57 protein-coding genes and 1 other RNA gene (1 of these 58 running past the window's edge) are annotated in these 57,671 nt (G+C 34.9%); 23 read left to right on the plus strand and 35 right to left on the minus strand.

The genetic code is table 11. The features are described from left to right. Window positions 1-215 precede the first annotated feature (215 nt). Window positions 216-848: a PAQR family membrane homeostasis protein TrhA gene (gene trhA, locus CLV90_RS08275; protein WP_133687052.1), complete on the plus strand. Its 633-nt coding sequence runs from the start codon at window positions 216-218 to the stop codon at window positions 846-848. 22 nt (window positions 849-870) lie between these two features. On the opposite strand, the gene CLV90_RS08280 is transcribed toward trhA, so the two are convergent. Then, window positions 871-1,296, minus strand: a complete 426-nt coding sequence (locus CLV90_RS08280) for a DUF4268 domain-containing protein (RefSeq protein ID WP_133687053.1) — start codon at window positions 1,294-1,296, stop codon at window positions 871-873. Beyond that, entirely contained in the window at window positions 1,297-1,968 is a 672-nt protein-coding gene (locus CLV90_RS08285; RefSeq protein ID WP_133687054.1) for a ZIP family metal transporter, read from the minus strand. A 93-nt stretch (window positions 1,969-2,061) separates the two neighbouring features. On the opposite strand from CLV90_RS08285, the gene CLV90_RS08290 reads away from it, so the two are divergent. Together CLV90_RS08290 and CLV90_RS08295 are read left to right on the plus strand one after the other, a co-directional pair. Continuing rightward, a complete protein-coding gene (locus CLV90_RS08290; protein ID WP_133687055.1) occupies window positions 2,062-3,231 on the plus strand; it encodes a THUMP domain-containing class I SAM-dependent RNA methyltransferase in 1,170 nt (389 codons plus the stop codon). Then, window positions 3,228-3,458, plus strand: a complete 231-nt coding sequence (locus CLV90_RS08295; RefSeq protein WP_133687056.1) for a hypothetical protein — start codon at window positions 3,228-3,230, stop codon at window positions 3,456-3,458. The genes CLV90_RS08290 and CLV90_RS08295 overlap by 4 nt, the downstream gene beginning before the upstream one ends. On the opposite strand, the gene CLV90_RS08300 is transcribed toward CLV90_RS08295, so the two are convergent. Genes CLV90_RS08300 through rlmD form a run of 3 tightly spaced genes read right to left on the minus strand, consistent with a single transcriptional unit; the run spans window position 3,453 to window position 6,139 of the window. Further along, the gene (locus CLV90_RS08300) at window positions 3,453-4,238 is read right to left on the minus strand and encodes a DUF6048 family protein (protein ID WP_133687057.1); all 786 of its coding nucleotides are present in this window, start codon (window positions 4,236-4,238) and stop codon (window positions 3,453-3,455) included. The genes CLV90_RS08295 and CLV90_RS08300 overlap by 6 nt on opposite strands. Beyond that, a complete protein-coding gene (locus tag CLV90_RS08305) occupies window positions 4,219-4,725 on the minus strand; it encodes a DUF6452 family protein (RefSeq protein ID WP_133687058.1) in 507 nt (168 codons plus the stop codon). The genes CLV90_RS08300 and CLV90_RS08305 overlap by 20 nt, the downstream gene beginning before the upstream one ends. Before the next feature lies 1 nt (window position 4,726). Then, window positions 4,727-6,139 (minus strand): 23S rRNA (uracil(1939)-C(5))-methyltransferase RlmD, encoded by a 1,413-nt coding sequence (gene rlmD, locus CLV90_RS08310; protein WP_133687059.1) that lies wholly within the window; start codon window positions 6,137-6,139, stop codon window positions 4,727-4,729. A gap of 233 nt (window positions 6,140-6,372) precedes the next feature. Here rlmD and rocD point away from each other — a divergent pair, with 233 nt between their 5' ends. After that, entirely contained in the window at window positions 6,373-7,653 is a 1,281-nt protein-coding gene (gene rocD / locus CLV90_RS08315; RefSeq protein WP_133687060.1) for an ornithine--oxo-acid transaminase, read from the plus strand. Window positions 7,654-7,708: 55 nt separating this feature from the next. Here the strand turns inward: rocD and CLV90_RS08320 are convergent, their stop codons facing one another. From CLV90_RS08320 to CLV90_RS08330, 3 genes are read right to left on the minus strand one after another with little or no spacing between them, the layout of a single operon-like run. Further along, window positions 7,709-8,017, minus strand: coding sequence for a CCC motif membrane protein (locus CLV90_RS08320; RefSeq protein WP_133687061.1), 309 nt, complete (start codon window positions 8,015-8,017; stop codon window positions 7,709-7,711). A gap of 7 nt (window positions 8,018-8,024) precedes the next feature. Continuing rightward, window positions 8,025-8,351 carry a CCC motif membrane protein gene (locus CLV90_RS08325; RefSeq protein ID WP_133687062.1) on the minus strand — a complete coding sequence of 109 codons (327 nt, stop codon included), beginning with the start codon at window positions 8,349-8,351 and terminating at the stop codon, window positions 8,025-8,027. Window positions 8,352-8,370: 19 nt separating this feature from the next. Continuing rightward, window positions 8,371-8,709: a DUF2752 domain-containing protein gene (locus tag CLV90_RS08330; RefSeq protein WP_243835327.1), complete on the minus strand. Its 339-nt coding sequence runs from the start codon at window positions 8,707-8,709 to the stop codon at window positions 8,371-8,373. A gap of 26 nt (window positions 8,710-8,735) precedes the next feature. On the opposite strand from CLV90_RS08330, the gene CLV90_RS08335 reads away from it, so the two are divergent. Continuing rightward, window positions 8,736-9,278: a Smr/MutS family protein gene (locus CLV90_RS08335; protein ID WP_133687063.1), complete on the plus strand. Its 543-nt coding sequence runs from the start codon at window positions 8,736-8,738 to the stop codon at window positions 9,276-9,278. 1 nt (window position 9,279) lies between these two features. On the opposite strand, the gene CLV90_RS08340 is transcribed toward CLV90_RS08335, so the two are convergent. Beyond that, window positions 9,280-9,786, minus strand: a complete 507-nt coding sequence (locus CLV90_RS08340) for a hypothetical protein (protein ID WP_133687064.1) — start codon at window positions 9,784-9,786, stop codon at window positions 9,280-9,282. A 103-nt stretch (window positions 9,787-9,889) separates the two neighbouring features. Here CLV90_RS08340 and CLV90_RS08345 point away from each other — a divergent pair, with 103 nt between their 5' ends. Next, window positions 9,890-11,035, plus strand: a complete 1,146-nt coding sequence (locus tag CLV90_RS08345; protein ID WP_133687065.1) for a cysteine desulfurase family protein — start codon at window positions 9,890-9,892, stop codon at window positions 11,033-11,035. Here the strand turns inward: CLV90_RS08345 and CLV90_RS08350 are convergent, their stop codons facing one another. The 3 genes from CLV90_RS08350 to CLV90_RS08360 are packed head-to-tail and all read right to left on the minus strand — an operon-like array spanning window position 11,036 to window position 15,864. Further along, a complete protein-coding gene (locus tag CLV90_RS08350; RefSeq protein WP_133687066.1) occupies window positions 11,036-11,689 on the minus strand; it encodes a hypothetical protein in 654 nt (217 codons plus the stop codon). A gap of 9 nt (window positions 11,690-11,698) precedes the next feature. Beyond that, window positions 11,699-14,167 carry a TonB-dependent receptor gene (locus tag CLV90_RS08355; protein WP_133687067.1) on the minus strand — a complete coding sequence of 823 codons (2,469 nt, stop codon included), beginning with the start codon at window positions 14,165-14,167 and terminating at the stop codon, window positions 11,699-11,701. Between the two features lie 5 nt (window positions 14,168-14,172). Then, on the minus strand, window positions 14,173-15,864 hold the full coding sequence (locus CLV90_RS08360; protein ID WP_133687068.1) for a M23 family metallopeptidase: 1,692 nt from the start codon (window positions 15,862-15,864) through the stop codon (window positions 14,173-14,175). A gap of 194 nt (window positions 15,865-16,058) precedes the next feature. Here CLV90_RS08360 and CLV90_RS08365 point away from each other — a divergent pair, with 194 nt between their 5' ends. The 4 genes from CLV90_RS08365 (at window position 16,059) to rny (ending at window position 18,443) form a co-directional block, all read left to right on the plus strand. Continuing rightward, window positions 16,059-16,349 (plus strand): hypothetical protein, encoded by a 291-nt coding sequence (locus tag CLV90_RS08365; protein WP_133687069.1) that lies wholly within the window; start codon window positions 16,059-16,061, stop codon window positions 16,347-16,349. Window positions 16,350-16,362: 13 nt separating this feature from the next. Continuing rightward, window positions 16,363-16,659 (plus strand): cell division protein ZapA, encoded by a 297-nt coding sequence (locus CLV90_RS08370; RefSeq protein WP_133687070.1) that lies wholly within the window; start codon window positions 16,363-16,365, stop codon window positions 16,657-16,659. 56 nt (window positions 16,660-16,715) lie between these two features. Beyond that, a non-coding RNA gene (ssrS, locus tag CLV90_RS08375) (6S RNA) lies at window positions 16,716-16,826 on the plus strand. 48 nt (window positions 16,827-16,874) lie between these two features. Then, entirely contained in the window at window positions 16,875-18,443 is a 1,569-nt protein-coding gene (gene rny / locus CLV90_RS08380; RefSeq protein WP_133687071.1) for a ribonuclease Y, read from the plus strand. 50 nt (window positions 18,444-18,493) lie between these two features. Here rny and CLV90_RS08385 read toward each other — a convergent pair whose 3' ends face one another. The 16 genes from CLV90_RS08385 to CLV90_RS08460 form a co-directional block, all read right to left on the minus strand. After that, a complete protein-coding gene (locus CLV90_RS08385) occupies window positions 18,494-18,826 on the minus strand; it encodes a hypothetical protein (RefSeq protein ID WP_133687072.1) in 333 nt (110 codons plus the stop codon). 2 nt (window positions 18,827-18,828) lie between these two features. After that, the gene (locus CLV90_RS08390) at window positions 18,829-20,040 is read right to left on the minus strand and encodes a sensor histidine kinase (RefSeq protein WP_133687073.1); all 1,212 of its coding nucleotides are present in this window, start codon (window positions 20,038-20,040) and stop codon (window positions 18,829-18,831) included. Window positions 20,041-20,191: 151 nt separating this feature from the next. Beyond that, a complete protein-coding gene (locus CLV90_RS08395; RefSeq protein ID WP_133687074.1) occupies window positions 20,192-22,210 on the minus strand; it encodes a DUF349 domain-containing protein in 2,019 nt (672 codons plus the stop codon). Window positions 22,211-22,358: 148 nt separating this feature from the next. Continuing rightward, window positions 22,359-23,111, minus strand: coding sequence for a shikimate dehydrogenase family protein (locus CLV90_RS08400; RefSeq protein ID WP_133687075.1), 753 nt, complete (start codon window positions 23,109-23,111; stop codon window positions 22,359-22,361). Continuing rightward, window positions 23,083-24,102: a DUF368 domain-containing protein gene (locus CLV90_RS08405; protein WP_133687076.1), complete on the minus strand. Its 1,020-nt coding sequence runs from the start codon at window positions 24,100-24,102 to the stop codon at window positions 23,083-23,085. Before CLV90_RS08405 ends, CLV90_RS08400 begins: the two co-directional genes overlap by 29 nt. A gap of 13 nt (window positions 24,103-24,115) precedes the next feature. Next, the gene (locus CLV90_RS08410; RefSeq protein WP_133687077.1) at window positions 24,116-25,030 is read right to left on the minus strand and encodes a DUF368 domain-containing protein; all 915 of its coding nucleotides are present in this window, start codon (window positions 25,028-25,030) and stop codon (window positions 24,116-24,118) included. A gap of 17 nt (window positions 25,031-25,047) precedes the next feature. Continuing rightward, window positions 25,048-26,451 carry a tetratricopeptide repeat protein gene (locus tag CLV90_RS08415; RefSeq protein ID WP_133687078.1) on the minus strand — a complete coding sequence of 468 codons (1,404 nt, stop codon included), beginning with the start codon at window positions 26,449-26,451 and terminating at the stop codon, window positions 25,048-25,050. 104 nt (window positions 26,452-26,555) lie between these two features. Further along, window positions 26,556-27,731, minus strand: coding sequence for an aspartate aminotransferase family protein (locus CLV90_RS08420; RefSeq protein ID WP_133687079.1), 1,176 nt, complete (start codon window positions 27,729-27,731; stop codon window positions 26,556-26,558). 9 nt (window positions 27,732-27,740) lie between these two features. Next, on the minus strand, window positions 27,741-29,501 hold the full coding sequence (locus CLV90_RS08425) for an OstA-like protein (RefSeq protein ID WP_133687080.1): 1,761 nt from the start codon (window positions 29,499-29,501) through the stop codon (window positions 27,741-27,743). 259 nt (window positions 29,502-29,760) lie between these two features. Then, on the minus strand, window positions 29,761-31,197 hold the full coding sequence (locus tag CLV90_RS08430; RefSeq protein ID WP_133687081.1) for a Gfo/Idh/MocA family protein: 1,437 nt from the start codon (window positions 31,195-31,197) through the stop codon (window positions 29,761-29,763). Between the two features lie 11 nt (window positions 31,198-31,208). Beyond that, a complete protein-coding gene (locus tag CLV90_RS08435) occupies window positions 31,209-32,006 on the minus strand; it encodes a 3-keto-disaccharide hydrolase (protein WP_133687082.1) in 798 nt (265 codons plus the stop codon). 151 nt (window positions 32,007-32,157) lie between these two features. Further along, window positions 32,158-33,429, minus strand: a complete 1,272-nt coding sequence (locus tag CLV90_RS08440) for an adenylosuccinate synthase (RefSeq protein ID WP_133687083.1) — start codon at window positions 33,427-33,429, stop codon at window positions 32,158-32,160. 19 nt (window positions 33,430-33,448) lie between these two features. Then, entirely contained in the window at window positions 33,449-33,925 is a 477-nt protein-coding gene (locus tag CLV90_RS08445) for a Fur family transcriptional regulator (RefSeq protein ID WP_133687084.1), read from the minus strand. A 50-nt stretch (window positions 33,926-33,975) separates the two neighbouring features. Next, window positions 33,976-36,180 carry a RelA/SpoT family protein gene (locus CLV90_RS08450; protein ID WP_133687085.1) on the minus strand — a complete coding sequence of 735 codons (2,205 nt, stop codon included), beginning with the start codon at window positions 36,178-36,180 and terminating at the stop codon, window positions 33,976-33,978. A 44-nt stretch (window positions 36,181-36,224) separates the two neighbouring features. Continuing rightward, window positions 36,225-37,457 carry a M48 family metallopeptidase gene (locus tag CLV90_RS08455; RefSeq protein ID WP_133687086.1) on the minus strand — a complete coding sequence of 411 codons (1,233 nt, stop codon included), beginning with the start codon at window positions 37,455-37,457 and terminating at the stop codon, window positions 36,225-36,227. A 45-nt stretch (window positions 37,458-37,502) separates the two neighbouring features. Beyond that, entirely contained in the window at window positions 37,503-38,315 is an 813-nt protein-coding gene (locus tag CLV90_RS08460) for a TrmH family RNA methyltransferase (protein WP_133687087.1), read from the minus strand. An 84-nt stretch (window positions 38,316-38,399) separates the two neighbouring features. On the opposite strand from CLV90_RS08460, the gene CLV90_RS08465 reads away from it, so the two are divergent. From CLV90_RS08465 to CLV90_RS08510, 10 genes are all read left to right on the plus strand, one after another. Then, entirely contained in the window at window positions 38,400-39,197 is a 798-nt protein-coding gene (locus CLV90_RS08465) for a DUF6503 family protein (RefSeq protein ID WP_243835328.1), read from the plus strand. 100 nt (window positions 39,198-39,297) lie between these two features. Beyond that, window positions 39,298-39,537 (plus strand): MoaD/ThiS family protein, encoded by a 240-nt coding sequence (locus tag CLV90_RS08470; protein ID WP_133687088.1) that lies wholly within the window; start codon window positions 39,298-39,300, stop codon window positions 39,535-39,537. Continuing rightward, entirely contained in the window at window positions 39,537-39,953 is a 417-nt protein-coding gene (locus CLV90_RS08475; protein ID WP_133687089.1) for a molybdenum cofactor biosynthesis protein MoaE, read from the plus strand. Before CLV90_RS08470 ends, CLV90_RS08475 begins: the two co-directional genes overlap by 1 nt. 267 nt (window positions 39,954-40,220) lie before the next feature. Beyond that, complete coding sequence (moaA, locus tag CLV90_RS08480) at window positions 40,221-41,204, plus strand: GTP 3',8-cyclase MoaA (protein WP_133687090.1); 984 nt, start codon at window positions 40,221-40,223, stop codon at window positions 41,202-41,204. Continuing rightward, the gene (moaC, locus tag CLV90_RS08485) at window positions 41,204-41,677 is read left to right on the plus strand and encodes a cyclic pyranopterin monophosphate synthase MoaC (protein ID WP_027066409.1); all 474 of its coding nucleotides are present in this window, start codon (window positions 41,204-41,206) and stop codon (window positions 41,675-41,677) included. The genes moaA and moaC overlap by 1 nt, the downstream gene beginning before the upstream one ends. Further along, window positions 41,661-42,254: an NTP transferase domain-containing protein gene (locus tag CLV90_RS08490; protein WP_091903895.1), complete on the plus strand. Its 594-nt coding sequence runs from the start codon at window positions 41,661-41,663 to the stop codon at window positions 42,252-42,254. Before moaC ends, CLV90_RS08490 begins: the two co-directional genes overlap by 17 nt. Next, entirely contained in the window at window positions 42,251-43,324 is a 1,074-nt protein-coding gene (locus CLV90_RS08495) for a HesA/MoeB/ThiF family protein (protein WP_133687091.1), read from the plus strand. Before CLV90_RS08490 ends, CLV90_RS08495 begins: the two co-directional genes overlap by 4 nt. Then, window positions 43,308-44,084 (plus strand): sulfite exporter TauE/SafE family protein, encoded by a 777-nt coding sequence (locus CLV90_RS08500; RefSeq protein WP_133687092.1) that lies wholly within the window; start codon window positions 43,308-43,310, stop codon window positions 44,082-44,084. The genes CLV90_RS08495 and CLV90_RS08500 overlap by 17 nt, the downstream gene beginning before the upstream one ends. A 66-nt stretch (window positions 44,085-44,150) precedes the next feature. Continuing rightward, window positions 44,151-45,341, plus strand: a complete 1,191-nt coding sequence (locus CLV90_RS08505) for a molybdopterin molybdotransferase MoeA (protein ID WP_133687093.1) — start codon at window positions 44,151-44,153, stop codon at window positions 45,339-45,341. A gap of 21 nt (window positions 45,342-45,362) precedes the next feature. Beyond that, entirely contained in the window at window positions 45,363-45,770 is a 408-nt protein-coding gene (locus CLV90_RS08510; RefSeq protein WP_133687094.1) for a hypothetical protein, read from the plus strand. A gap of 76 nt (window positions 45,771-45,846) precedes the next feature. On the opposite strand, the gene CLV90_RS08515 is transcribed toward CLV90_RS08510, so the two are convergent. From CLV90_RS08515 to CLV90_RS08525, 3 genes are all read right to left on the minus strand, one after another. Beyond that, complete coding sequence (locus CLV90_RS08515; protein WP_133687095.1) at window positions 45,847-47,139, minus strand: amidohydrolase family protein; 1,293 nt, start codon at window positions 47,137-47,139, stop codon at window positions 45,847-45,849. A gap of 38 nt (window positions 47,140-47,177) precedes the next feature. Next, window positions 47,178-50,132 carry an amidohydrolase family protein gene (locus tag CLV90_RS08520; RefSeq protein ID WP_133687096.1) on the minus strand — a complete coding sequence of 985 codons (2,955 nt, stop codon included), beginning with the start codon at window positions 50,130-50,132 and terminating at the stop codon, window positions 47,178-47,180. 174 nt (window positions 50,133-50,306) lie between these two features. Beyond that, on the minus strand, window positions 50,307-51,374 hold the full coding sequence (locus CLV90_RS08525; protein ID WP_133687097.1) for a DUF3810 domain-containing protein: 1,068 nt from the start codon (window positions 51,372-51,374) through the stop codon (window positions 50,307-50,309). A gap of 68 nt (window positions 51,375-51,442) precedes the next feature. Between CLV90_RS08525 and CLV90_RS08530 the strand changes: the two genes are divergently transcribed. Next, entirely contained in the window at window positions 51,443-52,888 is a 1,446-nt protein-coding gene (locus tag CLV90_RS08530; RefSeq protein ID WP_133687098.1) for an aminoacyl-histidine dipeptidase, read from the plus strand. 62 nt (window positions 52,889-52,950) lie between these two features. On the opposite strand, the gene CLV90_RS08535 is transcribed toward CLV90_RS08530, so the two are convergent. From CLV90_RS08535 to CLV90_RS08545, 3 genes are read right to left on the minus strand one after another with little or no spacing between them, the layout of a single operon-like run. Further along, a complete protein-coding gene (locus CLV90_RS08535) occupies window positions 52,951-54,087 on the minus strand; it encodes a peptidylprolyl isomerase (protein WP_407943381.1) in 1,137 nt (378 codons plus the stop codon). A gap of 13 nt (window positions 54,088-54,100) precedes the next feature. Further along, a complete protein-coding gene (gene gldI / locus CLV90_RS08540) occupies window positions 54,101-54,652 on the minus strand; it encodes a gliding motility-associated peptidyl-prolyl isomerase GldI (protein WP_133687100.1) in 552 nt (183 codons plus the stop codon). Beyond that, complete coding sequence (locus CLV90_RS08545) at window positions 54,649-55,665, minus strand: DHH family phosphoesterase (protein ID WP_133687101.1); 1,017 nt, start codon at window positions 55,663-55,665, stop codon at window positions 54,649-54,651. Before CLV90_RS08545 ends, gldI begins: the two co-directional genes overlap by 4 nt. 75 nt (window positions 55,666-55,740) lie before the next feature. Here CLV90_RS08545 and CLV90_RS08550 point away from each other — a divergent pair, with 75 nt between their 5' ends. Both CLV90_RS08550 and CLV90_RS08555 read left to right on the plus strand, forming a co-directional pair. Further along, window positions 55,741-56,769 carry an alkaline phosphatase D family protein gene (locus CLV90_RS08550; protein ID WP_133687102.1) on the plus strand — a complete coding sequence of 343 codons (1,029 nt, stop codon included), beginning with the start codon at window positions 55,741-55,743 and terminating at the stop codon, window positions 56,767-56,769. 45 nt (window positions 56,770-56,814) lie between these two features. After that, complete coding sequence (locus CLV90_RS08555) at window positions 56,815-57,234, plus strand: nucleoside-diphosphate kinase (RefSeq protein ID WP_027066423.1); 420 nt, start codon at window positions 56,815-56,817, stop codon at window positions 57,232-57,234. Window positions 57,235-57,381: 147 nt separating this feature from the next. Here CLV90_RS08555 and CLV90_RS08560 read toward each other — a convergent pair whose 3' ends face one another. Then, window positions 57,382-57,671: the 3' portion of a DUF721 domain-containing protein gene (locus CLV90_RS08560; RefSeq protein WP_133687103.1), read on the minus strand. 7 nt of this gene lie beyond the right edge of the window; the window shows 290 of its 297 coding nt (coding positions 8-297); its start codon lies off the right edge, out of view; it ends in the stop codon at window positions 57,382-57,384.

Below are 57,671 nucleotides of genomic sequence, written 5' to 3' on the forward strand. Positions count from 1 at the left end.
GCCGATGGTACTGCTATATCAAGTGGGAGAGTAGGTAGCCGCCTTTTTCGAAAGCCCTTTACAATAATGTAAAGGGCTTTTTTTATACCATAGATTTAAGGATGGAGTTGATGTTCTAACCTCTTGTTCTATTTTTACCATAAACTTCAGAAGGATAATCATTTAATTAAATAATAGATTGAACAATTGTTCGATTTTTAAAATAACGGATTTAAATGTCTTACTTAAAATCATTAGAGAAAGAAGAAAAGTTCAATGCCATTTCTCATGGTGTAGGTGCATTATTAGCTATTGTAGGTATGGTGTTGATGATTCAAGAAAATAATTATAAATCTGAGTATTCTACTTGGGGAATAGTGATTTACAGCCTGTCTTTAATAAGTATGTTGTTAATGTCTACGATATATCATGTAGTAGACAATAAGATTTGGAAACTGAGAATGAGGATTTTAGATCATATAAATATCTATTACCTTATTGCTGGTACATATACACCAGTGGCTTTAATAACCCTTATAAACGGAAATGGATGGCTTATTTTCTTTGCCGTATGGGGTATAGCTGCTGTTGGTACTATTTTAAAAATATTTTTTACTGGTAAGTTTGAAATTGTGTCATTACTGCTATACTTGGCAATGGGATGGTTAATTGTTTTTGATTTTCAGAGTTTAGTGGATAATACTTCTGAATTGGGAATTCAATTATTGATGATTGGCGGGGCGTTTTATACAATTGGAATTATATTTTATGCGGTAAGAAGAATACCATATAATCACTTTATCTGGCACCTTTTTGTTCTAGCTGGTGCAATTTGTCATTGGTTTTTTATCTATTTAGACGTTATATAAAGTGTGCTCCTGGTTTTGTGAACTACGAATCTATAATATCTTTATATTCCTCGTAAAACGTTTCTATTGTTAACATTGATTTATTTAAGAACACCATTGTTTTTCTCCAACTATTTTTATTGTGAATAGAAACATTGTCAAGTTGAACGTAAATCCTTGAAATATCTTTTTGGTTATCTAGTATGAAAAAATCCTCATAAAAAGCTTCAGGAAGATATTCATCTAGTAAAATTGATTTAAGTGCAACAAGTTTGTCCCATACCTTTATACGTTGTTCAAAATCTGAATCGACATCAATAGAAACCATGGCCATTTTAAAATCAAAATGAAATTTAAATGATAATCCTTTCACCTTGGTTTTATATAATGTCCATTTGTTCGGAAACGATTTTCCAAAAGCGATCCAAAATTCTTCTCGTAATTTTCTTGATTCTTCTTTGCTGAACATTTATAAAAAATATGCTATAGTGATACCAAGTATGATAACCAATAACTTTCTCAAATTAAATTTATGCCCTTCAGAACTTTCAAATAGTATTACTGTCGAAATATGCAGAAATACTCCTATTACCAATGCATTTAGGTAAATACCATAAGTTGACAGTAATTCTATAGTATGTGCTAAATAAGTGCCCAAAGGTGTCATGATAGAAAATAATACCATAAAAAGTCCAGCATATAGGGGCTTTATATTTGAGCCTAAAAGAAATATGCTTAGAATAATTGCAATAGGAATCTTATGTATTAGAATACCATAAATGATTGTGTCATTTGTACCTATTGGAAGACCTTCTAACAATGAATGAATACATAGGCTAATAAAGAGTAACCATGGGAATGTTTGGCTATCTTTTGATATATGCACATGACCATGTTCAGCTCCTTTAGAGAAAAATTCCAAGAAAATTTGAAAAAGAATTCCTAGCATGATAAAAACACCAATTGATTTGGGTTCTAAACTAGAATATACTTCGGGTAACATTTCAAAAATGGTAAGCGCCAATAGAAATGCACCACTAAAGGCCAATAATAGTTTAAAGGATTCATTTTTTTGTGGTTTAGTAATAACCACAAATAGAAAACTAATAAGCACTCCCAGAATAGGTAAAATATAAATCATGTGATGCTGATAAACCTTTTAAAAAAGGAAATAGGTCATAAATTAAACAGGCGTCAAAATTAGCGTATTTTTGCGGTACGAGAAAAGATGAATATGGGTAATAATTTTAAAATGGTCGCAAAGACCTTATTTGGTTTTGAAGAACTGCTTTCTAAAGAACTTAGAAATTTAGGAGCTAGTAATGTTGTAGAGGGAACTAGAAACGTATCTTTTGAAGGAGATACGGGTTTTATGTACAAAGCTAATCTGTGTTTAAGAACAGCTATCAAAATTATTAAACCTATCCATTCGTTTCGTGTTAGAGATGAAAATGATTTGTACAAGAAAATTTATGCGATGGATTGGACCGAGCATCTTTCTGTCAGCGAAACTTTTTCTATAGATGCTACCGTAAACTCTGAGCAGTTTACACATTCATTATATATCTCTCAAAAAACAAAAGATGCCATTGTTGATAAATTTAGAGATACAGATGGTACTAGACCAGATGTAGATGTAAAAGATCCCGATCTTCGAATAAATATTCATATTCATAATAATGATTGTAATGTTTCTTTAGACAGTTCTGGATATTCATTACATAAAAGAGGTTACCGTACGGCAACGAATATCGCACCTATAAATGAGGTATTAGCTTCAGGGTTGTTATTATTGAGTGGATGGGATGGTCAGTCTGACTTTTTAGATCCTATGTGTGGTAGTGGTACTATGTTAACAGAAGCAGCTATGATAGCTTGTAATATACCCGCTAATATTAATAGAAAGGGATTTGCTTTTGAAAAATGGTCAGACTTTGATGCTGATTTATTTGAGAAAATCATTGATTCAAGTTTAAAGAAAACTAGAGAGTTTCATTATAAAATTATCGGATATGATAAAGCACCTTCTGCGGTAAGAAAAGCTCAAGATAATATCGAGAATGCTAATCTAGAAGATTATATAACCGTAGAGCGAAAAGATTTTTTCAAAACAGAAAAAGAATCGGAAGGACAGTTACATATGTGTTTTAACCCACCATATGGAGAACGTTTAGATATTGATCTGGAAAATTTTTATAGTGCTATCGGTGATACTTTAAAACAAGGTTACCCAGGTACCAATGCTTGGTTTATAACAAGTAATTTACCAGCTTTAAAATTTGTAGGTTTAAGACCTTCTCGTAAAATTAAAGTGTTTAACAGCCACTTAGAATCTCGTTTGGTAAAGTACGAGATGTACGAGGGTAGTAAGAAAGCGAAGTATCAAAAAAATACAGAAGAATGAATTTAAAATACAAAGTTCTAATCTATAATTTTTTAAGTTTCGCTGTGCTGTTTGTTTTATTTCGTTACATTTTATACGTTACTGTAACGATGAACTCTCTTTATTTATCTGCTATTGCTGCCATTAGCGCTTCTTTTTTAGCGCCTAAATTTGCTGTAACAAAAATTGAGGGTGTCGATAAAATTGTGATGAAATGGATTTTTATTAAGGGCTTTAAAATTCTATAACCGCTCCTTTAGTTTTGGAGGACCTTGTTGTTCGTTAGATTCTTCAATCTTCTTCTTAATCTTATTTTTCTTTTTATAAAGCGGTAAGAAATAAGAAATACTATAATTATAGCCGATACCGAAATTACTATCCCAGGTTACTTTGTTAAAACCTGGTACCCAAAGATTAGGAAAGCGTTCATCTTCTTTTTGACTCAAAATAAGGCCTAAGCGTATGCTGGCCCCCATATACAAATTTGAGAAAATTTCTACTTTCGTACCAAAAACGCCCTCTATCCAAGTGGCATTTAGACCGGAAAATTTCTCAGGTATATCAGAGCCGTTAGAAAATCCGTCCGGACTCCAATATCTATTCGTATCAAAATATTGATAGTTATTAAGTGTGTTATCGAAAGTGCTAAATGCCAATCGACCACCCATATAAATTAAGTTCCGCTCACCGTACCAGTTCGCATAATTATTTTTGTTCACACCTATTTTTATATAATTACCAGAGGTGGTAAAATTATACAGATCTTCTTGTCGTGTTTTCTCTTCGGTACCTAGTTCTGCAGCCAAATATAAATTTTGGGTCAATCTATAATCTGCAACTATTTCAAAGCCTTTATAATTATCATCTAAAGCACCTGTTATAATTCTACTTAAATCAATACCCAAGCCTAGGCCATATGACTGTTTATAACCGACAGTATCTTTTGGGTTTAAATCAATAGGCTTGCTTTGGCTAAATGCCGAACAAGTAAGTAATAGGAGTAAAATATTAATGAAATATCTTGACATGTGTAGAATCTGAGTTGGTGACTAACGATTGCGTTATTTCGATATCTTGAATCCAATTATTGGTGTCTGCTGTTACCTCGGCCACTAGTTCATCATAATTGACTACAAAACCACAGCCACGAGAGAGAAAGTCTTCAATTCTTGAATACGTAAAAGTTATAGTATCAACATTGCCTGTTTCTGTGCCATCTTCGGCTGCAGCAGAACTATTTATGAGTATAAAACTAGTAGTGTTCTCATCTGTTTTTAATGGGATGGATATGGTACTTACATTGCTGCGGTCTGTAACTGTATTTACGGTTACCGTTTGTCCAACACCTACAACTCTCAAAGTTGGTACTTGCTTTAAAGTTATGGTATCTGATATATCGTAAAATTCTATGACCAATAGGGGAGTGTCCCCTTCTACGCAGATATCATCTTTCTCGCATGATGACGAGAGAACTATCCCTAGAAAAATCAATAATCCGATGTGAAATCTTCTCATTTTAAACTTTCTTTTCTAAAAGTACAACATTTTCTACGTGATGGGTCTGTGGAAACATGTCTACAGGTTGAACTCTAGTTACAGTATACATTTCTTTCATCATTTCTAAATCTCTAGCCTGTGTAGCACTGTTACAGCTTACATAGACAACTTTTTCAGGAGCAATGTTCAATATTTGTTGAACAACATCTTTGTGCATACCATCTCTTGGTGGGTCTGTAATAATTACATCTGGCACTCCATTCTGAGCTATAAATTGTTCGTTGAACACATTTTTCATATCACCGACAAAGAAATCTACATTCTCAATTTCATTACGGACAGCATTTGCCGTTGCATCTAATATAGCTTCTGGCACAGATTCTATACCTACTACTTTCTTTGCTCTTTTAGAAACGAATTGTGCAATAGTACCAGTACCTGTGTACAGATCATATACCAATTCATCACCTTTTAAATCAGCGAAATCTCTGGTTATTTTATATAACTCGTAAGCTTGTTCTGAATTTGTTTGATAAAAAGACTTGGCATTGATCTTGAATTTCAGCCCTTCCATTTCTTCGAAAATATGGTCTCTACCCGAAAAACAGATGATTTCTTGGTCGTAAATGGTATCGTTCTGTTTCGGGTTGATAACATATAATAAAGAGGTGATCTCTGGAAACGTTTTAGCAAGATGATTTAAAAGTAATTCTCTTTTCTCTTTATTATCTTCAAAAAACTGAACCATTACCATTATTTCACCAATAGATGTTGTACGAAGCATTAGAGTTCGCAACATACCATATTGATTGCGCGGATTGAAAAAAGTTAATCCATTTTCTACCGCAAACTTTTTAGTTTCTAATCGAATGGCATTTGATGGGTCTTTTTGAAGGTGGCATTTTTTAATATCCAATATTTTATCCCACATGCCTGGTATATGAAAACCTAATGCATTTTTATCTTCAATTTGATTGTCAGATTGTATTTCGTCAAGAGTTAACCAACGGCTATCAGAAAATGAAAATTCCATTTTGTTTCTATAGAAGTATTGTTTTGCCGAGCCAAGAATAGGTGTCATTTCTGGCAAATCTAAATGTCCGATTCTCTTTAAGTTGTTCTCTACTTCTTTCTGCTTATAAAAAAGTTGGTGCTGATAGCCCATATCTTGCCATTTGCAACCTCCACAAACATTAAAATGCTGACAAACCGGTTCAACGCGTTTGTCTGATAATGTATGAAAGTTTATAGCTTTACCTTCAAAATAAGCTTTTCGCTTTTTTGTGGTTTGCACATCAACTACATCACCCGGTACTGTATTATTTAAGAAAATTACCCTGCCATCTGGGGCTTTACCTATAGTTTTTCCTTTTGCAGCTGCATCTGTTACCGTTACATTTTCAAAAACTAGTCGATTTGTTTTTTTTCGCATGACGCAAAAATAAATGGTTTCTTTGAAATGAGAAGCAGTTGTTGATAGTATTAACAAGATATTGGAACCATTCGCCGTAATTATTATATTTGCAGTCAATAATTCGTATTTTTGAGATTCTACAAGGATGATTTCTCTCCCACGCTGAATTTTCGCCCCGATAACTTTTCGGGATTTGAAAGGAAAAAGGTATAGAAGGAATTGCTAAAGTTTTATTTAAAGTAATTTTTATCATGTCAATTTTAGAAAACATCACTTCTAAAGATGCAATCGCATTAGAAGAAAAACACGGAGCCCACAATTATCACCCACTACCTGTTGTATTAAGCAAAGGCGAAGGTGTTTATGTTTGGGATGTGGAAGGAAAAAAATATTTTGATTTTCTTTCTGCTTACTCTGCAGTAAACCAAGGTCATTGTCACCCAAAAATTGTAAATGCAATGACAGAACAGGCCAAGACCTTGTCTTTGACCTCTAGAGCATTTTATAATGATATGTTGGGTAAATATGAGAAGTATGCCACAGAGACTTTTCATTTCGACAAGTTATTACCAATGAATACAGGTGCAGAAGCTGTGGAGACAGCTTTAAAAATTTGCAGAAAATGGGCATATGAAGAAAAAGGTATTGCAGAGAACAATGCCGAAATAGTTGTTTGCGAAAATAATTTTCATGGTCGTACAACGACTATCATCTCTTTTTCTAATGATCCAGTAGCTCGTAAGAACTTCGGGCCTTATACTGACGGATTTATTAAAATAGAGTATGATAATTTATCTGCTCTTGAAGAAGTTTTAAAATCAAATTCAAATATTGCCGGCTTTTTAGTAGAACCTATACAAGGCGAAGCAGGAGTTTTTGTGCCTTCTGAAGGGTATTTAAGTGGAGCAAAAGCTTTATGTGAAAAGTATAATGTTTTGTTCATTGCTGATGAAGTACAAACGGGTATTGCCAGAACAGGTCGTTTATTGGCAACTTGTGGTAATTGTTCTTGTTCAGATAAGCATTGTAGTGGAACACCAGAAATTAAACCAGATATTTTAATATTAGGTAAAGCCTTGTCTGGTGGAGCATATCCTGTTTCTGCGGTTTTAGCGAACGATAATATTATGGGTGTTATACGCCCAGGTAATCATGGTAGTACTTTTGGTGGTAACCCTATTGCTGCCGCTGTTGGTATGGCTGCATTAGAAGTGGTTAAAGATGAAGAGCTTGCAGAAAATGCCTTTGAATTAGGTGAACTTTTTAGATTAGAACTAAATAAGTTTATACCGAAAACAGACTTAGTGAACAGTGTTCGTGGTAAAGGTTTATTAAACGCAATTTTAATTAACGACAGCGAAGAGAGTTCTACTGCTTGGGATATTTGTATGGCCTTAAAAGAAAACGGATTACTGGCAAAACCAACGCATGGTAATATTATAAGATTTGCGCCACCATTGGTGATGACAAGAGAACAACTTTTAGATTGTGTTTCTATTATTATAAAAACACTGAAAGAATTTAAAAAATAGGAATAAAAAAATCCCCGATAAAAATCGGGGATTTTTTTTGATTATTATTTTCTTGTTAAAAATCGGCTGTAGCGAAGAAGGCGATTATCAATCCGAAATATAAGAAGGAAAATATTAGGTAGATAAGGGCTAAAGCAAGACCTACATAAGAAAGAATTCTTCCTGTACTAATATTTTCGTACCCTCTATAATTACCAGGGTTAGCCTCGTAATGACTCTTTGCGGTTTTAGCATTGCTTAAACCGATGAAACTGAATATGGCACCGAAAGGACCACAGCAGAAAAGGGTTAGCACAATAGATAAAATGCCAAAAGTTAATGCGTTACTTGAACCTGGTATTTGTTGGTACTCTGAATTGTTCATTCCTCCTTTATTGAGAATATTGTTCCGTCATCATTTGAACTTGCTCCATGTATGCATCCCATCCACCGATACTCATTATACCGTATATTGAATATGCTAAATAAAGAATACCAATAACTAAAACTATAATTGAAACTGTCTTAGTAGTTTTTAAAGTACTATAGTTATTATAATTTTCAGGATTTTCTTTGTATAATTTTTCGTCTTTCGTAGCTAAGAAATAAGCAATTCCACCAAAGATGATACCAGGTAATCCACCAAAGCAGCAGCATACAAATCCTAAAATAGCAAGCACTAAAGCTAACGTAACATTGGGTAATTTTTGTTGTTCCATAATTTAAAGGTTTAGTTAATTAGATAAATTTTAAAATATAATTGGTCAATATAAAACTTACTGTGGCAACCATAAGTGTGATGGTAATAGTATTTGAATGTTTAACAGGATAAAACTTATTGAATCCTAAAAAAGCAAATAAAGCCAACATAGGATAAATGGCAGGATACATTAAAAAAGCCGAGGCAAATTCACCCTTTATTAAAAATAACAGTGAACGCTGTAAACCACAGCCAGGGCAATCAACGCCTAATAACTGCTTGGTAAAACAAGGCAGCATGAAACTTTCTAATCCCAAAAAAATGATTAATGCCTTAAGGCGCATCTGCAAATAAATTAATAGTCCGAAAATTACCATTATTTTTGTGTATTCAAAACAAAAACATGTCTCATTTTAATATTGGCGATACGGTAGAAACAATTGATGATGTCATAAAAGGCGTTGTAGAATCTATTAATGGTACTAATATTACCATGTTGAGCGATGATGGCTTCCCTCTAATATTCGCTGCTCATGAACTGGTTTTGATTGCTGATGATATAAGGGTATCAAATTACGAGATTGCACAAATAAAAAAGGAAAAAGAAATCCCTAAACGTAGAAAGGCAACAGTTATAAAGGCTAAAGAACGTACTGCACCAAAAATGGAAGTTGATTTGCACATTAATCAATTAATGAAAAACCCTAAGTCTATCGGTAAATTTGAAATGCTGAACCTGCAGTTAGATACCGCTAAACGCCAGTTAGATTTTGCAATTAGTAAAAGAATACAAAAAGTTGTCTTTATACACGGGGTAGGTGAGGGTGTGCTAAAAGAAGAATTGGGCTATTTGTTCGGTAAATATGACAATGTCAAATTCTACGATGCGGATTATCAAAAATACGGACTAGGAGCAACTGAAGTCTATATTATGCAGAATTTTTAAATTACTCTGCCGTTGTGGTTACCGTACCAAATTCATTTACTTGCAAATCTGTAATTCTACTACCGTTTTCATTTAAAAATGTAATACCGCTTAATTGAATGGTATGTGTAAATGTAACACTGTCTTCAGTGGTTGTCGTTACAATTATATTACCACCTTCAGCTTCAATTTCTTCTAAAACCGTTGGTGTAAGTGGTGGTGGCGAATCGCAGAAGTATGCACTTGTAACAGTCTCAGAGAATATTCGGTAACTAATTTGCGAACTACCGGGTACTGCACTTTCTAAACTAGAAGCAGTTACTTCGTTTTTTAATAGTCCGCTAGCGATGGTCAAAATCAATGCCTCATCGCCATTTATTTTAAATACAACATTTTCTGTGGTTGCAGACACGGTATCACAACTTTGAACAATTTCTATACTATCAAAATCTACGGTTTCTATTTGAAGGTCACCATCATTACATCCAAAGAACAAAATCGAACAACCAATTAAGAGGTATTTTTTCATAATTCAAATTTAATTTAAAAATTGGAAATCTGTCTGTAGCATCACTGTCAATTATGGGTTAATTAACTATTTTTGTCCTTTATGTATTTAAGAGTACGCCTTTATGAAAAATGTATATTTAGATAACGCAGCTACTACACAAGTTCACCCTAATGTTATTGCAAAAATGCAAGATGCCTTAGGTACTTATGGTAACCCTTCTTCTACCCACAGTTTCGGTAGAACGGCAAAGACAGCCATTGAAAGTGCTCGTAAAACTATTGCTAAGTATATAAATGCACAACCTTCAGAAATTATTTTCACATCTGGTGGTACCGAGGCAGATAATATGATTATTAGATGTGCTATTCGAGATTTAGGTGTAAAAACTATTATTACTACGAGAATTGAGCACCATGCTGTTCTGCATACGGTAGAAGAGTTGGAACAAAAGGGTTTTGTAGAAGTGTTGTATGTAAATTTAGATGCATTTGGTAACCCTGATGTGGCACATTTAGAAACTCTATTGCAAAAAGATGATTCTAAGAAGTTGGTTAGCTTAATGCACGTCAACAATGAAATAGGCAATAAAATTGACTTGGAAGAAATTACCCTACTGGCTAAGAAATATGGTGCTTTAGTTCATTCTGATACCGTGCAATCTCTAGGACATTATAATTGGGATGTAAAAGCATTTCCTATTGATTTCTTAGCCGCTGCAGCGCACAAATTTCATGGTCCAAAAGGTATCGGATTTGCTTTTATTCGTAAAAATTCGGGATTAAGTTGTATGATCTCTGGGGGTTCGCAAGAACGCGGACTTAGAGCAGGGACGGAATCTTTTCATAATATTGTTGGACTTGAAGAAGCTTTTATTCACGCCTACGATAATTTAGAGGAAGAGAAGAAGTATGTGGAAAGCCTGAAATCTTATTTTATCGAGAAAATAAATAAAGAAATACCTGATGCTACATTTAATGGGCATTCTGGTGATATGGAAAAAAGTACATATACCTTGGTAAATGTATGTTTACCTATAACAGAAGCTAAAGCAATGTTACTGTTGTTCAATTTAGATATGAAAGGCATCGCTTGTTCTAAAGGTAGTGCATGCCAGTCTGGTAGTGATGCAGGTTCTCATGTACTTTCGCAAATTCTGTCTGCTGAAGATATGAAAAAGCCATCTGTACGCTTTTCCTTTTCTACTTACAATACCAAAGAAGATATTGATTATACTATTGGTATTCTAAAGGATATAATAGAAGCGTAATTAGCTTTTGTTTCGATCGCGTTTACGTTCTCTTTCGTAAGGGAATTTTCTGATAGCCAACTTCATCATACGGTCAATAAGGTCAGTGGTGTTTTTACCGGTTTTCTTATTAATTTCCTTTTCGTATTTCCATAAAAGTTTACCAGAGTCGCCATCACTGATTTTTATACCTATTCTGCCATAATTTGCTCCGCCAGAGAAATAATCTGTAAAACTGAATTCTGTTGGTACACCGTTAGATAAAAGTATATTCAAATCTAAAGTACCGCTTATAACACCATCAACACCTAAAATTTCACTCAATTCTTTGGTGGTATATACGTCAATATTATCGTAGCGAATGTTGTTCTTGGCTAATATGGCTGTAGTATTTTCAATATTTTGAAAGGTTACCGGTAATTTTTTCTTTTTGCTACGTTTAGAAAAATAGGTTTCTAAGGCATTTTGCACGGCATACCCTTCATTTTCTTCAAGCCTCTTTTGTTCAGATTTAGATATTTTACTGTTAAGATCCAAATTAGTAAGAAATGGTATAATGGCTAAAACATTGTGATCAGCACTTAAGTCATCAAAATTCGGACTTTCGTAAATGTTTTTCTGAGCCGCTACGGTTAGTGTAGAAATCAGTGCAAGTAAGAAAAGTATTCTTTTCATTTTTAGTGTTTAAAGGCGAATTCCTAATCTTAAATTCAATACTCTCGATGTAAGGTAATTTGGCACTGCATACTCGTTTTTGCTGTCCGCATCCCTAACCCAAGTATTGGTAATAGAATTTTGGTTGTTGAATAAATTGAAAATTTCAAAACCTAAACTCAGTTCTTTAAAATTATGAAGCCAATGTGTTCTTGGAAATTGTTTATCCTTGTTTGCAAAAATATAGGAAATTCCTAAATCTGCACGTTTATAATCTCTTAATCTATTCTGAAAAATGTAAGGATCTACATAACTAGGCGAACCACCCGGTACACCTGTTTGATAAACCAAATTCAAATACATTTTTAAATCAGGAATTGTGGGAATATAATCTTGAAAAAGTATCGCGAATTTTAAACGTTGATCGGTTGGGCGTGGTATGTATCCTCTATTGTTTCTATTTTCCTCGGTTTTTAAATACCCCAAGCTAACCCATGACTCCGTACCAGGTACAAAAGCACCATTTAATCTAACTTCTGCACCATAGACATAAGCTTCGGTATTATTGTTTGCCGCGTAACGTATGCGAACATCTTCAAGTGTATATGGGTTTACGTTTTCTAATTTTTTATAATAAGCCTCACTGATCAACGTAAAAGGTCTGTCCCACAATTGAAAACTATATTCATTACCAGCAACAAGATGAAAAGATTTCTGTGCTTTAACATTGGGTTGAATTGTACCTGTGCTGTCTCTTAATTCTCGGTAGAAAGGTGGTTGGTGGTATACACCTGAAGATAGCCTAAAGAGCATATCTTTCTCCCATTCGGGTTTAATGGCAAACTGTGCACGCGGACTAATTACGGTTTGTGATACTTTCTCTACACCCGTGCCGCTCACCGTCCAATGATGAGAACGTACGCCTATGTTATAGTATACATCTGCATTGTTCCATTTTTTATTAGTTCCTAATTGTACATAGCCCGAAAATCGATTCGTTTTTACAAAATTTAGAGCGTTTATTCCTTCGTATGCTTCTAAAGGCGCAGTAAATGGTTCAGAAGGTTGGTTGTTAATAAATTCTGATCTCGGTGATCTTACCGAAAATCCGGCGGAATCTATAAATTCAGATTCTCGTAATTGATCTCTTATATCTTCATGAGTGTATTTTGCTCCCCATTCTAATACAGAATTATCCAAAGTGCGAAATCCCTTATGCTCTAAATTAAATATGAGCGCATCTAAATCGTTTCTAGTTCGGTTAAACTGAGAACCGATACCACGAGATGTCAATACTTCACCGGCAGAACTGCTGCCCAAATTACTATCTACTTCGCCAAGTTCGTATGCTGCAACAACATCTGAGTATTCTTCTTCTGTTGTGTGGTAAATTGATGAAATAAGTTTTAGGGTAGTCTTTTCATTTAAAATGTAACTTCCTTTTAAAGCACCTAAAGCAGTGGTGTATTTATTTGTTTCTTGACCTTCATAGTACACCACTAATGCCTGTGGATTATCTATGGTGCCAAAATTTGTTTGTCGGTTTAAAGGTTCGTTTTTATAATCGTTGACTGCAATGTTGCCTAAAAAATTTAGCTTAAATTTAGGGGAAGCATGATAGGTTAAATAACTTTGAATATCTGTAAATGCCGGATTGAAGTTACTTTGCGTCTGTTGACTATTTACCAATAACGAATTGTTGCGATACCGAACTCCAAATACCGAGCTTAATTTTTGATTTTTAGAAACAGTTTCTAAACTTGAGCTAGCACCTAAGAAACTTACATCTGCCCGAAGTGAAAATAGGGTAGGGGTCTTATATGTAATATCTAAAACAGATGCCAATTTATCACCATATTTTGCTTGAAATCCTCCAGCCGAAAATTTTACATTTTGTACTAAATCGCTGTTCACAAAACTTAGCCCTTCTTGTTGCGCTGAGCGTATTAAAAAAGGTCTATATACCTCAATTTCATTTACGTATACCAGGTTTTCATCGTAGTTGCCACCACGAACTGCATATTGTGTGCTTAATTCGTTATTAGAAGATACACCTGGCAATAATTTTAAAATAGTTTCAACTCCTGAATTAGCACCGGGTATTTTTCTTATTTTTTCTGGTGAAATCGTTAATATGCTACTAACGTTTCTTTCGCCGGTTGCTGATACGGTTACACCATCTATCTGGGTAATATCACTTTTCAAAATCGGGTTAAACTCAAATGTTTCGTTCGTAGTCAGAATCAAATTTTCTAAAACCACATCCTTATAAGCAATGTGCGAAAAAACGATTGTGTTTTCTTCATCTGAAGTTATTTCTAGAATATAAAATCCGTCAGAATTAGTGGTGGTTCCTAAACTACTTGCTGTGGTAATATTAACATTAGGTAAAGGTTCGTTACCGTCACCCAATACAATACCCGAAATAGTAGCAATCTGTGCAAAACCAATGGCGCTGCATAGTAATAGTATCAGGCTTAGAACGGTAGGTAGTTTCAAATATATTATTTTCTATAAAAAGAGGTGGTTAGGGTGTTCGTATTCCCTACATTATCTGTAACGGTAACTTCAAGTACACATTGCGTTTGATCTGTAATCTTATCATCAAAATTATAGGTCAAAGTATTACGCTTAGGTTCGTATTCCATTAATATCCATTCGCCATTTAATGTAGCAGAATATTTATCTATACCACTTAAGTCGTCAGCTATTTGTACACTCAAGTATTTATAATTGTTTAACCATTGCTTGTCTTTGAAATTCTTGGTTCTAATAGTGGGCGCAACAGAATCTTTAGCTAAAGTATAGGTACCTAAATTACGGGTGCGTGTTGTAAATTCATTACCTCTTTTATAAGTATTTGCATGGTTAGGTCTAAGCTTAGAATCTAATCTAGCAATAAATAATTGTTTTTGTTCTTCTTTTGAATATTTAGACACATCAAAAGTTATAGTGAAATTTCTATGCGCCGGTACCGTGTTGTTATGAATGGTTACTGTGTCTTTTCCTTTTTTTAGATCGATATAAAAATCTTCGTAAAAGGTATTGGTGGGAAAATATACTTTAGCGACGCCTAAATCAAAATTATTTGGTTTTTTGGCAATTACGTAATTATCGGTTTTGACAATTTCTTTTTTGTTCCCCAATAAATTTTTTGTACCATCAATGGGTATATTCAACACAATCTTATTACCGGCATAATCTTTAATCAATAATTTGGCGGTATAGCTTAAACCGTTGGCTACCGATATTGATCCCTCGTTGTAGAGTTCCTTATATATATTCAGGTTATTACCCGCCGATTTAAAACTCTTTTGAATACGCTCTCTTGTTCGTCCATAATAATCGTAATCTACCAAAGTGTTTATGTATCTGGTTTCACCAAATGAAAATGATTCGAAGTCGTAAAGAGAATAGATTTTACCGTTAACACTTAGTTCAACACTATAAACTCCGTTTTTATTTGCAGCCATATCTAAACGATCAAAACCAACAAAACCAATTCCGATTTCACCAAGGGCAGAAACTTTATCTGCTAAAAAAGTGCCGTCACTCTGTTTACTGAAATTAATTTGGGTTCTCTCATAATTATTATTTACATGAGATTTGTCATTTAGGGGATACGCGAAAAGTTTTTCAATTATAGGGTTGGTAGCATCGGCAACGTCTAAGCCATACATTAAAGGGTTGGTCGGTTTTTCAGAAATACTACTTCTAATTTCGAAATGTAAATGCGGACCAGCAGAACCACCTGTGTTGCCGCTATAAGCAATTAATTCGCCCTTCGATACTTTTAACTCTCCGTAGTCAGGAAATACTTCTACCTCAAAAGATTTTTTATCGTACTGTAGCTTTTTTATATAAGCTTCAATAGCAGGAGAGAATTTTTGAAGATGCCCGTATACAGAAGTGTATCCATTTGGGTGAGCGATGTAAAGAACTTTGCCATAACCCCAAAGTGAGACCTTAATACGGGTAATGGTACCATCGCCGATAGCGTTTATAGGAATGCCTTCTCTTTGTTGCGTTTTAATGTCAACACCAGAATGAAAATGGTTTGAACGTAGTTCGCCAAACGTACCCGCTAAAATAATGGGGATATCCATTGGTGGACCAAAACCATCTTTCGGATAATTTTCTTGTGCGAAAAGATTAAAACAAAATAATAATAACAGACCAAGGGATATTTTTCTCATAGGTAGACAGCAATAGTGCGAAAATAATTAATCAATAACAATTTCGTTAAGTTGAGGGCGCTAAAATTGGTTATAAAGAGTTTATTGTAATGTATTCTGAAATTAAGAACGACAGATTTACGAATATTTCACAAAACTATTGCTAAGTCATATAATGTATGTTAACTTTGTGTAAATCGCATTGACTGTAATGTATGAGCGAGTTAATTAAAATCGTTAATTCTTTAGAAAATAAAATTAGCAAATTGTTGCTTAAACTTGAGGTTTTGAACAATGCTAATATTGAATTGGAAAAAGAATTAAGGAATATAAAATCTTCACAAGAAAATACCAGTAAATCGGTATCTGAATGGGAAGAAAAATATAATTCACTCAAACTTGCAAATTCAATGCTTGGCAGTAATACAAACAAAACAGAAGCTAAGCTTAAAATAAATACATTAATACGAGAGTTGGACCATTGTATAGCTCAATTGTCGGAGTAATGTTTATAATAATATGTCAGAAAAGCTCAAAATAAAACTTTCTATTGCCGATAGGGTCTATCCATTGACTATTGACCCTGCTCAAGAAGAAGGTTTGCGTAAAGCCGCTAAAAATATAGAACAGTTGGCAAAAAAATTTGAGCAGAACTATGCAGTTAGAGACAAACAAGATGTATTGGCAATGTGTGCCTTGCAGTTTGCATCAAAAATAGAGCAGAGTGGCATAGAGCAAACAGAAGGTACCAAAGAAGCTGAAGAACGTTTAAAAGCGTTAGAAGATTTGGTAGATTCAAAATTGGCTTTAAAATAAAAACGTTCTTTTAAATATATTAAGTTACTGCCCACATTGGTAATACCTTTTGACAAACTCAACATTTATTTTTTTTAAGAAGGGTGAGTTTAGATTGTAAAAGCAGGCCCTACTCGTATAGGGATTCTTGATCAGTCTGTTAACCCTAAACCTGTTTACCGGAGTTTGATCAAAACTTCTCCAATGTGGGCTTTTTTTTATTAATAAATTACACTATGGATAGTACAATGATAATTATTGCCGCAATAGTTGGGCTGGCAATCGGTTTTGCAATAGCAAAATTTTTGGAAAAAGGGAAAGCCTCTAAAACCATAATAAACGCAAAGAAAGACGCTGAACGCATATTAAAAGATGCAAATGCTGAGGGAGAGAGTGTTAAGAAAGAAAAGATTTTACAGGCGAAAGAGAAGTTTTTAGAATTAAAAGCGGAACATGAGAAGGTTATTAATAGTAAGGATAAAAAAATAAGCGACGCTGAAAAGCGTACTAGAGATAAAGAATCTCAAGTGAGTAGTGAGCTTGCCAAAAACAAGAACATGAACTCTCAATTAGATGGTAAAATGAAAGATGTAGAACAGAAAATAGAACTGTTTCAAAAGCGTCATGAAGAGTTGGATAAAATGCATAAAAGCCAAATTCAACAATTAGAAGTTATATCTGGTCTTTCTGCAGATGAAGCTAAAAATCAGTTGGTTCAGAGTTTAAAGGAAACTGCAAAATCTGATGCTATGGCTTATATTCAATCTACGGTTGAAGAGTCTAAACTTACAGCACAACAAGAAGCACGTAAAATTATTATCAATACTATACAACGAATAGGTACTGAAGAGGCTGTTGAAAACTGTGTTTCTGTTTTTAATATTGAATCAGATGATGTAAAAGGACGTATTATTGGTAGAGAAGGTAGAAACATAAGAGCATTAGAAGCTGCTACAGGTGTTGAAATTATTGTTGATGATACTCCAGAAGCAATTATTCTTTCTTGTTTCGATTCAGTAAGAAGAGAGGTAGCAAGACTTTCACTTCATAAATTAGTGACCGATGGTAGAATTCACCCTGCAAGAATTGAAGAAGTCGTTAAGAAGACCGAAAAACAGATTGAAGCAGAAATTGTTGAAATCGGTAAGCGTACTGTTATAGACTTAGGTATTCACGGGTTACACCCAGAGTTGATTCGTGCAGTGGGTAGAATGAAATATCGTTCTTCTTACGGACAAAATCTTTTGCAACACTCAAGAGAAGTTGCTAAACTTTGTGGCGTTATGGCGGCTGAGTTAGGGTTGAATCCTAAGATAGCTAAACGTGCAGGTCTTTTGCATGATATAGGTAAAGTGCCGAATACGGAAAATGAAGTAGAAACCCCACATGCAATCTTAGGAATGCAATGGGCCGAGAAATACGGAGAAAAAGAGGAAGTTTGTAATGCTATTGGTGCTCACCACGATGAAATTGAAATGAAAACCTTAATTGCACCAATCGTTCAGGTTTGTGATGCTATTAGTGGTGCTCGACCAGGTGCAAGAAGACAGGTGTTAGATTCTTATATTCAACGTTTAAAAGACCTTGAAGAGGTTGCATTTGGCTTTAGTGGTGTGCAGAAGGCTTACGCAATACAAGCTGGTAGAGAGCTTCGTGTTATTGTTGAGAGCGAAAAAGTAAATGATGATAGAGCTGCTCAATTGTCATTTGAAATTTCTCAAAAAATACAGACAGATATGACCTATCCTGGTCAAGTAAAAGTTACGGTAATACGTGAGACAAGAGCTGTCAATGTAGCGAAGTAATTTTACTTTAGAATATAAAAAAAATGCCTCTATGAAATAGAGGCATTTTTTTATGGTTTTTGCAGAGAGTTTATCCAATTCTTCAACTTCTCTTCTTCTAAAGGTGATAGTTTATTTTTTCTTCCTTTGGGCATTTTTCGAGTTGTAAATACCTGGTATTCTATTGTTTTTGCCAAAATATTCATATTTTCAAGGGTGAAGATTGTTCTGTTCCTCTTTTCCTCATGGCAGAAATTACACTTGGTATTTAAAACGTAGAAGGCTTCTTTTTGTAGTGTTTGAGTTTGGTCTATGGTGGTTTCACTATCTTTCTTTGAGCTGAAGTCAGTAAAGGTATATAGGATTACTACCACCCATAAAAAAGATTTGACAGGGGTTAGCATGGTTAACCTATATTTTTAGAAAGGGTAAAATTAAAATATACACCTTCTTTATTGTCTTTTCTTTTACCGATGCTAATTGTACCGCCAAGTTTATCTAAAAGAGCTTTAATAGTAGTTAAGCCAATACCGGTATCGTTAGTGTTTTCTGTACCTAATTTTTCGAAAAGTGTAAAAACTTTTTCCCAATATCGCTCAGGTATTCCCGGTCCATTATCCTCGTAGGTAAATGCGTAAAAATCTTGATTTTCTTTAAAACCTATCAATATCTCAATAGTAGGTTTGTCGGTGAATTTTATACTGTTAGAAATTAAATCTTTGAATATTTGATGAAAACTGTTTAGGGAGTGGATAATAGTTTTATTACCGTTTTCTAATTGTAAATGTACCTTGGTAGCATCAGATTGTTTATTGAGCACTGATGTAATCTCTTTTGAAATATCGAACTCTTGTAAATTAATCTGTGCATTTGTTATAGCATTGTAGTTAATAATGCCGTTAACCAACGACTCCATATATTCCAACCTATTATCGATAATACCTAAGTAATTCGGAATTTCAGTTTCCTTAATAAAATCTGAGTAATCTTCTTTGATGAAGCCTACAAGAGAGCTTATGCCCAAAAGGGGAGTTTTCATGTCATGCGCCAAACGATAAGACAAATGTTTTAGCTGATCATTCTTTATACGTAACTCTTCATTGATAATTTTTTGTTGAATATTCTGCCTTCTGAGTTCTAGTTGAGCCATTACTTGATCGGCAAGATCTTTTAATGAAGCCCTTTGTCTTTCGGTAAATTCATTTCGGGGTTTGGTATCTATCACACATAATGTACCTATAGATTCACCATCTTTGGTATTTAAAGGTGCGCCTGCATAAAACTGAACAGACGGACCACCAGTTACTAATGGGTTGTCAAAAAAGCGATCATCTTTATTGGCATCGTTGACAACGAATAAAGAGTCTGGTGTGTTTATTGCATGCGCGCAAAATGCTAAATCTCTAGGAGTTTCGGTAGCATCTATACCATGATGGGATTTAAACCATTGTCTGCCTTCATCTACTAAAGAAACTAATGCCATAGGCGTATCGCAAATATCTGCTGCAATACGGGTTATGGCATCGTATTCTTTTTCTTCTAAGGTGTCTAGAACGTTAAAGCTCTTTAAAGCTTCTAAACGTTGTTCTTCGTTTGTTGGTATTTCTGGTTTAACCATATAAAATCGATAACTAAACTATTATAAGTAAGTAATTTCATACATTTAAAACGTTCGAATTACCCTATTGGTATATAACTTCAATTGTTCAATTATATCAACCAAATTTTATAAACCGATATAAGTAAATACTTGTTTTATATGGTTAAAACTATTCTTCAGTTTTAGTTTCTTCAGATTCTTCAACCTCTTCGTCTTCTTTATTCAGGTTGTTTTTTAAGATGTTCAATTTTTTCAATTTAGCTTTCCAGGCTGCTAAAGATTCTTTATGCTGGTTGACTCTTTTTATAACATCTTGTACCAAAGGATTACTTTCAGATGCGTTAGAGAAAAACTGTAAGTTATTTTCTAGCTGTCTAATTTCGTCTTTGCTCTCGCCTATCTTTTTTCTGATAAATGCACGCTCATTCTGTATAGCTCGTTCTTGATTGTCGTTATTGCTAAGCTGCTGAATCTTATTACCGTATTTCAACAGTTCAGATTCTTGCTTGCTCACACCACATTTTTCATATAGGGCATCTATAATTTTATCAAATTTCTGATTGATGTTTTTCTTTTTGAAAGGAACTCTTCCGTATTTTTTCCATTCTTCAGAAAATTTCTCGATTGCTTCTAAATCTTTAGCTTTGTCACCACTTAATTTAAAGGCTTTAAGACGGTCAATACATTCTTCTTTTTGTTTAAAATTGGCTTCCTCTTCCTTAAAGGCATCATTTTTAAGAGCGTTTAACCTGTTAAAATAGTGATTACAAGCGGTTTTAAACTCTTTCCATAATTTGTCTGAGTATTTTCTTGGAACATGCCCAATTTTTTTCCATTGCCCTTGAATGCGTTTCATTTCTGCCGTGGTAGCATCCCAATCATCGCTATCTTTTATAGAAACAGCAATCTCTAATAAAGATCTCTTTTTGTCAAGGTTTTCTTGTTGTTCTTTTTTAAGATTTTTATAGAAAGCATTTTTGTTTTGATTAAATGCTCGTACCGCTGCCTTAAAACTATTCCACGTTTTTGAATTTACTTTTTGCGGTACTTGACCGGCTTTGAAAAAAGCTTCCCTAAGCTCCTCTAATTTTTTAATCTGTTGTTGTAACGTTCCATGATTACTTGAAACATTGGTACTTAGTTCATTAATTTCGGCAATAATTGCCTGTTTGCGTGCTAAGTTTTCTTCTTTTAACTGGTCAAGATTTTTAAAATAATCTTGTCTTCTTTCGTGTATTATTTTGGTTGCAGCGCTAAAACGATCCCAAATTTCTTCTCTATGATCTTTGCCTACCGGACCTAAATCTTCTTTCCAGATTTTATGTAATACCTGTAACTCTCTAAATGCTCTATTTAAGTCTGGCTCTTTAGATAACTCTTCTGCTCTAGCAACTATTTTACCTTTCTCTTCTAAATTATGTTTAAAGTCTAAATCTCTTAAATCTCTGTTGATATTTAAGAAATCATAGAAAATTTCAATGTGATGGTGGTAAGTCTTCCATACATTGTTATAATCTGCTCGAGGTATAGGACCAGCATGACGCCATTTTGCCTGTATATCCTTGAAATTATTGTAAGTTGTATTTATATCTTCTTCAACGTTTACCAACGCTTTTAACTGTTCAATAAGATCTAACCTATATGTTAGGTTTTCTTTATGACTTTTCTCTAAGCTTTTGTAATGTTGATTTCTTTTGTCTCTATACTCAGAATAAACTTCGGTAAACTGTCTTTTGTCCACAGAATTATATCTAAAATCTATTTCATTACCACCGTTAGCTATGAACTCTTCCTTTTTTTCTTCTAAAAATTCATCAAACTTTTGGTTGAATTCGTCTTTTATAGCGTCTACGTGTTTTCTTATTGCCTGAACTTTCTCGTTCTTCACCAAGCGTTGTAATTCGCCTACTAAATTTTCCATGTTCATTTCATGGTAATCTGGCATAGGAATTTCATGTCTCTTTTCCGTATCGGTATCCTCAGCATCTTCAGCATTAGAATCGTCAATTTCATCCATTACATTGGCTTCTACTGACTCTTCATTAGATTTGGTCGATGTTTCGACTTCTACCTCTGTAGATTCTTCAACGGAATCAACTGTTTCTGACTCTGCGTTTTCAGCAGTTTCTATTACAGTTTTTTCATCTATTGAATTCTCTGTTAATTGTTGTTCTTTATCCTCAGACATAATCCTAAATTATATGTTTACAAGATAGTAACAACCCTACGATTGGCAAAGAATTGATTGTTCTTTTTAGCTATATATAATTGAATACACCTTAGCAAAATGTAGAATTTGAAATGTATTACTAAAAGAGAAGTTTAAGAACAGAAGGTTACTGGTTCCAAATTCCCCAAGATTTTTCGGCTTGAAACTCTAGCATTCTATGTCCGTTACAAATCGATGCCCCATTGGCTTTACCCGCAGATAAAAATGCGGTTTCTTCTGGATTATATATGAGGTCAAAAAGCAGATGTGCTTCACTAATTTTCGAATACGGTATTGCAGGTTTCTCTTCTATTTTAGGGAAAGTGCCTACCGGAGAACAATTAATGATCAAGGTGTGTTCAGCTATGATATTATCGGTGAGCTCATTATAGGTATACCCATCGTTTTTTCCGCTTCTAGATACAAAAGAAAACGTAGTGCCTAATTGTTCAAGTACAAATGCCACAGCTTTTGATGCCCCTCCGGTACCTAAAATCAGTGCTTTTTTATGATGTTCTTTTAAATGGGGTTCAAGTGATTTTTGAAATCCGTAGGCATCAGTATTGAAACCAACTAAACCATTTTTAGTAAATTTTATGGTATTTACGGCACCTATCTTTTTGGCTGCAATATCGATATCGTCTAAAAAAGCCATGACTTCTTCTTTATACGGAATGGTAATATTTAGCCCTTGTACATTTTTAGTATTATTAAAAATGGTCGGAAATTCTGAAATAGACTGTATATCGAAGTTTTGATATGAGCAATTATCCAATCCCATATCTTCGAATTTCTTTTTAAAATATCCTCGTGAAAATGAATAAGAAATGTCTTTTCCTATTAAGCCGTAGTTAGCTTTCTGTCTTTCTGTTTTTTCCATACCAATCTAAAAGTAACAAAATACTAATACCAAATATAATAAAGAAGATAGCAGTCCAGTTTTCTACGGTGGTCATATCTGGCAAAAACCGTTCGTAGTTCATTATTATGCCTTTTCCGTTAGAGTCTAAAATAGTCTCCCCATCTATTCCTGTTTTAAAAATAGTTTTTTTCCAAGGCCAAACAACTCCTAATGATCCTGTTATAAATCCCAATATAGTTGCCGTAGTAACATGTTTATAATGTTTTAATACGAAAGTCAATACATGAGAAAGAGTTACTAGACCAGTTGCTGATCCCAAGGTGAATACAGCTAAAATTTGAAGGGTATGTAATCTTTCGGTATTAGAAGTGAAACTAAAATCGCCCATTAATAATTCTGAGAAAGTATCATATAATGCGTTAACGGAGTCTACTAATAACAGTACATAATTACCTAAAAGAATTAATATAAAGGAACCCGAAAGTCCGGGTAATGTCATACCCGACACACTGATTATTCCGCATAAAAAGATAAATAGTAAGTTGTCGTTTTCTTTCGCTGGACTAAGGAAACTAATGGCTACGCCAACACTTAATCCTATAATAGCTGCTGTAAATGTTTTCTTTTTCCAGTAATCGAAATCTTTACCTATGTAGTAAATGGAACCTAAGATCATGCCGAAGAAAGCAGACCATACATACAGTTCATGTGTTTCTAAAAAATAGTCTAGTATTTTAGAAATACTAAAATAGCTCACCAGCATGCCGAAAATGAGTAGCGTTAGAAATGAGCCATTTATATATCTGTAGAAACTTTTAAGCCTACCATTAATAAGAAGCTTAAATGCTTTTGCATTTATTTTCTGAAGTGAATAAATAAATTCTTCGTAAAAACCACCGACAAAGGCCACAATACCACCAGATACACCAGGTACTTTATTGGCAGCACCCATGCAAAGCCCCTTTACGACCAAGAAAAATTTATCGGTAAAGGATCGGGGTTCGTTCATGTAGGTTTTTGCTTTACTTCTTTGAAGCTGATTTTTCTAATATAAAAATAAGAGAAAAACCTATTACGGCGGCTACAATAGCAAAGGTTAATTGATTATCGCCTTGAAAAGCGAAAGGTGAGATGTTTTCATCAATAATAATTTCTTTTTTACCAATCTGAATAATCTCAATTATATTCTTCCATGGCCATATTTTGTTCAATGAACCTAAGATGAATCCTGTTAAAACAGCTAACGTAGCATCTTTATAATTGGTAAACATCCACTTTAAAATTCTAGCAAAACTTAAAATACCAAAGGCTGCACCAAAAGCAAAAGTGACAATAATACCAAAATCTTTTTCATTTACGGCTTCTAAAACTGTTTTGTAAGAACCCAGTAAAACCAATATAAAAGAGCCAGAAATACCTGGTAATACCATGGCACAAATGGCTATAGCACCAGATAAAAATATAAATGGTAGGCTTCCAGAACTAGCAGAAGGGGGTAGGGTAGTAATATAGAAAGCACTTGCAGTGCCTATTATGAATAATATAATCGCTAGTAGATTCCACTTTTTTATCGATTTGGCTACAAAAATAACACTTGCCAATACCAAACCGAAAAAGAAAGACCATGTAATAATTGGGTGTTCTTCTAATAACCAAGCAATAACTTTTGATAGCGAGAAAATGCTAATCATCATACCCAAGACCAAAGCTAACAGAAAGTTGCCATTTAACTTCTCCCAAAACTTTTTAAAGCCTTCTTCTTTTAAAACTTTTAATGTAGTAAGATTGACGTTATTTATAGAGGTAATGAATTCTTCGTATATGCCTGTTACAAAAGCAATTGTACCACCAGATACGCCTGGTACTAATTCTGCTATACCCATAGCCATACCTTTTAGAGATATGAAGGTATAATCTTTAAGTTTTCTATTCTCCATGAAATGTAGAACCTTTTCTATGAGGTTTTATTGTATTTTCTTACAATTTCTTGCGTCCATTCAGACTTACCATATTCTGGAAAGTTTTCAGTGAACAAATGTAGTTTTTTCAGCTTCTTATCAATTTTCAATGCATCCATTAACATAATACGTGCGTTAATTGGATCTTCGGCCAATAATAAATAGCCTACAGAATTATATAATAGCTTTAAATTATCAGGATAAAATTCTCTTCCTTGATTTAAAATTTCAACTGCCGCTGCTTCTTCTCCATTAATATGCACTACTTCTGCCCAGTTCAACCAAGTTTCCAATTCAAAATTACCTAAATCTACCGCTTGTTTAAAAGCGAAATCTGCTTGGTCATAGTTTTTTAGCGCCATGTGAATTTTGGCACATTTTTTCCAGTATTGCGGATTTTCACCATCTATATTCAGCGCCTTATTGATGTAAAAAATGGCCTTTTCAAAATCTTTAATACTGTAATATAAATTTGTTATCGCGAGCCAGCCTTTATCTAATAACGGATCTTCATGAACGGTTTGGTAGAAATAGTATTTTGCCATTTCGGTATCTTTCAACTTTTCGTAACATTTTCCTATTCTTAAAAATGCATGAGATGTTGGATCCTCAATAGAAATGGTTGTCTCGTAATTTTCAATAGCCTCTTTATACCTTCCTAATTTTTCTAGTACTTTACCTTTTTCAAAGTAAGCACCTATAAAAGTATCATCAGAAATAATGGCAAAATCAAAAGCCGTTAAGGCTTCGGTAAACATATGTTTATAGTAATATTGTTTACCTAACTGATGCCACGCAACTTCGCAATATGGGTTGTTTTCTAAATATCCGTTTAAATAGATAATGGCACCATCATAATCTTCAAGAAACTCAAAACAATACACCACATTGTAAAGTGAAGAATAATCTTCTTCGTCGAACTCTACACATTTCATAAAGCTCTCTTTGGCATTTTTGAAGTTGTCCATAAACAGATACTCCATGCCTAAAAGGCTATAAATATCAAAACTATTTTCGGTGAAGCTTAATGCTTTTTGCAGCAAATCAATGGCACCTTCGTGATCATCTCTTTTCGAAAAGATATTGGCACGTTGAATATAAATTTCATCGTTGTGTTTATCTAATCGTTGTAGTTCATCTAAAAGTGCTTCAGCTTTTTCCATCTGGTTTTCAAAAACCATGACTTCAACCTGAAGTAATTTTAATTCTATTGAAGCTGGGTGTTGCTGTAGGCCTATTTTAATTCCTTTTTTAGCCAACGAAATCTTCCCGTGATTTAGGTAGTGGTGCACAATATCCTCAAAATCTTCGGCATCAAAGAAATAGACATCGTCTGTCTTCAACATTGATTCGAATTTTGTAATTGGCTTGTCCGGTCTCTCGTTAGATTCTAACGCCATAGGAACTTTTTGGTTTTACAAGATATTTTAAAAGTAAGTGATTGTATGGGTTTTCAGCCATCTTAGGAATCGATATTATTAACAAATTAGTTAACAACGTTGATTTACATAGCGTTAAGAAGTGCTAAAATTATTGCGCAGCCTTCTTTAATTTCTTTATCTGAGATGGTTAACGGCGGAGAAATACGCACGGCTCTATTTTCAAATAACAGCCAGAAGAGAATGAGGTTTTTTTCTTTTGCTTTTAAAACTAATTCGTTGGCTGTTTCTGGCGAATCCATAATCAACGCCAGCATTAATCCCTTGCCTCTAATTTCTTTTATTTTCGGATGTTTTAATAACGATTTAAAAAGTGTTTCTTTCCTTAAAGTTTCGGCAATCAAATTTGAGTTTAATAGTACGTTCAATGTTGCCAAACTTGATGCTGCAATTACAGGATTACCGCCAAATGTTGTAATATGACCCATTTTCGGGTTCTCGCTTAAGGTGTGCATAATCTCTTTGCTTGCCGTGAATGCACCAACAGGCAAACCAGATGCCATGCCTTTGCCAATAACTAAAATATCGGGAACACAATCAAAATGTTCAAAGGCGAATAACTTTCCTGTTCTGCCGAAACCTGGCTGTATTTCATCTAGTATAAGTAATGCACCCATTTCTGAACAACGCTCTTTTACTTTCTTTAAATATCCGTTTTTAGGAAGTATAAATCCTGCACCACCTTGTATGGTCTCCAATATTACGCATGCAGTTTTGGTGGTTATTTTCTCTAAATCTTTATCGTTATTGAATTCAATATGATAAATATCTGGCAACAAAGGTCTAAAAACACTTTTACGCTCTTCGAAATCCATTAAACTTAAACTGCCCATGGTATTACCATGATACGCAGATTTTGCCGCTATTATTTGAGAACGACCTGTATATCTTCGGGCTAATTTTAAAGCGCCTTCTATTGCTTCTGTTCCAGAATTTACTAAATAGGTTACCGCTAAAGGTTCTGGTAAATTATCTGCCAATAATTTGGTATACGTAGTCGCTGGTGATTGCGAATATTCACCATACACCATTACATGCATATACTTTTCTACTTGATTTTTTATTGCTTCAACCACTTCTGGGTGGCAATGACCAAGTGTACATGCTGAGACACCTGCGACAAAATCTAGATGTGCATTACCATTGGTATCATAAATATAACTGCCGCTGGCATGAGATACTTCCATACCTAATGGATACGGAGAGGTTTGAGCTTGATATTGTAGAAAGTCTTTATTCATATCAAAGACTTATTTTATTTTTTTCGGATTCCCAGATTTTTTCGGATCTGTTGCTTTATCCTGCCCTGGAATATTGTTAATAGGGTCGGTAGCGTTTTTGCTTCGTTGTTGTTCTTCAGCATCAATATCAATAGGGTTGTCAATGCCGTTAATAACAACAAGTTTTAGGTTGTTATCGTCTTCGTCAAAAATATCTTCTTTGTTAAGAATACGCTCATCGCCGCGCCAAATAAAGCCTTTTAATATTCTACTATTTTCAGGTAAATCTTTTTCAGGAAAAATATCGCCGTCGGGATCAGTATAAAATGTAAGATCTTCGATATCATTTTTTGCCATGGTGATGCGTATTTTACTGCATACCGTTTTGTCTATGCCAATAAGTTCGTCATCATCATTATACATATAGTATACTACTTCTGTGTTCTGAATTAAATCAATAATTTTTAATTCGTTTTCAATAAACTGTCCGTATAGGTTGATCCCTTTTGCTTGATTGTACCCCGTCATGCTAACACTATCTAAAGAAATAATAAATGCATTTTGCAAAACTTTAAGTGAATCTAGTTTTTCGGTTTCTAAGTTCGATTTTAGGTGAATGCTATCGCCGGTCATTTGGTTGGCACCGTTCCAAATAATCGGATTTTTAATTAATTGGGTAATGCCTGTTGTTTGGGCAGAGTGTATACTATCGCATTTACCGCTTAAATCGGTTTTGTAGAATTTTGCATTTCTAAAAGCGCGTAGAATTCTATTTTCTGGTTTGCCGGTTACCATTAATGTATCGCCATGTACGTAAAGTGAATCTCTTTCTTGTACCGAGATAGAAACCGCTCTACGTGTAGCAAAAACAGAATCTTTTGCCTTATAAACTTCAGCGTAATGTGCTCTAATTATACCGTTATTTATGGTATCGGTTACAGTGATATTATTAGTGGCAGATGCAAATTCTTTTGCTTTGTTGAAGTATACACTATCACCTTCAATAATTCTGTTGTTATAATCTATTCGGGTGTTTTTAATACCGTAGCCGCTTTCAATTTTAGTATCGTAAAAACCTCTTTCACAATATATTTTGTAAGTCTCGCCATTAATGGTAGATGGACCGTACATGTATGCATTCTTAGAAGTGGTGTAGTAATCTAATTGCTCAGAGTCTACCGTGTATTTCGGATTTTCAACATGTACACTATCTAAAAATTGATACTTTTTAAGCTCCATAAAATACTTGCCAATTTTACTGGTCAAAGTATTAGCAGAATCAATTACAGTACCATTGTCTTGATAGAAGGCTTCTTGTTTTTCACGATCTAGGCGTAATGTATCTGTTCTTAAGGTCATGTCTGAATTTGTTAGCACCACATTGCCCCATGCTTTCGCCAATTTTACATCTCCTAAGTAATTGATTTTTTTGCTGGTCATTTCAACAGAATCACCTTGTTTTAAAATGACATTGCCAATAGCTTCTAATCTATTCTCCAATTGGTAATAAATAGCCACATCGCACCATAAGTCGGCACCTTGGTGTTCAAATTGAACTTGGCGAGTATCTTTACTGAATATGGAAGCGCCTGGGTATTCAGCTTCATTTTTAGTGAAGTTGGCGCCGTAGACTATATTAATTTGTTTGGGTTCTTCTTTGGTAGTATTTTGTTGAGCATAGCCCAAAAGCGTACATGTAAAGAATAAAAGAACAACGGAATAAATCTTTTTCAACCTTAAAATTTTTTCAAAAATAGAACATTTTAAAAGAGCGCATAAAACTATTAGCATACATTTAGTAAAGTGCTACTCTATAGGCTCTTTAATTTAATTCTCTTTGATTTTTTCCGAGCCTCAAATTTTTATTTAACCGTGAGTTTTGTATTCTATAATTTTGAATTTTAGATTAGTACTTTAATAGATGTAAACCTATACTAATTACCGGATCTAAAGTCGCTTTCATTTTAAAGTAAGTTGATAGCACTCTTTGCTTAAAATTTAGATTTAAAAAAACCACTGGAAAGTGGTTTTTTAAATTGTACTTATTGATTTAGAAATTTCTATAATCGCCTGCTAAGAAAGCATTTGCCTCTTCTTCTGCAAATTTTGCATTCTCACTGTCCCAATGTAAAACCTGATTTGGGAACCTGCCGGCAATTACACCGAGTAATATAGTTTCTGTAAGTCTTGAAGCATATGAAAATGGTGCGGTAGTCTTATCTGTACCTAAACAAGCATCTACAAATTGATGATAATGTTTAGGTCCCTCCAAATCATAATCGCGAATTGGTTTATCCATATTATTTGCTTTTTCTACAGCTGCTATCTCTGCTGAAATATCTACATATTCACCATCCACTATCTTCTTTGGTAATTGCATAAAGTGTGGCAGCAATAATCTACCTTTTTCACCAATGAACATAGCGCCCTGATCTGGCAGTGTACCTTCACCTGTAGTTTTGGTTTCCAAAGACATTTTGTCTTCCATAGAATCATCAGAAGTTTCTTTTGAATCTGTCATGTTCTCAGATCCTGGTAGAATTAAGTCCACGTGGTCTTTTGGGGCACCCGGACCATCATACCAAATCCATTTTAATGTTTCGGTGGTGTAATTGGTCTGTGGAAATTCGTAAGTCACAATATTGTTTTGCGGAAAACCGAATCCGTTTGGTTCTCTGCATTCATTTTTAATGGTCATTGGAACTTGAAGGTCTAAGGCGTTATACGGGGTATCGAAAATATGAACTCCCATATCACCTAAAGTACCACAGCCGTAATCAACTAATTTTCTCCAATTACCTGGGTGATAAAAACCTTCTTTGTATGGTCTTTCTGCTGAAGTGCCTAGCCATAAATTCCAATCTAATGATTCTGGAATAGGGTCAGAACCTGTTGGTTCATCTCCGTCATAACCCCAATCTTTTGGTGACCATGCTCGTACGGTATGTACTTTACCAATAATACCAGATTGTATTAATAGGGTTGCTAGTTTGTAATCATAGAAAGAATGTACCTGAATTCCCATTTGGGTAACCAAGCCTTTTTCTGCAGCCAATTTATGCATTGCCCTAGCCTCTGATACATAATGCGTCAATGGTTTTTGGCAATAGACAGGTTTGTTCATTTCCATTGCCATCATTGAAGCAGGTGCGTGTGTGTGATCAGGCGTAGAAACAACAACAGCATCAATTTCATCGCCCATTTCTTTTAACATCACTCTGTAATCGGTATATGTTTTTGCATTTGGATGTAGCTTTTTAGCTTCTGCCAGGTTATTTGCATCTACGTCACACAATACGGTTACATCAACTTTGCTATGAGATGAAATAGCCTTTAAATCTTCGGCTCCCATATTACCAACACCAATGTGTGCAGTACGAAGTCTGGTTAATTTCGTTTCTTCTTTCTTACAAGACCAAAGTCCTGATGGTAATAATACAAATGTGGACAGTGCTGCTGCGTTTTTTATAAAGTCTCTTTTGTTCATCGCTGAGGTGGTTATAGTTTTTTGATTTTTATATTTCTGAACCAAATGGGGCTAGAATGATCTTGGAAGCCAATAAAGCCAGTTTTAAATTTACCGTAATCTTCACTGTTCTTCCATTTGTCCGAATTTTTTTTGGCGTACCAAGCTTCATCCCAAGGTACAAATGACACAACCTTTTTGCCGTTAAGCCAATGTTCTACTTGCTCAGGTGTGAAAATGATTTTAGTAGTATTCCATTCTCCGGCAGGATTCAATATTTTGCCTTCAGAGTCAGCCGCATGCATAGCATAATCAGAAGCTGTTTGTTGAAGGGGTTTTAGTTCTTCTGGTTTGTCAGTGTAGCCTAAACTTAAGTTATAATCGGTTAAATCATGAATGCTAGCATAGTTTTCATCATCGATCAATTGGTATTCTGGTGAAACTTCTGGCGGACTATCATAACCCTCTTTTAAGTGGTAGAAAATACCGCTATTGCCGCCTTTTGGTAATTTCCACTCTACATAAAGTTCAAAATTGTCGAATTCTTCTTCGCCATAAATAATATCAGTTCCACCAGTGTAGTCTTGCTCTTTTCCTAATTCAGTATCGAACTGTAACTCTCCATTTTTGGCTATCCATCCAGGGGGCAGCTCTTTGCCGTTATAGGCTCGCCAACCTTTGGTCGTTTTGCCATCGAATAAAGTTATCCATTCTCCTTTTATTTGCTTTTCGGTTGTGGTAGTCTCTTCTACTTTCTCTTTTGTTTCTGTTTTGCATGCAATAGCAAAAATCAGTAGAATGAATAGTGTAGTAAAGGTGGTTTTTTTCATTCTTGAGAGGTGTAGTTTTTATCTGTTGTTGAATTGTAAAAATTTAAATTTTACATAGTACTGAAATTACAAAAAAAAAGAATGGCGATAAAGGTATTTCCCTATATCGCCATTCCTGTAAGTTGAACAACCTATTCTAGTCGCTAAATGTCTATCTTAAAATCGTCTGAGTTCTATCTGGACCTACAGAAACAATCTTAATTGGCACTTCTAATTCTTTTTCAAGAAATGCTATATAATCATTAAGTGCCTTTGGTAGTTGATCGGCAGAAGTCATCTTTGTTAGATCTTCTTTCCAACCATCCATTTCTAAATAAACGGGAGTAACATTTTCTGCCTCTATATTATATGGAAAATGTTCTATTTGTTTGCCCTTGTAATTATATGCGGTACAAACTTTTAATTTTTTGAATCCGCTAAGTACATCGCCTTTCATCATCATTAATTCAGTAACTCCGTTTACACGAACAGCGTATTTTAGAGCCACTAAATCTAGCCAACCACAACGTCTTGGTCTACCGGTAGTAGCACCAAATTCATTACCTACGCGACCCATAGTTTCACCATCTTCATCGAAAAGTTCAGTTGGGAAAGGCCCGCTACCAACTCTTGTCGTATAGGCCTTGAAAATACCTTTTACTTCACCAATTTGGTTTGGTGCAACACCAAGACCTGTACAAGCGCCTGCAGCAGTTGTGTTTGATGAAGTTACAAATGGGTAGGTCCCAAAATCAATGTCTAATAATGATCCCTGAGCACCTTCTGCCAATATTTTCTTACCTGCTTTTTGTGCTTGGTATAAATATTCTTCACTATCAATGAACGTTAATTGTTTTAAATCTTCTACAGCTTTAAAGAAGTCTGTTTCTAATTCAGCAAGATCATACTGAATATCTACATCATAAAAGCTGATCATTGCTTCGTGCTTGTTCGCAAGGTTACGGTATTTTTCTTTCCAATCGCTTAATTCTAAATCACCGATTCGCATACCGTTTCTACCAGTCTTGTCCATGTAAGTTGGACCAATTCCTTTTAACGTAGAACCAATTTTTGCTTTTCCTTTAGATGCTTCAGAAGCGGCATCTAACAAGCGGTGCGTCGGTAAAATTAAATGTGCTTTTCTTGAAATAAATAATTTAGACTTTATATCTAAATTAAACTTCTTCAATGCATCTAATTCTTTCTGGAAAATAACAGGATCGATAACAACACCGTTACCAACTACATTCACTGCATTTTTATGAAAAATTCCTGAAGGGATAGTGTGTAGCACGTGCTTTATTCCGTCGAATTCTAAAGTATGGCCAGCATTTGGTCCACCTTGAAAACGCGCAATAATGTCGTAATCTTGAGTTAATACATCAACAATTTTACCCTTTCCTTCGTCACCCCATTGTAGGCCTAACAATAAATCTACTGCCATCTAAATATTATATACTTGGTTAGTTCTCTTTAATTTCTTTTTTGCCTGCATCTTTTGCAGGAGTATTTTTAGTCCCGTAAAAATAAAGGGAGTGTGTGTTTATAGTTATATCAAAAACTTCTTCAATGGTTTTCTTTATAGATTGAATTCTAGGATCACAGAACTCCATTACTTCACCGGTATCGGTAAGAATAACGTGGTCATGCTGACGGTCAAAATATGACTTTTCGTATTGTGCCTGATTTTTACCAAACTGGTGTTTGCGTACCAATTTACAATCTAATAAGAGTTCTATGGTATTGTATAAGGTAGCCCGGCTAACGCGATAATTTTTATTCTTCATTTTAATGTAGAGCGATTCTATATCAAAATGCTCTTCACTTTCGTAAATTTCTTGAAGTATGGCGTAGCGTTCAGGTGTTTTTCTATGTCCTTTGTCCTCCAAAAAGGTTGTGAAGACGTTTTTTACAATTTCTTGATTTTTATCAGAAGACATATTTACTACATTAATACACAAAGGTACAGTTAAATTTTAATTTCCTTTTTCTAAATACGAGTAACTTTATCAATACCGTTGATGTTCATTAAATTATCGGTCAGCTTTTTTAATACTGCCTTGTTTTTGACCACCACGGTAATTTTACCTTTAAATGTGCCACCATCTGTACTGAAATTTAAATTACGCATATTTACGTGCATAATATCAGAAATTACTTCTGTAATATCGCTCACCAACCCCATGTTATCAATACCCGTCATTACAATATCTGCTTGGTATTCTTGCTGAGAAGAATCTATCCATTTCGCGCTAATAATGCGGTAGGCGTAATTAGATTGTAAAGAAATGGCATTAGGGCAGTTCTTTTTGTGAACTTTAATACCTTCAGATACACTAACAAAACCAAATACATCATCGCCAGGTATTGGGTTACAGCATAAAGAGAGTTTATATTCTAACTTTTCTTCTTCTTTGCCAAAAACCAGCATATCATACTTAGAGGTAATTTCATCTCTATTGATATCTTCTGGTATCGGCGTTTTACGCATGCGGTTTTTGAAGAAACTAATAAATGCGTTGCTGTAAGATGAAGCAAAATCTTTAAGCATAGCATTGTCTATAGATCCAATACCAACTCTATAAAATAAATCTAAACTTGTTTTAAGCTTAAAGAAGGTGACCATTTTATTAATTGAATCTTCGTTCAGCGTTATTTTTTGTGATTTTAATTTTCTACGTAGAATTTCTTTTCCGTCTTCGGCAACAGATTTTTTCTCTTCCCTTAAAACAGATTTAATTTTTGCTCTAGCCCTTGCTGTTGTAGCATAGTCTAACCAGTTTTGATTTGGTTTAGCTTGGTCAGAAGTGATGATCTCAAGTTGGTCTCCACTAGATAGAGTAGTATTTAAGGGTACTAATTTACCATTGACTTTAGCGCCTCTTGTGCGCATACCTACTTCGGTATGTATGCTAAATGCAAAATCTAATGGAGTTGCTCCTTTTGGTAAAGATTTCAATTCTCCCTTAGGGGTAAATACAAATATTTCTTTTGAATAGAGGTTGAGCTTAAATTCTTCAACAAAATCGACCGCATTGCTATTAGCGTTTTCCAATGCTTCTTGAAGCTTGTTCAGCCAAATTTCAATACCCTGTTCTTTTTGATTACCATGCTTGTATTTAAAGTGTGCTGCATAACCTTTTTCAGCTATTTCATGCATGCGTTCACTTCTAATCTGAACTTCTACCCATTTTCCTTTAGGACCCATTACGGTGATGTGTAACGCTTCGTAACCCGTAGATTTAGGTGATGAGATCCAATCTCTTAATCGTACAGGGTTAGGGGTGAAGTGATCAGTTACTATGGAATATATTTTCCAAGCAAGAAATTTTTCATTCTGTATGTCGGACTTATAGATAATACGAATTGCAAATTTGTCGTAGATTTCCTCAAAAGTGACATTTTGGGCAATCATCTTTTTGCGCATCGAGAAGATAGATTTCATCCTCCCTTTTATTATGTAGTTGAGACCTTCTTTTTTCAGAGAATTGTCAATGGTATCAGAAAACGCATCAATATATGCTTGTTGGTCTTCTTTACTATCTTCTATTTTATCTTTAATGGAATTGTAAACTTCTGGCTCGGTATATTTTAAACTTAAGTCTTCTAATTCTGTTTTAATATTATACAGTCCAATTCTGTGGGCTAAAGGTGCATATATGTATAAGGTTTCAGATGCAATTTTGACTTGCTTATGCTCTGGCATAGAATCCATAGTGAGCATATTGTGATATCTGTCTGCAATTTTAATAATGATTACCCTTACATCATCATTTAAAGTCAATAACATTTTTCTGAAATTCTCTGCTTGTTGAGAGATATTCATGTCTTTCTTTAAGTGTGATATTTTTGTGAGTCCGTCTACAATACGCGCCACAGTTTCACCAAATATGCGGTCAATATCATCTAAGGTATATTCGGTGTCCTCTACAACATCGTGTAGTAGGGCAGAAGCAATAGATACAGCATCTAGACCAATTTCTGATGCTACAATCTTTGCAACCGCTATGGGGTGGAAAATATAAGCCTCGCCCGATTTTCTTCGTTGGGTTTTATGCGCATCAACAGCTACTTCAAAAGCACTTCGTATTAGTTTTTTATCCTCATCCGTTAGGTTTTGGTAACTAATACGCAGTAATTCTTTGTACTCTTGAGCTATAAGCTTATTTTCCTCTTCTATCGCTGCCTGTGTCATACTAGATTAAAAATAAGATAATCTTATATGATGGGCAACAAAAATTATGCCTTTAAATTACGTATGCGATCGATTAACGGCGGATGGGAATAATGCATGAAAACATATGCCGGATGCGGAGTCAAGTTGCTAAGACTGTTTTTTGATAGCTTTTTCAATGATGTCACCAAAGGCAAAGCTGCGTAGGTGTTCTTTGCATAGTCATCTGCTTGATATTCAAATTTTCTTGAAAAATGATTCATAAGCAAGCCGGTGATTTCTGAAATGGGACTGTATAATATTCCAAAACCGATTAATGCCGCATGAAAACTTGGTCTGTCTACACCGATTGCCAAAGAAACTTCAGGATTATTTATAAATAATGACAGTATAAATAGCATTACTCCTGTAAGTACTATTGATGTGGTTAAATTAAATATGATGTGTTTTCTTTTATAATGCCCTATTTCATGAGCTAAAACAGCAACAATTTCTTCTTCTTCTAAATCGTTAATCAACGTGTCATATAGAGTTACGCGCTTCTCCTTTCCGAAGCCCGAGAAATAAGCATTTGCTTTTGTAGAGCGTTTTGATCCATTGATGACAAAAATGTTTTGAAGGTCAAAACCTACCTGAGCTGCGTAATTTTCTATTTTTTCTTTTAAACTGCCAGCTTCTAAAGGCTCTTGTTTGTTGAACAAGGGCACAATTAGTTTACTGTAGAATAAATTCATGAATAAGGTAAATACCGCTACAAATGCCCAAGTATATATCCAAAAGTTAGTACCTGCCCATTCAAAAAACCAAATAACTAACGATAAAATTGTACCACCAAAAATAATGGTCATTGCCCATTGTTTTAGTTTGTCAAGAAAAAAGGTTCCTTTTGTGGTTTTATTGAATCCGAATTTTTCTTCGATTATAAAGGTTTGATAGTATGAAAACGGAATGTTGAGTATATCGCTTCCAATCATAATAATGCCAAAGAAAATCAATGCTTGTATAATAATATTCTCGCTGTTACTTTGGGCAACATTATCTACCCAAGCAAATCCGCCGAAAAATAAAAAGGCTAAAATTAATACTAACGAAAAAATAGAGGTAAAGACACCAAACTTGTAATTGGTTAATTTATACGCTTGCGATTTTTCATATTCTTCAGCATTGTAAACATCATTTAAATCTTCTGGAATAGGGTCTTTGAATCGTTTTGCGTTCAAATAATTCATTACTGTAGCAAGTATGAATTCTGCAATCAAAATAAAAAGGATACAATAAAAGACGAATGTTTTATCCATATAGTGTAGTTGCAAACGAAAACGGTAATAGAAAAAGTATAAATACTACTTGTTTATTTTTCGTTGTCGTTTCGCCTCAAAGATAAGTATTGCTGCAGATACCGAAACGTTCATAGAATCTATTTGACCTTCCATAGGTATAATAATATTCTGAGTGCTGTTTTCTAACCATTCATCGCTAAGTCCCGAATGCTCAGTACCTACTACTATTGCGGTAGGTTCTTTAAAATCGACTGTCGTATAATCTTTAGATGCTGACAGTGCTGCACAGAAAATTTGAAAGCCCTCTTTCTTTAAATAAGATATAATTTCTGTTGTGCTGCCCATTTTTACATTTCTAGAAAAAATGCATCCTACGCTAGAGCGAATAATATTGGGGTTGTATAAATCTGTTTTCGGGTTAGCTATTAAAACAGCATCTAAATTTGCTGCATCTGCAGTTCTAAGTAATGCACCAATATTACCAGGTTTTTCAGGAGCCTCGGCGATTAAAATCAGCGGATTTTTAGTTTCAAATTTCAATGTCGAAAGGTGGTGGTCTTTGCTTTTTGCTATTGCAATTACACCCTCGGTAGTGTCTCTGTAGGCTATTTTTTTATAAACTTCTAAGCTAACCGAAATCAGTTCTTCGGTTTTGAATGATTTTAAAATAGCATTGTTATCGGTGTTTTCCAAAATGTCTGTGCAGTACAAAATAGTCGCTATTTTATACTGCGAACCAATGGCTAGTTGAAGTTCAAGCAAACCTTCTAATACAAAAAGCCCTGTTTTCTTGCGCTCTCTAGATTTTTCTTTTAAGAGTAAAACCTTTTTGATGAGTTGGTTTTGCAGGCTGCTTATGTGTTTTGTTTCTTGCATGAGCTGCAAAAATAGTTCAATTTGGTAAGTCCGTTATATTTTATCGACTAAGCGATTTCAAAAAACAATAAATAACCAATTGAGATGATGAGTAAATTTTACCTTTTAGTTTTAGCTTTGGCTATATTTTCATGTAAAGAAGCGCCAAAAAAAGAAATGATTACCGATGCGGTTGAAGAAGTAGCTGTGCAGGTAAATTTAGATAAATACCCTACTGAATTAAATAAAGTATTTGAAGCCCACGGCGGATTAAATGCTTGGAAGGGATATAAAACATTGAATTTTGAAATGCCAAATGAGAAATTCAATGAAATACAAACAATTGACCTTCATAAAAGATTCGATAAAATTTCTACACCAGATTACACACTTGGTTATGACGGTTCTGAAGTTTGGCTTTTGGATAACACGGGGGACTATAAAGGAAAACCAAAGTTTTATCATAATTTAATGTTCTACTTCTACGCAATGCCATTTGTATTGTCTGATGACGGAATAAAATATGAAGAAGTTGATGCTTTGGTTTATGACGGAGTTTCATACCCTGGATATAAGATTTCATATAATAGCGGAGTAGGAGCGTCTTCTACAGATGAGTACTATATTCATTATGATGCAAAAACATACGAAATGAGATGGTTGGGGTATACCATGACCTATTTTAGTGGTGAGCCTTCAACAAAAATTAACTGGATCAACTATAATGATTGGGTAAAGGTTGATGCTGTTGTGCTACCGAAATCAATTACATGGCATAAAGTAGAAGAAGGCGAAATTAAAGGAGCGGCTAAAACGGTGAACTTTGAAAATGCTAGTTTGTCTACAGAAGCTAAGCCAATGGAGTTTTATGCTAAACCTGAGAATGCAGTAATTGTAGAGTAAGGCATTTCTCAAAATCGTATAATTTTTTTAAAATAGGTGCCATTTTTATGGCACCTTATTTTTTATACCTAACTTGGAATTTATCTAATTTTAAAGGGATATGAATGTACTTTTTTTTGGCATAACAAAAGATATTGTAGGTAGCTCTGAAATCAGTTTTTCTGATGAATTTAAGCCTGTAAATGTTGCCGAACTAAAAAAACAACTTATTGAATCGTATCCTGAATTTTCTAAATTGAATTCATTGGCAGTGGCTGTAAATAGTGAATATGCTGATGATAATGTACTATTGAACGGCAATGAAGAAATTGCCATTATACCACCAGTAAGCGGAGGCTAATGAAGAAAGTTATTGAAATAGTTGATGTAATTGATACTGCTAAGGTGTATGCTGAATTAAGTGATGCCAATAGTGGCGGAATCTGTGTTTTTGTGGGTGCCGTACGTGAGTTTACGAACAATGAAGAAGTAGTTGCTTTAGAGTTTGAAACCTATAAAGCCATGGCGTTAAAGGAAATGGAGAAGATTGCCGACAAAGCTTTAGAAAAATGGTCACTTAATAAGGTGGTTATGAGGCATGCCGTTGGTGAAAAAGGAGTGGAAGAGCCTGTCGTTATCGTAGGTGCTTCTTCTGCGCATAGAGATGCTTGTTTTGAAGCTTGTAGATTTCTTATTGATACCTTAAAAGAAACGGTTCCTATTTGGAAGAAAGAGAAATTTAAGAATAAGACGGTATGGGTTTCGGCGCATCCTTAAGAAAATAGAAGTTAGAAGAGAGAGAATAGATTAAAGAAAAGAGATAATAGAGTAGAGAAGATAGAGAGAAGAGAAGTTAGAAAATAGAATAAAGAAAATTGAGTATAGAGAAGAGAGAATTTGAACTCGAACTTGAATTTGTATTTGTTTTTTGAACTTGAATTTTAGTTTGAACTTGAATTTTAGTTTGAACTTGAATTTGAGTTTGAACTTGACTCTTGAACTTGAACTTGTATTTTTTTGTATTTGAATTTGTATTTAAAAAGTATGTTAGTAGACAACCATAATAGAGCAATTAATTACCTGCGGTTGGCGGTTACAGATCGTTGTAATCTGCGCTGTAATTATTGTATGCCTGAGGAGGGAATCAATTTTGCAAAAAATGACAAATTGTTTACCATCGATGAGTTGGTAAGGTTAAGTGAAATTGTAGTTGCTCATGGCATTGACAAAATAAGAATTACGGGTGGCGAACCTTTTGTTCGTAAAGATCTTATGGTGCTGTTGCGTAGTTTATCCAAATTAGAAGGGCTAAATGATATATCGGTTACTACGAATGCTACGCTTATAGGTCCGCATATTAATGAATTGAAGGAGTTGGGTATTAAGAATATCAACGTAAGTATGGATGCTATTAATCGTGAGACTTTTGAACGTATTACACGACGTAATGAATATGATGTGGTGTATAATAATATCATTCGTTTAATTACAGAAGGCTTTAATGTTCGTATTAATTTCATAGCATTAGAAGGTCAGAACACAGAAGATATAATTCCGATGTTAGAGCTTACAAAGCATTATGATGTATCTGTGCGTTTTCTTGAAGAAATGCCTTTTAACGGCGGGTCTAAAAAATTCCAAACTATAAAATGGGATTTTAAGACAATTCTTGAACACATTAGAAATACACATTCTGAGTATTATAAATTAGAATCCCCAAAGACATCCACATCATTAAATTATAAAATTCCTGGTTTTAAAGGGACTTTTGGCGTAATTCCATCTTTTAGCAGAACTTTTTGCGGAAGCTGTAACCGGTTACGAATTTCGGCTACAGGGGATGTTATCACTTGCTTATATGCTAAAGCAAGTATGAATTTAAGAGATATAATGAGAGGTGATGATGTAACTGAAAATATCAAAGAACAAATTTTAAAGGCTGTAGGTAGTAGGGCTAAAACAGGTTTTGAAGCTCAAGAAAAATATAAAGACGTATTCAGTAATTCAATGACTTCAATAGGAGGGTAATGCAGAAAAAATTATCACATATAGATGAATCGGGTAATGCTACCATGGTAGATGTTTCTAAAAAGGTAGCTTCAGTTCGCACTGCCATTGCTAGTGGAACTATTAAATTTCCATCAGAAGTATTTAAATCGTTGTCTGATCAAGATTTTGTTGGTAAAAAGGGAAGTATAGTACAAACCGCTGTTATTGCCGGTATACAAGGGGTAAAGAAAACTTCAGAATTAATTCCTTTATGTCACCAAATAAACTTGTCTAAAATTAATGTAGAAATTGAACCAAGTATAGATTCATTTCAAATTATATGTACTGTAAAATGTAATGAGAAAACTGGTGTAGAGATGGAAGCTTTAACTGGAGTTTCAATAGCAGCATTAACAATTTATGACATGTGTAAAGCTCTTTCTCAAGATATCGTGATAGGAGCAATTCAATTAGAACAAAAAACAGGAGGGAAAAATGATTTCCAACGCTAAGTTATACGGATTAGTGCTTTCTGGAGGAAAAAGTACAAGAATGGGAGAGGATAAGGGGTTAATAACTTATCATGATTTACCACAACGTGAACATTTATATCATTTGTTGAACGAAGTTTGCGAGCAAACATTTCTAAGTATTCGAAAAGATCAAGAGAAAGAAATTCCAAATACTTTTAATACCATAATTGATAAGGATGATTTTAGAGGTCCATACAATGGCTTATTATCCGCGCATATTGCACATCCGGAAGCGGCTTGGTTAGTGTTAGCGTGCGATTTACCGTTAATGGATAAAAAGGCACTGCAAGAATTAATCGTTGCTAGAAATACGGAGAAGATAGCTAGCGCATTTGCAGATGCAACTAACCCATTACCTGAGCCACTTTGCGCAATTTGGGAACCAGAAGCGCTTAAGCAATCTATAGCTTATTTAGAAGCAGGCAATGGTTCTTGCCCTAGGAAATTTTTGATTAATGCCGATGTGAATTTGGTGTTTCCAAAACAAAAAGAAGTACTGCTCAATGCCAATTCAAGAGCAGAATATGAAGAAGCGCTACTTAAAATAGCTCTATGAACGAAGAACGTTATCAAAGACAAATAAATTTAAATGGTTTTGGAATTGAAGGACAGCAAAAACTTAACCAGGCCAAAGTGCTTGTGGTTGGTGCTGGCGGATTAGGAGTTCCTGTTTTAACCTATTTAAATGCTATGGGTGTGGGTACTTTAGGTATCGTAGATGCTGATGTGGTTTCTTTATCTAATTTACATCGTCAGGTATTGTATACGGAAGATATGGTTGGTACTTCTAAAGTATTAGCCGCTAAAGATCAATTGTTGCGTCAAAATTCTAATACTCAAATAGAAACTTATCAAACCTATTTAACTGTCGCTAATGCTCTTGATATTATCAAAGAATATGATGTAATTGTTGATGCTACAGATAATTTTCCAACTAGGTATTTAATTAATGATGCTTGTGTAATTGAGAATAAACCATTTGTATATGGGGCATTACATGCTTTTGAAGGTCAGGTAAGTGTGTTTAATTATCTAGGCGGACCAACATATCGTTGTTTGTTCCCTACCATGCCTGCGGCAGATGCGGTGCCTAATTGTAATGAAAATGGCGTATTAGGTATTTTGCCTGGTATTATTGGTAATCTACAAACTTTAGAAGTAGTAAAGATTATTGCAGAAATAGGAGAGGTGTTATCAGGCGTACTGTTAATTTTTGACACGCTTACTCAACGAACACAACAAATGAAGTTCAAGTTGCAACCAGGTAACAATGAAATTAAAACACTCGCAACTAGCTACGAGTTTGACTGTGAGCTTCCTTTGAAATCAGTAAAAGCTGAAGAATTTAATACCATTCTGATGGAACAGGCTGTTGAGCTAATTGATGTGCGCACTGTAAAAGAATTTCAAAGACAACATTTAAAAGAAGCCAAACATATTCCTTTAGGTGAACTCACCAATAGAGTGGCTGAGGTTGATTTAGAAACGACGGTTTATGTTATTTGCCAATCTGGTGTACGAAGTAAAAAGGCAATTATCAAGATGCAAGAATTATTCCCAGGTAAAGATTTTGTCATTGTAAGCGGAGGTATGAACCAGATGAAAAATTATGTTGATACCTATTGAGCAATTGGTGTTTTTATGCATTGGTTTTTTTATCATTGCGACCTTGTATTCTTCTGTAGGTTTTGGTGGTGGCTCTAGCTATTTGGCATTATTGACACTTGTATTGACTAGTTTTTTTGCCATCCGGTCTATTGCATTGGTTTGTAATTTGGTGGTAGTTTCAGGTAGTACGTATCTCTATTTTAAAAATAGTCATGCAAAACTAAAAGATTTTCTTCCTTTTGTTTTGGCGAGTATTCCGTTAGCATACATAGGCGCAACATTCCGATTAAAAGAAAGCGTTTTTTTTATAATTTTAGGGTGTTCACTTATTCTTTCCGCATTGTTTTTGGCTGTTCAGACGGTTGAAATTGATAAATCAAAAAAAGAAGTGGAAGATTACCCTAACTATTTAAGTTATGTGTTAGGGGCGGGAATCGGATTGTTATCAGGATTAGTAGGCATCGGTGGAGGTATATTTTTAGCTCCCGTTCTAAATCATTTACGATGGAATAAAGCTATAAAAATAGCTGCTCTTGCCAGTTTCTTTATTTTGGTTAATTCGGTTTCCGGATTATTTGGATTGATAACAAGCGATTCATTGTCATTACCGTGGCGAGAGACTATTTGCTTGGTTATAGCGGTTCTTCTTGGCGGACAGTTAGGTATTCGCATCAGTCTTAAAAAACTTTCGGCAAATGGGATTAAAAGGGTTACTGCTTTATTGGTATTTGTAGTAGGTATTCGAGTATTATTGGTTAATGGTTTGAGCTTGTTTTAAAATTTCAAATTAATATTGCTACAAATCTTCAAGAGTAAAGTTTATAATAGTTTTACCTTTAAATCTATGATAACATTTAAAGAAGCATTTCAAAAAGTATTAGATCATCCTCTAGACTTAGGTATAGAGATTGTTTCACTTATAGATAGCTTAAATAGAATATTGGCAGAAGATATTTTTGCCGATCGAGACTTTCCTCCTTTTGATCGCGCCACCAAAGATGGCATTGCCATTCAGTATTCAACTCTTGTTAATGATGGTCATACTTTTGCAATTGAAGGCGAAGCTGCTGCGGGTGGGGTTCAGCAAGTTCTGAATGATAAAAACAACTGTCTAGAAGTAATGACCGGTGCAGTAGTACCAGAACATTGCGATACCGTGGTTATGTATGAACACATCACTATTGATGGTGGTAAGGTTACTATCAATGAGAAAGTGACTAAAGGTCAAAATATTCATTATCAAGGTAGTGATGAAAAAGTGGGTACGCTTCTGTTGTCCAAAGGGAAAAAAATCAGTCCCGCAGAAATAGGAGTTATGGCTACGGTTGGTAAAGCAATAGTAAAGGTTATGGGTAACCCGAAGATTTGCACTATTGCTACGGGTAATGAATTGGTTGCCGTAAATGAAACTCCCGAGCCACACCAAATACGAAAATCTAACATGCTGACTATTGAGTCCGCCTTATTGAACTCTAAAATTGAAGCTAGTTCTCTTCATCTGTTGGATGATAAAAAAGAAATTGAGCGAGAACTAAAGAAAGCTTTAATTGAAAATGATGTCCTTTTATTAAGTGGAGGAGTATCAAAAGGAAAGTTTGATTTTATACCTGAAGTAATGGAGTCATTGGGTGTTGAAAAAGTATTTCATAGAGTGTTACAAAGACCAGGTAAGCCATTTTGGTTTGGAATTCACCCGGAATTGAAGACAGTTATTTTTTCTTTTCCTGGTAATCCTGTTTCTACATTTGCCAATTATCACCTGTATTTTTTGCCTTGGTTGCAGACCTCTTGGCAACTTCCATTAGATAATTCGTATATTAAGCTAAGTAGGGGCATTAAAATTACACGGCCGCTAACCCGTTTTATTCAGGTTAGTACAGAAGTAAAAGAGGGTATGTTTTGGGCAACACCTGTTGTTGAAAATGGTTCTGGAGATTTAACCAGTTTAGCAAAGGCTGACGGATTTATTTGCCTTGAACCAAGAACGGAAGAATATGAAGTAGGGGAGGTGATACCTTTTATAAAGACCAGATAGTAACCAATTAAATTTTTATATATGAATCTTGTTGTAAAGAATATTTTGGCGGTCGTAGCCGGAATTGTTGTTGGTAGCATCGTCAATATGGGAATTATTATGATCAGTGGTTCTATTATTCCGCCACCGGAAGGTGCAGATAATACAACTATGGAAGGTTTAAAAGCTTCTATACACTTATTTGAAGCAAAGCATTTTATTTTTCCATTTCTTGCTCATGCTTTGGGTACTTTGGTGGGTGCAGTTATAGCAACAAAAATTGCAGCGACCAGAAAAATGACTATGGCATTATTAGTGGGATTTTTTTTCTTGATGGGTGGTACCGCAAATATTGTCATGCTTGGCGGACCAATGTGGTTTACCGCTCTAGATATTATAGTGGCTTACATGCCTATGGCGTATGTTGGTTACATGCTCGGGAAGAAATAAATACAACAAAATTGTAAATAAAAAAGAGGCTGTCTACAATGGTAGACAGCCTCTTTTTTATCATGATTTTAAGGTATTACTTTCCTTCGTACTTGCCCATGTAGCGTTTCCAAAGTTCAGTTTGATGTGTTTCTAATGAAACTGTTCTGCCATCAATAAAAACATGTGTTAATTGATTGCCTGCCATTTCTAAAGCATCACCTTCAGATATGAAAAGTGTAGCGCTTTTTCCATTTTCCAATGTACCATAAAGGTCATCGATACCTAAAATTTTAGCGGTATTGCCTGTTAACAATTGAACAGCTACTTCTTTATCCAAACCTTGTTGTGCAGCTTGACCCGCGTAGAAAGGTAAATTTCTTGTTTGAAAATTTTCAGCATCCGAATTTTGAATTCCTACTAATAAACCTGCATCTACCAACAATTTCGGTAGTTTATAAGGCAGGTCGTAATCATCATCATCAAATACAGGTAGGTTGTGTGTGTACTGAACCAATACAGGAATATTGTTGCTCTTTAAAAACTCTGGGATTTTGTAGGCATGATAGCCACCAATTAGAACCACTTCTTTAGCGCCATTAGATTTTAATGTGTTGATGGCATCAATAATCTGTTTTTCATCGTCTGCATGTACGTATAATTTTTGACTACCATCAAAAACCCCTTGCATTGCTGCATAAGCCGGATTCACTTCTTTCGGAGTGGATTTGCCATAAGCTGCTGCATTTTTGAAAAATGTAACTACTTCATCCACTTGCTTAGCATAGTCTTTATTTGGTTGGTACCCTGGTTCTTCGCCTGCCCACCAACGACCTTCTTTAAAAGTTGCTGGCCAGTTTAAATGAACGCCGTCATCTACTTTAATAGCGGCATCTTCCCAATTCCAAGCATCAAACTGTACAATGCTTGATGTACCTGAAATGCGACCGCCTGTTGGGGCGATTTGGGAGATTAAGACCCCATTAGGACGCATACTTTCTACTACCTTAGACTCCGCATTGTAAGCGATTAAACTTCGTACGTGCGGAATAAAATCACCTATTTCATCTTCATCATTCGATGCTCTGACGGCATCTATTTCTACTAAGCCTAATGTTTTTGCAGGGGCAATAAAGCCTGGGTATACATGTTTGCCGGTTGCATCGATTACTTTACCTTTTCTCGCAATCTTCAATTTTGAATCGCCTACGAAAGTAATCTTGCCGTCTTCGAACATGATTAAAGAACTTTCAATGACTTCGCCGTTACCCAAGTGTGCGGTGGCACCTTCAATAGTAATAGCTTCGGTTTGTTTAGAACCGGGTGTTTGTTGTGCCATAGTCGGTATTACAAGACCTAGGGCTATGATTAAGGTAATGAATTTTTTCATGTGTATTATTTTATATTTTTGAACTATTGCTTTTGGAATTATAGACTGTCGCAAGTGAAATCTTTTTTCACACTCTGTTTCGGACCTTGTGTCTTTTTTCCGCCACTTTTTTCTTTAAGCATCATGGTTACCAATTCATTTCTTTCCTTCTTAATGGTTTCACGATTTTTCTTATCGGTTTCTAAATCGAAATAGGTAACACCATCAATCATTGTTTTTTCTGCTTTAGAGTAAACTGAAAGCGGACTGCCTGACCATAATACCAAATCAGCATCTTTACCTTCTTTAATACTGCCTACGCGGTTATCTAAATGCAAAAGTTTTGCAGGGTTGATAGTTACCATCTTCCAAGCTTCCAATTCTGTCATACCACCATACTTAATAGTTTTTGCAGCTTCTTGGTTTAACCTTCTGATCATTTCGCGATCATCACTATTAATTGCCGTAACCACACCTTGTTTTTGCATTATTGCAGCATTGTAGGGTATGGCATCGTTTACTTCAAACTTGTATGCCCACCAGTCGCTGAACGTACCAGCACCAACACCGTGTTCTGCCATTTTATCGGCTACTTTATAACCTTCTAAAATGTGGGTGAATGTATTAATTCTGAAACCGAAATGCTCGGCTACTTTCATCATCATATTGATTTCGCTTTGTACATAAGAGTGACAAGAAATAAAACGCTCTCCGTTTAAAATTTCTGCCAATACTTCCATTTCTTCATCATATCTATATGGCTCGCCATTTTTCTTTTTGGTGTCATATTCTTTAGCTCTTTGAAAGTAGTTCATGTACATCTGTTCTACACCCATACGTGTTTGCGGAAAACGAGAGAAGCTGCCCCAGTTACTTTGTTTTACATTTTCACCAAGGGCGAATTTGATAAACTTTGGCGAGTTGTCATAAATTAATCCATCTGCTTCTTCTCCCCATTTTAATTTTAATATGGCAGATCTACCACCAATTGGGTTTGCAGAACCATGTAATAATTGAAGTGATGTAACACCACCTGCAAGAGAGTGGTAAATACCCATGTGTTCTGGGTCAACCACATCTTCCATTTTTACTTCAGCAGTACTATTTTGTCCGGCTTCGTTCACCGCCAAAGCTGCAATATGGCTATGTTCGTCAATAATACCTGCAGTTAAGTGCTTTCCGGTTGCGTCGACTATGGTTGCACCACTGGCACTTAAATCTTTTCCAATTTTAACAATTTTTCCGTTTTTGACCAGTACATCAGTATTTTCTAAAATACCAACTTCTTCGCTAGTCCATACCGTAGCGTTTTTAAATAATGTATTTGTTGCCTTTGGCTTAGATGCGAATCCGTATCCTACATTAGGGAAGGTCACTGGCATTACTTTAATCACGTCATCTTTTGCATCTTTTTCAGCTTCCTTTTCTGTAAACGATTTAGATTTAGTAGCCGTGAATTGAGATTCTGTACCATCTGGCAATACCAAACGACCCGTTAAATTATCTGATGCTTTAGTAACCGCCCCAATCATTCTATAGGTTTTTTCACCTTTATCGGTCGCAAATGACATCGTAACCCAGTTGTCATCGTATGCAATTTTAGAAATCAATTTGGTTGTGTCTTGCTTTACTTCGATAGCCGGTTTTGAAATTTCGCCTGTTATAGAAACATCGTACGATTTGCCTTGAACCATTAAGCTATAATCTCCACGAATGTCTTTTGAATCCATAGAATTGACAACACTCTTTTTGCCTTGAACCCAGTTTTCGTAAAGCGTAGTAGATTTATCAAAGACATCACCAGAAGTAATTAAGAAGTTGGCAAGTGCACCTGTTTTTAAAGAACCAATTTCATTTGATTTTCCTAATATTTGAGCAGGAACTATCGTTAAAGCTTCTAGCGCTTTGGTAGATGAAAGTCCGTATTCAATGGCTTTCATTAGCTTCTCTTTGAAATTAGCAGGTGATTTTAAATCATGGGTAGTGAATGAAAACTGAATTCCGTTCTCCGCCAATACTTTCGGATTGGATGGTGCCTGATTCCAATAACGCATATCCTGTAAAGAAATATAACCAACAGCGTATGGGTTAGAAACATCGTATGCATCTGGGAAGTTTAGCGGTAGAATGTATTTGGCATTGGTAGCCTTTATTTCTTCAATACGTTCAAATTCATTACCGCCACCTAAAATAGTATATTGTATTCCGTTAGCATCACCGACCTTATCGGCACGTAAATCGTTAGATTTATCTTTGGCTTCGAAAATTTGAACTAAGTTTTTATTACTGTTCAATGCTTCTAAAGACAAATCTTTCGTAGTCGCATTACCTTTTGCATACCAGTCTGCGTCGCTATACATTTGTCTTAATAAAGCTAAAGTACCCATTAATGAACCAGGGTAAGATTGCCCTTTAGCTATACTTCTGCTCAATGAAAAATACTGTGCAGAACGGTCATCTAAAATTCTATTCGCATTAGTCCCGTTTCCGTTTAAAGCGATAAGAACACCGGTACCTCTAGCGATACCATCTTGAATGTGAGAGTTAACGACACCGAAACCTGCATCACGTAGTACTTTTGCTTCTTTGTCATCATAGGTGAATTTTTCGACTGCCTTATTCTCTGGCATAATATGGTCGTTCCAGTAATAGCCTTCACGCGATGGTTCGTACTCGGCAGATCTACCTCTACCCGGTTTTTTCTTTGCTTGCTCTACTCCGAATTTAGAATACACATCAATAAAAGAAGGGTAGATAGATTTGCCTTGTAAATCAATTACAACAGCATTTTTGGGAATGCTAACAGTACTTGATGCACTTACAACTTTGCCATGTTGAATCAATAAAGTTCCCTTTTCAATTACTTGTGTAGGGGTGACAAAGATTTTGGCATTTGTAAAAGCCGTATAATTGTTTTCATTGACTTTAACCCCTGCGTTTTCTGGGAAATAATCTTGTGCAGTTAAGAATGAGCCATAGCCGAGTAGGCATAGCGCAAAAATTAGTTTTTTCATTATGTTTGGTTTGAATTAGTGTTTTAAAAATACTCGGATTCTGCAGTAAAATTGGTGTCTTTCACTTTTGTTTAACAGTTCGGCAGGTTGTTATTACGAATCGTTATTATTTTCTTAAATTATTGTAAAATGAGTAGTGATAAAACCTTTAGAATACGAAGTTCTAATCTTATATTAAAGTGGGTGATCTTTATGGTAGGCAACTAAAAATAAAACAACGGCACTATAACTTTTAATACCCTCGGTTTGATTATTAGCTTTTAGAAAAGTATCGAACATTGATTTAAAAACAGGTTCCATAGGGTTTTCGTAAGAATTCCAGAATATGGACATTTCTTGAAAATTGTTTTTCACACCAGAGTTTAATAATAGCATTAATCTGTTAAAGTCTTCGGTGTCAGTGCGTCTTATATCATTTAAACAATACCCTAAAGCATAGGCATAGGCGGCGTATTTAAAATATACATCTTCATTGTTAGATGTTACCAGGTAGCCAATAAAGTTTGTTTCATTTTCGGCAGAATATCCTAATTGGTGACCCACTTCATGGCCGGCAACAAATGGGAATCTAAAGTTGGGCAGTAGGTCATTTACTTGAGCCTCGTTTGTAAACGGATTTAAATATCCGGCGTAGCCCATATATGTTAATCCGGTGCTAAACGATGATTTTTTTATACTAGGCCTATCATAAACCAAAAACGGATGGATTGTTTTTAAGTGATCATAACCCTGTATGGTTTTATCAAAAATTTCTTTCTGAGAATACGGAATTTTAACGGCTAAACTGGAGTCTTTTGTAATGGTTATTTGAGATTCGTTGGTTTTGCGAATTAATCGTTCTGTAAATTCTAACAAATCTTGGTAGTCTTTATTGGGTACTAACGCTAATTTTTCAGCTAGCGGTTCTCTATAATAATTCATACCCCACATGATATGAAATGTGAAATAAGTAACAGAAAGTACCATAGCTATATTCTGTAGAAACTGAAGTTTATGGCGCCAAATATATTTTCGGTTTTTAATTACATAAATAAGGGCGAGCAGTATTAGAACGAAATAGATGATATCACCGACCGAGAAAGGTACCCACCCAAATAGGAGTCTAAAGAATTTTGAAATTACAGGGTATAATCCGTTACTGTAATATTCCTCAACTATATCGGTACGTGTAGCTAGCCATTTTACAATGATGATTTGGGGAATCAATGAAATTGCAATGGCATTCTTAAAAGATATCTTCATTATCTCAAAAATAGCGAAATCCTTTTTCTATCAGTATTTTTGTAGGCACTAACCGTGAAAAAAAATGTATGGATATTAATAAATTGGAGCCAATGGCTGTTTGGAAGAATTTTTCAAAATTGAACGCTGTACCTAGACCATCTAAAAAAGAGGAAATGGTTATTAGCTTTATGTTAGAATTTGGCAATGCCCTTGGCTTAGAAACTTTTTCTGATGCCATTGGTAATGTTATCATTAGAAAACCTGCGACCAATGGTATGGAGGCTAAGAAAATGATAACGCTGCAAAGTCATTTAGATATGGTGCATCAAAAAAATGCAGATACCGTATTTGATTTTGATACCCAAGGTATAGAAATGTATGTTGATGAAGATTGGGTAAAAGCAAACGGTACTACATTAGGTGCCGATAATGGTATGGGTGTAGCGGCAATTATGGCACTTTTAGAGAGTACAGATATACCTCATCCTGCTCTTGAAGCCTTGTTTACCATTGATGAAGAAACAGGCATGACAGGTGCTTTTGAGTTGAAAGCGGGAGTTCTACAGGGTCAAATTCTTTTAAATTTAGATACGGAAGAAGATGATGAGATTGATATTGGCTGTGCAGGTGGTATTGATGTTACGGCAACTAGAACCTACAACGAAAAAGATGGTACACATGGTGATGCCGGTATAGCGATTACCGTAAAAGGTTTAAAAGGCGGACATAGTGGTATGGATATTCATAAAGGCTTGGGTAATGCCAATAAAATTATGAACCGATTACTCTATTTAGGGCTTGATTATAATGTTCGTATTAGTTCTTTGAATGGTGGTAGTCTTAGAAATGCGATACCAAGAGAGAGTGTTTGTAAATTGAATGTTGGCAGAAAACATGCCGATAAGTTTTTGAAGGAAGTCAATAAGCTTACTGAAGCTATTAAGGCAGAGTTGAGTGTACAAGAGCCTAATTTACAAATTGAAATAGAAGATATTAAGCCAGCTAAAAAAGTAATGGGTCTTGGTGCTCAAGAAAAATTGGTTAAGGCTGTTTATGCTGCACATAACGGAGTTTATGCTATGAGTGGTGCTATTGATGATTTGGTAGAAACTTCGAATAATATAGCTATTGTAAAGGTTAAAAAAGGAGAAATAAAGATTGGTTGCTTAACGCGTTCATCGGTTGATACGGCAAAGTTAGATTTGGCGAATTCTTTACGTTCTGCTTTTGAGATTAGTGGTTTTGATGTAGAACTTAGTGGTTCTTACCCTGGTTGGAATCCGAATCCGAATTCTGAAATATTGACTGTTGCTAAAAACACATATATTAATCTGTTTAAAGAGCAGCCAAGGGTTGTTGCATGTCATGCAGGTTTGGAATGTGGAATTTTAGGTCAGAATTATCCGGAGGTTGATATGGTAAGTTTCGGCCCGACTATTCTTGGAGCTCATTCACCAGATGAGCGTGTAAGTATTTCATCTGTTCAGAAATTCTGGAGTTTGCTATTAGAAATTTTGAAGAATACAAATTAGAATTACAGGTATAAAAAAATGCCCTTTAGTGAAAACTAAAGGGCATTTTTTATTTCTTATAATTATTGGGCTAAGCCTGTAATTTCTAAATCGAAAATTAAATCTGCATCTGGTGGAATTGGACCGCCACCTTGTGGGCCATATCCTAAGTGAGATGGAATGAACAAACGAACTTTGTCGCCAACTTTCATTGTTAAAAGTCCTTCTCTAAATCCTGCAATTAAACGAGATTCAGGAGAATAGTCCATTGGTACTGGCATGTAACCACCACCTTGTTGTCTTTTAATATCGAACATACCATATTTCTGGGCAACTTCTTCGTAGTTACTATCGAACAAAGTACCATCCATTAAATAACCAGCGTACATTACGTTTACTTTCTGACCAACCTTTGGTTTGTCACCAGAACCACTTTCTAAAGTTAATACCTTAAGACCAGAAGGTAAAGTCTGAGCTTTTGCTTTTTGAGCTTCGGTAGCAGCAGCAAATTCGGCTTTTATTTTTTCTACTTCAGCTAATTTTTCAGCTTTCTCTTTTTCAATAGCAGCAAGTCTATCTTCTTCACCATCAAAATAATCGGTCATTATTTGAACAGCATCGAACTTACGAGCCTCTTTACCATTTCTAATAATCTCTACTGTATTCATAATTACTGGCTCAACAGGTTTGTTTCCTGCGCCCACGGCAACATTTGCAATAGAATCAACCACATCCATACCTTCTACTACCTCACCAAATACGGTGTGCTTGTTATTTAACCATGGTGTCTCTTTATGGGTGATGAAAAACTGACTACCGTTAGTTGTAGGACCAGAGTTTGCCATTGAAAGAATTCCTTTTTTATCATGTACTAATGAATCATTGAATTCATCCATGAACTTATAACCTGGGTTACCGGTACCTTGACCTAATGGATCCCCGCCTTGAATCATGAAATCTTTCATGATTCTGTGAAATGTTAATCCGTCATAATATTTTTTACCTTTATATTCTTCACTAACAAAAGTATTTGTTCCTTCTGCTAAAGAAATAAAGTTAGCCACTGTAACAGGAGTCTTATCTTGTTCTAAACGAACGATAATATCGCCTTTAGATGTTTTGATATCGGCAAACAAACCGTCTCCTAAATCGGCTCTTTTGCCGGTTTTGCAGCTAGCTAAAACTAAGGTTATAACTGCAAGCAAGTACATTTTTTTAATCATAATCGTCATTTTAATTTACTGTGTTGTCTTCTTGTTTCTCTATTTGTAAAATTGTAATTGTAGATTTTATAGGAACATTGCTTCCTATTTTATTTTCATCGCCATGGTAACCAAAGGCAATTGATGAAGGAAAAAGAAATGTAGCGCGCTCATTTTCTTTTAACATTTTAACCGCATCTCTAAGACCTAAGAATAGCTCTTGCTTATCAACTTTATAGGTGAAAACGCCAATTTCTTCTTTTGAGTAGATAGTGTCATTGTCCAAAGTTAATATGTCATAGCTGAGTGCTACTAAATCTCCTGTTTTAGGTGTGTAATCACTTTCTTCGTTAACCGTTAGGTAATGATACCAAGAACCAGAATTACTATGCGAATAGTGTTTCAAAGAATCTAATGCTATAATTTCTTGAATTTTACTTTCTTCAGCTTCAAGTAGCCTACGACTTCTTTCAATAGATGCCTTAAAAAAACTTCCGCTTTTTGTTTGAATTGGTTTTCTTGGTTTTGGTCCATCACAACTAACGACCAAAATGGCTAAAAATAAAAATGAAACTAATCTCATGACTGTAGTTGATTCTTATATAAAGATAGCAAAGAAGTAAATTTTGTAATAGTTTCTTCTAAGTTATCATCACTTTTTCCGCCTGCAGCATTTGTATGTCCGCCGCCACTAAAATGTTTTCTTGCGAAATCATTTACAGAAAACTCTCCTACTGACCTAAAAGAAATTTTATAAATACCTTCCTCTCTATTTTCTATGAATATGACGGCAAATTTAATACCATCTAAAGTTAAGCCGTAGTTTACAAAACCTTCGGTGTCTCCTTTTTGATAGTTATAAGTATCTAATTCGTCTTGACTCATTGTAATATATGCCGTAGCATACTCTTCTAATATGACCATGTTCTTTAATGCGCAACCTAATAAGTGTAGCCTGCTCGGAGAATTAGTGTCATATATACGGTGATGAATTTCTGTTCCTTCAGCACCTTTGTCCATAAGGTCGGCAATAACTCTATGAGTATTACTTGTAGTTGCAGCAAATTTAAAAGAACCGGTGTCTGTCATAATACCGGTATATATGCAATTCGCCATCTCTGTGGTAATACTGTTTTTATCACCTAATTGATTGATCAGTACATATACCATTTCACAAGTAGAACTCATTTTTACATCAGAGTATATGATTTTAGCATAATCTGAAGGCTCTTGGTGGTGGTCAACCATTACAAAAGTTGCGGTTGCAGATTCTAGTATATCGCTCATTTGACCAACACGACCAAGATGGTTAAAGTCTAAAGTAAATATGATATCAGCATTGTCAATGCATGATTTGGATTGTGAATTTTCTTTTTCAAAATTCAAGATTTTATCTGAGCCTGGCATCCATTTTAAAAACTTCGGATAGTCGTTCGGTGCAACAATACTGGCCGTATGACCGGTATTGACTAAATAATGCCAAAGTGCCAATGTGGATCCAATAGCATCTCCATCAGGATTCTTGTGTGGTATAATCGCTATTTTCTTTGGTGAAGAAAGTAGTTTTTTAAGCTCGTTTAGGTGCTCTAAATTCATGGCGGCAAAGATACAATTTAATAATATAGGCTTTAAAGCGAAAGCCTTAATTTTACCCAGACTTAACTATCTCATATGAAAATCACATACTTTTTTATTTGCGCACTCTTTTTGGGGTCATGTTCGTCGAACAAAAAACAAGTTGAAAATAAAGCTACTAATAGCGATTTCGTTTTAGCTTTTGGTTCTTGTAATAGAGTTGATTTACCTAACCTTTTGTGGGATGATATTTTAAACACCAAGCCGGATGTTTGGGTGTGGGGCGGCGATAATATTTATGCCGATACTGATGATATGGTTGCTTTAAGAGCGATGTATAATAAGCAAAAGGAGCAAACGGAATATATAAAGCTAGTAGCAACTACTGATATTTTAGGTACTTGGGATGATCATGATTATGGGTTAAATGATGGTGGAGTGGAGTTTGAAGCTAAAGATGCCAGTCAGCAAGAGTTTTTGAATTTTATGAACGTGCCAGATGATAGTCCGCTACGAAAGCGAAAAGGAGTTTATAATGTCAAGAAATATGATATAGGTGATCATTCTATCACTTTTATCATACTTGATACCCGCTATTTTAGAACTCAATTAACACCTGATACTGAAACTTTTAAAAGAGTTAAGCCAAATGAATATGGCGACGGTACTGTGTTAGGAGATGTGCAGTGGGCATGGTTAGAAAATGAACTGAATACATCTAAATCTGATTTCAATATTATTGTCAGCAGTGTTCAATACTTGTCCAATGAACACGGATTCGAAGCTTGGGGTAATTTTCCGCATGAGGTTGATAAGTTGGCAAAGGTAATAGCAGATTCTAAGGCTGAAGGAGTGATTGTGTTATCTGGTGATCGACATATTTCTGAATTTTCAAAAACGGTTATTGATGGTATGAACTATCCATTAATAGATTTTACAAGTAGCGGACTCACGCATGCTTATAGAGGTTTTACAGGTGAGCCTAATATATATAGAGTAGGGGAAGTTGTTTTTACAGAAAGTTTCGGAATTCTGGAGTTTGATTTTAACACTAGAAAGGTTGATTTTAAAATAGTTGGAGATAACGGAATAGTGTTAGAGAAACTAGAACAAGTCTACGAATAGTTGTGAGATATGTATAAAAACGTATTTTTGCGCAAAAATTAAGATATGAGTACGAATAGAACGTTTACGATGATTAAACCAGATGCCGTTAAAAACGGACATATTGGGGCTATTTTAGAAAAAATTACTGCTGCTGGTTTTAAAATCGTAGCAATGAAATATACACAATTGAGCTTAAGGGATGCACAAGAATTTTATGGGGTACATAGAGAGCGTCCATTTTTTGGTGAATTAGTTGAATTCATGACAAGTGGTACAATTGTAGCGGCTATCTTAGAAAAAGAAAATGCTGTTGAAGATTTTAGAGCATTGATTGGTGCTACCAACCCTGCAGATGCAGCTGAAGGTACTATTCGTAAAATGTTTGCTACTAGTATTGGTGAGAATGCAGTACATGGTTCTGATAGCGATGAAAATGCAGCTATTGAAGGTTCATTCCATTTTGCTGGTAGAGAAATTTATTAAGAAAGATTTTTAGAGATAAAAAAATGCCAGTTCTAAAGAACTGGCATTTTTTTTATAATATTTTCAACAACCAACAACCAACAACCAACAACCAACAACCAACAACCAACAACCAACAACCAACAGCCAACAGCCAACAGCCAACAGCTATCGCAAAACCAGCTTTTTAATCACTTCTTTGCCGATTTCTTCGTTGAGCATGCGTATAATTTTCGATTTGCCCAAGCTTAACTCTTCTCGTAATACAGAAGAGTTTAAAGCTACATATAGCGTATCGAACTTTAATTCGATTTCTGTAGTATAATTATTTACGCCGTTACCCATAAGTTTGGCCCATGCAGTTCTTGCATCTACTTTATCTATTCCTTTTTCTAATTTATTTTTCTGAATAAATGCAGAAAGTGCATCTTTCATTGAAGTATTATCGTTGCCTCTAC

It is taken from the genome of Maribacter spongiicola, from assembly GCF_004364165.1.
In the GTDB taxonomy this organism is placed as follows: Bacteria; Bacteroidota; Bacteroidia; order Flavobacteriales; family Flavobacteriaceae; genus Maribacter; species Maribacter spongiicola.

Excerpts from the sequence above, each read along its gene's own strand:
- CLV90_RS08335 (WP_133687063.1), top strand. The coding sequence starts at position 8,736 with ATGTCTCATTTTAATATTGGCGATACGGTAGAAACAATTGATGATGTC.
- rny (WP_133687071.1), top strand. The coding sequence starts at position 16,875 with ATGGATAGTACAATGATAATTATTGCCGCAATAGTTGGGCTGGCAATC.
- CLV90_RS08510 (WP_133687094.1), top strand. The coding sequence starts at position 45,363 with ATGAATCTTGTTGTAAAGAATATTTTGGCGGTCGTAGCCGGAATTGTT.
- CLV90_RS08425 (WP_133687080.1), bottom strand. The coding sequence starts at position 29,501 with ATGCTAATAGTTTTATGCGCTCTTTTAAAATGTTCTATTTTTGAAAAA.
- trhA (WP_133687052.1), top strand. The coding sequence starts at position 216 with ATGTCTTACTTAAAATCATTAGAGAAAGAAGAAAAGTTCAATGCCATT.
- CLV90_RS08550 (WP_133687102.1), top strand. The coding sequence starts at position 55,741 with ATGAAAATCACATACTTTTTTATTTGCGCACTCTTTTTGGGGTCATGT.
- CLV90_RS08530 (WP_133687098.1), top strand. The coding sequence starts at position 51,443 with ATGGATATTAATAAATTGGAGCCAATGGCTGTTTGGAAGAATTTTTCA.
- CLV90_RS08450 (WP_133687085.1), bottom strand. The coding sequence starts at position 36,180 with ATGACACAGGCAGCGATAGAAGAGGAAAATAAGCTTATAGCTCAAGAG.
- CLV90_RS08295 (WP_133687056.1), top strand. The coding sequence starts at position 3,228 with ATGAATTTAAAATACAAAGTTCTAATCTATAATTTTTTAAGTTTCGCT.
- CLV90_RS08505 (WP_133687093.1), top strand. The coding sequence starts at position 44,151 with ATGATAACATTTAAAGAAGCATTTCAAAAAGTATTAGATCATCCTCTA.
- CLV90_RS08525 (WP_133687097.1), bottom strand. The coding sequence starts at position 51,374 with ATGAAGATATCTTTTAAGAATGCCATTGCAATTTCATTGATTCCCCAA.
- CLV90_RS08305 (WP_133687058.1), bottom strand. The coding sequence starts at position 4,725 with ATGAGAAGATTTCACATCGGATTATTGATTTTTCTAGGGATAGTTCTC.
- CLV90_RS08325 (WP_133687062.1), bottom strand. The coding sequence starts at position 8,351 with ATGGAACAACAAAAATTACCCAATGTTACGTTAGCTTTAGTGCTTGCT.
- rocD (WP_133687060.1), top strand. The coding sequence starts at position 6,373 with ATGTCAATTTTAGAAAACATCACTTCTAAAGATGCAATCGCATTAGAA.
- CLV90_RS08340 (WP_133687064.1), bottom strand. The coding sequence starts at position 9,786 with ATGAAAAAATACCTCTTAATTGGTTGTTCGATTTTGTTCTTTGGATGT.
- CLV90_RS08440 (WP_133687083.1), bottom strand. The coding sequence starts at position 33,429 with ATGGCAGTAGATTTATTGTTAGGCCTACAATGGGGTGACGAAGGAAAG.
- CLV90_RS08455 (WP_133687086.1), bottom strand. The coding sequence starts at position 37,457 with ATGGATAAAACATTCGTCTTTTATTGTATCCTTTTTATTTTGATTGCA.
- CLV90_RS08365 (WP_133687069.1), top strand. The coding sequence starts at position 16,059 with ATGAGCGAGTTAATTAAAATCGTTAATTCTTTAGAAAATAAAATTAGC.
- CLV90_RS08545 (WP_133687101.1), bottom strand. The coding sequence starts at position 55,665 with ATGAATTTAGAGCACCTAAACGAGCTTAAAAAACTACTTTCTTCACCA.
- CLV90_RS08370 (WP_133687070.1), top strand. The coding sequence starts at position 16,363 with ATGTCAGAAAAGCTCAAAATAAAACTTTCTATTGCCGATAGGGTCTAT.
- CLV90_RS08395 (WP_133687074.1), bottom strand. The coding sequence starts at position 22,210 with ATGTCTGAGGATAAAGAACAACAATTAACAGAGAATTCAATAGATGAA.
- CLV90_RS08495 (WP_133687091.1), top strand. The coding sequence starts at position 42,251 with ATGAACGAAGAACGTTATCAAAGACAAATAAATTTAAATGGTTTTGGA.
- CLV90_RS08445 (WP_133687084.1), bottom strand. The coding sequence starts at position 33,925 with ATGTCTTCTGATAAAAATCAAGAAATTGTAAAAAACGTCTTCACAACC.
- CLV90_RS08320 (WP_133687061.1), bottom strand. The coding sequence starts at position 8,017 with ATGAACAATTCAGAGTACCAACAAATACCAGGTTCAAGTAACGCATTA.
- CLV90_RS08520 (WP_133687096.1), bottom strand. The coding sequence starts at position 50,132 with ATGAAAAAACTAATTTTTGCGCTATGCCTACTCGGCTATGGCTCATTC.
- CLV90_RS08400 (WP_133687075.1), bottom strand. The coding sequence starts at position 23,111 with ATGGAAAAAACAGAAAGACAGAAAGCTAACTACGGCTTAATAGGAAAA.
- CLV90_RS08385 (WP_133687072.1), bottom strand. The coding sequence starts at position 18,826 with ATGCTAACCCCTGTCAAATCTTTTTTATGGGTGGTAGTAATCCTATAT.
- CLV90_RS08460 (WP_133687087.1), bottom strand. The coding sequence starts at position 38,315 with ATGCAAGAAACAAAACACATAAGCAGCCTGCAAAACCAACTCATCAAA.
- CLV90_RS08285 (WP_133687054.1), bottom strand. The coding sequence starts at position 1,968 with ATGATTTATATTTTACCTATTCTGGGAGTGCTTATTAGTTTTCTATTT.
- CLV90_RS08490 (WP_091903895.1), top strand. The coding sequence starts at position 41,661 with ATGATTTCCAACGCTAAGTTATACGGATTAGTGCTTTCTGGAGGAAAA.
- CLV90_RS08360 (WP_133687068.1), bottom strand. The coding sequence starts at position 15,864 with ATGAGAAAAATATCCCTTGGTCTGTTATTATTATTTTGTTTTAATCTT.
- CLV90_RS08430 (WP_133687081.1), bottom strand. The coding sequence starts at position 31,197 with ATGAACAAAAGAGACTTTATAAAAAACGCAGCAGCACTGTCCACATTT.
- CLV90_RS08280 (WP_133687053.1), bottom strand. The coding sequence starts at position 1,296 with ATGTTCAGCAAAGAAGAATCAAGAAAATTACGAGAAGAATTTTGGATC.
- CLV90_RS08300 (WP_133687057.1), bottom strand. The coding sequence starts at position 4,238 with ATGTCAAGATATTTCATTAATATTTTACTCCTATTACTTACTTGTTCG.
- CLV90_RS08420 (WP_133687079.1), bottom strand. The coding sequence starts at position 27,731 with ATGAATAAAGACTTTCTACAATATCAAGCTCAAACCTCTCCGTATCCA.
- CLV90_RS08390 (WP_133687073.1), bottom strand. The coding sequence starts at position 20,040 with ATGGTTAAACCAGAAATACCAACAAACGAAGAACAACGTTTAGAAGCT.
- CLV90_RS08290 (WP_133687055.1), top strand. The coding sequence starts at position 2,062 with ATGGGTAATAATTTTAAAATGGTCGCAAAGACCTTATTTGGTTTTGAA.
- CLV90_RS08515 (WP_133687095.1), bottom strand. The coding sequence starts at position 47,139 with ATGAAAAAATTCATTACCTTAATCATAGCCCTAGGTCTTGTAATACCG.
- CLV90_RS08345 (WP_133687065.1), top strand. The coding sequence starts at position 9,890 with ATGAAAAATGTATATTTAGATAACGCAGCTACTACACAAGTTCACCCT.
- moaC (WP_027066409.1), top strand. The coding sequence starts at position 41,204 with ATGCAGAAAAAATTATCACATATAGATGAATCGGGTAATGCTACCATG.
- CLV90_RS08500 (WP_133687092.1), top strand. The coding sequence starts at position 43,308 with ATGTTGATACCTATTGAGCAATTGGTGTTTTTATGCATTGGTTTTTTT.
- CLV90_RS08470 (WP_133687088.1), top strand. The coding sequence starts at position 39,298 with ATGAATGTACTTTTTTTTGGCATAACAAAAGATATTGTAGGTAGCTCT.
- CLV90_RS08435 (WP_133687082.1), bottom strand. The coding sequence starts at position 32,006 with ATGAAAAAAACCACCTTTACTACACTATTCATTCTACTGATTTTTGCT.
- CLV90_RS08555 (WP_027066423.1), top strand. The coding sequence starts at position 56,815 with ATGAGTACGAATAGAACGTTTACGATGATTAAACCAGATGCCGTTAAA.
- gldI (WP_133687100.1), bottom strand. The coding sequence starts at position 54,652 with ATGAGATTAGTTTCATTTTTATTTTTAGCCATTTTGGTCGTTAGTTGT.
- CLV90_RS08410 (WP_133687077.1), bottom strand. The coding sequence starts at position 25,030 with ATGGAGAATAGAAAACTTAAAGATTATACCTTCATATCTCTAAAAGGT.
- CLV90_RS08350 (WP_133687066.1), bottom strand. The coding sequence starts at position 11,689 with ATGAAAAGAATACTTTTCTTACTTGCACTGATTTCTACACTAACCGTA.
- rlmD (WP_133687059.1), bottom strand. The coding sequence starts at position 6,139 with ATGCGAAAAAAAACAAATCGACTAGTTTTTGAAAATGTAACGGTAACA.
- CLV90_RS08415 (WP_133687078.1), bottom strand. The coding sequence starts at position 26,451 with ATGGCGTTAGAATCTAACGAGAGACCGGACAAGCCAATTACAAAATTC.
- CLV90_RS08405 (WP_133687076.1), bottom strand. The coding sequence starts at position 24,102 with ATGAACGAACCCCGATCCTTTACCGATAAATTTTTCTTGGTCGTAAAG.
- CLV90_RS08475 (WP_133687089.1), top strand. The coding sequence starts at position 39,537 with ATGAAGAAAGTTATTGAAATAGTTGATGTAATTGATACTGCTAAGGTG.
- CLV90_RS08465 (WP_243835328.1), top strand. The coding sequence starts at position 38,400 with ATGATGAGTAAATTTTACCTTTTAGTTTTAGCTTTGGCTATATTTTCA.
- moaA (WP_133687090.1), top strand. The coding sequence starts at position 40,221 with ATGTTAGTAGACAACCATAATAGAGCAATTAATTACCTGCGGTTGGCG.
- CLV90_RS08330 (WP_243835327.1), bottom strand. The coding sequence starts at position 8,709 with ATGGTAATTTTCGGACTATTAATTTATTTGCAGATGCGCCTTAAGGCA.